General features: G+C 69.2%; 39 protein-coding genes and 3 pseudogenes (1 of these 42 running past the window's edge). 22 read left to right on the top strand and 20 right to left on the bottom strand.

The window, feature by feature from the left end; translation table 11 throughout:
• Nucleotides 1-578 precede the first annotated feature (578 nt).
• Complete coding sequence (locus AB0M95_RS22595; protein WP_363767800.1) at nt 579-2438, bottom strand: alpha/beta fold hydrolase; 1860 nt, start codon at nt 2436-2438, stop codon at nt 579-581.
• Nucleotides 2439-3487: 1049 nt separating this feature from the next.
• On the opposite strand from AB0M95_RS22595, the gene AB0M95_RS22590 reads away from it, so the two are divergent.
• From AB0M95_RS22590 to AB0M95_RS22575, 4 genes are all read left to right on the top strand, one after another.
• Entirely contained in the window at nt 3488-3745 is a 258-nt protein-coding gene (locus tag AB0M95_RS22590; protein ID WP_363767797.1) for a hypothetical protein, read from the top strand.
• 90 nt (nt 3746-3835) lie between these two features.
• The gene (locus tag AB0M95_RS22585) at nt 3836-4519 is read left to right on the top strand and encodes an amino acid permease (RefSeq protein WP_363767794.1); all 684 of its coding nucleotides are present in this window, start codon (nt 3836-3838) and stop codon (nt 4517-4519) included.
• Between the two features lie 128 nt (nt 4520-4647).
• The gene (locus AB0M95_RS22580) at nt 4648-5397 is read left to right on the top strand and encodes a glucose 1-dehydrogenase (RefSeq protein ID WP_363767791.1); all 750 of its coding nucleotides are present in this window, start codon (nt 4648-4650) and stop codon (nt 5395-5397) included.
• Nucleotides 5398-5431: 34 nt separating this feature from the next.
• On the top strand, nt 5432-6163 hold the full coding sequence (locus tag AB0M95_RS22575) for an SDR family oxidoreductase (protein ID WP_363767788.1): 732 nt from the start codon (nt 5432-5434) through the stop codon (nt 6161-6163).
• 242 nt (nt 6164-6405) lie between these two features.
• On the opposite strand, the gene AB0M95_RS22570 is transcribed toward AB0M95_RS22575, so the two are convergent.
• From AB0M95_RS22570 to AB0M95_RS22550, 5 genes are all read right to left on the bottom strand, one after another.
• A complete protein-coding gene (locus tag AB0M95_RS22570; RefSeq protein WP_363767785.1) occupies nt 6406-7440 on the bottom strand; it encodes a serine hydrolase domain-containing protein in 1035 nt (344 codons plus the stop codon).
• A gap of 3 nt (nt 7441-7443) precedes the next feature.
• Nucleotides 7444-9828 carry a PEP/pyruvate-binding domain-containing protein gene (locus tag AB0M95_RS22565; protein WP_363767782.1) on the bottom strand — a complete coding sequence of 795 codons (2385 nt, stop codon included), beginning with the start codon at nt 9826-9828 and terminating at the stop codon, nt 7444-7446.
• Nucleotides 9825-10967, bottom strand: a complete 1143-nt coding sequence (alr, locus tag AB0M95_RS22560) for an alanine racemase (RefSeq protein ID WP_363767779.1) — start codon at nt 10965-10967, stop codon at nt 9825-9827. Before alr ends, AB0M95_RS22565 begins: the two co-directional genes overlap by 4 nt.
• 4 nt (nt 10968-10971) lie before the next feature.
• Nucleotides 10972-12363, bottom strand: coding sequence for a UDP-N-acetylmuramoyl-L-alanine--D-glutamate ligase (gene murD, locus AB0M95_RS22555; protein ID WP_363767776.1), 1392 nt, complete (start codon nt 12361-12363; stop codon nt 10972-10974).
• 113 nt (nt 12364-12476) lie between these two features.
• Entirely contained in the window at nt 12477-13964 is a 1488-nt protein-coding gene (locus AB0M95_RS22550) for a UDP-N-acetylmuramoyl-L-alanyl-D-glutamate--2,6-diaminopimelate ligase (protein WP_363767773.1), read from the bottom strand.
• Between the two features lie 103 nt (nt 13965-14067).
• Between AB0M95_RS22550 and AB0M95_RS22545 the strand changes: the two genes are divergently transcribed.
• The 3 genes from AB0M95_RS22545 to AB0M95_RS22535 all read left to right on the top strand — a co-directional run bounded on the left by AB0M95_RS22545 (nt 14068) and on the right by AB0M95_RS22535 (nt 16560).
• A complete protein-coding gene (locus tag AB0M95_RS22545; RefSeq protein ID WP_363767770.1) occupies nt 14068-15645 on the top strand; it encodes a hypothetical protein in 1578 nt (525 codons plus the stop codon).
• Nucleotides 15602-15871, top strand: coding sequence for an NUDIX domain-containing protein (locus AB0M95_RS22540; protein WP_363767767.1), 270 nt, complete (start codon nt 15602-15604; stop codon nt 15869-15871). Before AB0M95_RS22545 ends, AB0M95_RS22540 begins: the two co-directional genes overlap by 44 nt.
• Before the next feature lie 344 nt (nt 15872-16215).
• Nucleotides 16216-16560: a hypothetical protein gene (locus AB0M95_RS22535; protein WP_358512310.1), complete on the top strand. Its 345-nt coding sequence runs from the start codon at nt 16216-16218 to the stop codon at nt 16558-16560.
• A gap of 25 nt (nt 16561-16585) precedes the next feature.
• Here AB0M95_RS22535 and AB0M95_RS22530 read toward each other — a convergent pair whose 3' ends face one another.
• A complete protein-coding gene (locus AB0M95_RS22530; RefSeq protein WP_358512313.1) occupies nt 16586-16813 on the bottom strand; it encodes a hypothetical protein in 228 nt (75 codons plus the stop codon).
• Nucleotides 16814-17115: 302 nt separating this feature from the next.
• Nucleotides 17116-17841 carry a MerR family transcriptional regulator gene (locus AB0M95_RS22525; RefSeq protein WP_363767763.1) on the bottom strand — a complete coding sequence of 242 codons (726 nt, stop codon included), beginning with the start codon at nt 17839-17841 and terminating at the stop codon, nt 17116-17118.
• Nucleotides 17842-17987: 146 nt separating this feature from the next.
• Between AB0M95_RS22525 and AB0M95_RS22520 the strand changes: the two genes are divergently transcribed.
• The gene (locus tag AB0M95_RS22520; RefSeq protein ID WP_363767760.1) at nt 17988-18722 is read left to right on the top strand and encodes a type II CAAX endopeptidase family protein; all 735 of its coding nucleotides are present in this window, start codon (nt 17988-17990) and stop codon (nt 18720-18722) included.
• A gap of 132 nt (nt 18723-18854) precedes the next feature.
• Here the strand turns inward: AB0M95_RS22520 and AB0M95_RS22515 are convergent, their stop codons facing one another.
• Entirely contained in the window at nt 18855-19469 is a 615-nt protein-coding gene (locus AB0M95_RS22515) for a TetR/AcrR family transcriptional regulator (RefSeq protein ID WP_363767757.1), read from the bottom strand.
• 81 nt (nt 19470-19550) lie between these two features.
• On the opposite strand from AB0M95_RS22515, the gene AB0M95_RS22510 reads away from it, so the two are divergent.
• Together AB0M95_RS22510 and AB0M95_RS22505 are read left to right on the top strand one after the other, a co-directional pair.
• Nucleotides 19551-20204: a hypothetical protein gene (locus AB0M95_RS22510; RefSeq protein ID WP_363767754.1), complete on the top strand. Its 654-nt coding sequence runs from the start codon at nt 19551-19553 to the stop codon at nt 20202-20204.
• A 23-nt stretch (nt 20205-20227) separates the two neighbouring features.
• Complete coding sequence (locus AB0M95_RS22505; RefSeq protein WP_363767751.1) at nt 20228-21199, top strand: CPBP family intramembrane glutamic endopeptidase; 972 nt, start codon at nt 20228-20230, stop codon at nt 21197-21199.
• Here AB0M95_RS22505 and AB0M95_RS22500 read toward each other — a convergent pair.
• Entirely contained in the window at nt 21149-21412 is a 264-nt protein-coding gene (locus AB0M95_RS22500) for a transposase (protein WP_363767748.1), read from the bottom strand. The genes AB0M95_RS22505 and AB0M95_RS22500 overlap by 51 nt on opposite strands.
• Nucleotides 21413-21637: 225 nt before the next feature.
• Between AB0M95_RS22500 and AB0M95_RS22495 the strand changes: the two genes are divergently transcribed.
• From AB0M95_RS22495 to AB0M95_RS22480, 4 genes and pseudogenes are all read left to right on the top strand, one after another.
• On the top strand, nt 21638-22402 hold the full coding sequence (locus AB0M95_RS22495) for a TetR/AcrR family transcriptional regulator (protein ID WP_363767745.1): 765 nt from the start codon (nt 21638-21640) through the stop codon (nt 22400-22402).
• A pseudogene (locus tag AB0M95_RS22490) lies at nt 22399-22632 on the top strand (D-galactonate dehydratase); the annotation flags it as partial. The gene AB0M95_RS22495 and the pseudogene AB0M95_RS22490, both read left to right, overlap by 4 nt.
• A gap of 158 nt (nt 22633-22790) precedes the next feature.
• Nucleotides 22791-23447, top strand: a complete 657-nt coding sequence (locus tag AB0M95_RS22485) for a bifunctional 4-hydroxy-2-oxoglutarate aldolase/2-dehydro-3-deoxy-phosphogluconate aldolase (protein WP_363767742.1) — start codon at nt 22791-22793, stop codon at nt 23445-23447.
• A complete protein-coding gene (locus tag AB0M95_RS22480; protein ID WP_363767739.1) occupies nt 23444-24388 on the top strand; it encodes a sugar kinase in 945 nt (314 codons plus the stop codon). The genes AB0M95_RS22485 and AB0M95_RS22480 overlap by 4 nt, the downstream gene beginning before the upstream one ends.
• A gap of 115 nt (nt 24389-24503) precedes the next feature.
• On the opposite strand, the gene AB0M95_RS22475 is transcribed toward AB0M95_RS22480, so the two are convergent.
• Nucleotides 24504-25316, bottom strand: a complete 813-nt coding sequence (locus tag AB0M95_RS22475) for an ion transporter (protein ID WP_363767736.1) — start codon at nt 25314-25316, stop codon at nt 24504-24506.
• A gap of 287 nt (nt 25317-25603) precedes the next feature.
• Here AB0M95_RS22475 and cobT point away from each other — a divergent pair.
• Nucleotides 25604-26698: pseudogene (gene cobT, locus AB0M95_RS22470) on the top strand (nicotinate-nucleotide--dimethylbenzimidazole phosphoribosyltransferase); the annotation flags it as partial.
• A 19-nt stretch (nt 26699-26717) separates the two neighbouring features.
• On the opposite strand, the gene AB0M95_RS22465 reads toward cobT, so the two are convergent.
• Both AB0M95_RS22465 and AB0M95_RS22460 read right to left on the bottom strand, forming a co-directional pair.
• Complete coding sequence (locus tag AB0M95_RS22465; protein WP_363767733.1) at nt 26718-29072, bottom strand: protein kinase; 2355 nt, start codon at nt 29070-29072, stop codon at nt 26718-26720.
• A gap of 83 nt (nt 29073-29155) precedes the next feature.
• Nucleotides 29156-29284: a hypothetical protein gene (locus tag AB0M95_RS22460; RefSeq protein ID WP_363767730.1), complete on the bottom strand. Its 129-nt coding sequence runs from the start codon at nt 29282-29284 to the stop codon at nt 29156-29158.
• A gap of 243 nt (nt 29285-29527) precedes the next feature.
• On the opposite strand from AB0M95_RS22460, the gene AB0M95_RS22455 reads away from it, so the two are divergent.
• Complete coding sequence (locus tag AB0M95_RS22455; RefSeq protein WP_363767727.1) at nt 29528-32662, top strand: S8 family serine peptidase; 3135 nt, start codon at nt 29528-29530, stop codon at nt 32660-32662.
• A gap of 63 nt (nt 32663-32725) precedes the next feature.
• On the opposite strand, the gene AB0M95_RS22450 is transcribed toward AB0M95_RS22455, so the two are convergent.
• The 3 genes from AB0M95_RS22450 to AB0M95_RS22440 all read right to left on the bottom strand — a co-directional run bounded on the left by AB0M95_RS22450 (nt 32726) and on the right by AB0M95_RS22440 (nt 36561).
• Complete coding sequence (locus AB0M95_RS22450) at nt 32726-34591, bottom strand: potassium transporter TrkA (RefSeq protein ID WP_363767724.1); 1866 nt, start codon at nt 34589-34591, stop codon at nt 32726-32728.
• Between the two features lie 162 nt (nt 34592-34753).
• Nucleotides 34754-35947, bottom strand: a complete 1194-nt coding sequence (locus AB0M95_RS22445; protein ID WP_363767721.1) for an acyltransferase — start codon at nt 35945-35947, stop codon at nt 34754-34756.
• 170 nt (nt 35948-36117) lie between these two features.
• Entirely contained in the window at nt 36118-36561 is a 444-nt protein-coding gene (locus AB0M95_RS22440; protein WP_358512369.1) for a hypothetical protein, read from the bottom strand.
• A gap of 320 nt (nt 36562-36881) precedes the next feature.
• Here AB0M95_RS22440 and AB0M95_RS22435 point away from each other — a divergent pair, with 320 nt between their 5' ends.
• From AB0M95_RS22435 to AB0M95_RS22415, 5 genes are all read left to right on the top strand, one after another.
• Nucleotides 36882-37256 (top strand): hypothetical protein, encoded by a 375-nt coding sequence (locus tag AB0M95_RS22435; RefSeq protein WP_363767718.1) that lies wholly within the window; start codon nt 36882-36884, stop codon nt 37254-37256.
• The gene (locus tag AB0M95_RS22430; protein ID WP_363767715.1) at nt 37253-37876 is read left to right on the top strand and encodes a copper resistance protein CopC; all 624 of its coding nucleotides are present in this window, start codon (nt 37253-37255) and stop codon (nt 37874-37876) included. Before AB0M95_RS22435 ends, AB0M95_RS22430 begins: the two co-directional genes overlap by 4 nt.
• 468 nt (nt 37877-38344) lie before the next feature.
• Nucleotides 38345-39460: a copper resistance protein CopC gene (locus tag AB0M95_RS22425; protein ID WP_363767712.1), complete on the top strand. Its 1116-nt coding sequence runs from the start codon at nt 38345-38347 to the stop codon at nt 39458-39460.
• A 32-nt stretch (nt 39461-39492) separates the two neighbouring features.
• Entirely contained in the window at nt 39493-39942 is a 450-nt protein-coding gene (locus AB0M95_RS22420) for a hypothetical protein (protein WP_363767709.1), read from the top strand.
• Nucleotides 39943-39952: 10 nt separating this feature from the next.
• On the top strand, nt 39953-41293 hold the full coding sequence (locus tag AB0M95_RS22415) for a hypothetical protein (RefSeq protein ID WP_363767707.1): 1341 nt from the start codon (nt 39953-39955) through the stop codon (nt 41291-41293).
• 263 nt (nt 41294-41556) lie between these two features.
• On the opposite strand, the gene AB0M95_RS22410 is transcribed toward AB0M95_RS22415, so the two are convergent.
• The 3 genes from AB0M95_RS22410 to AB0M95_RS22400 form a co-directional block, all read right to left on the bottom strand.
• The gene (locus AB0M95_RS22410; protein ID WP_363767704.1) at nt 41557-41787 is read right to left on the bottom strand and encodes a DUF397 domain-containing protein; all 231 of its coding nucleotides are present in this window, start codon (nt 41785-41787) and stop codon (nt 41557-41559) included.
• 460 nt (nt 41788-42247) lie between these two features.
• Complete coding sequence (locus tag AB0M95_RS22405; RefSeq protein ID WP_363767701.1) at nt 42248-42385, bottom strand: DUF397 domain-containing protein; 138 nt, start codon at nt 42383-42385, stop codon at nt 42248-42250.
• 68 nt (nt 42386-42453) lie between these two features.
• A complete protein-coding gene (locus AB0M95_RS22400) occupies nt 42454-44265 on the bottom strand; it encodes an RNA-binding domain-containing protein (protein ID WP_363767698.1) in 1812 nt (603 codons plus the stop codon).
• 339 nt (nt 44266-44604) lie between these two features.
• Between AB0M95_RS22400 and AB0M95_RS22395 the strand changes: the two genes are divergently transcribed.
• On the top strand, nt 44605-45609 hold the full coding sequence (locus AB0M95_RS22395; RefSeq protein ID WP_363767695.1) for a hypothetical protein: 1005 nt from the start codon (nt 44605-44607) through the stop codon (nt 45607-45609).
• 438 nt (nt 45610-46047) lie between these two features.
• Here AB0M95_RS22395 and AB0M95_RS22390 read toward each other — a convergent pair.
• Nucleotides 46048-46261, bottom strand: a pseudogene (locus AB0M95_RS22390) (polyprenol monophosphomannose synthase) (its annotated part continues 527 nt past the right edge of the window); the annotation flags it as partial.

Here is a 46261-nt window from a genome sequence, read left to right as displayed (position 1 = left end):
CCTGGCGAACAAGATGACAAGAGCCCGGTGAACCGAGAGGTTCACGCCGGGATCCGTGGGGGCCGGGAGGGGAAGTTCCTCCCGGCTACCCGACCTGCCAAAAGCGACGGGCGGCATCTGTACCAGCCGTCACACCACCACGCGGAACGTGAACGATCTTCTCAAACACGCTCTTAATCAGCGGGTCCGGGGGTTCGAGTCCCTGGCGGCGCACCGCACAGAAACCCCAGATCAGTGCGGCGGTTCCGGGTGAGCCGAATGTCGGCCGGCCGGTGGTATCGGGCCTGGGAAAGCGGCGGTGCGGCAGTGCTGGCCTCCAAGGGAGCCGGTGGGGAGAAGTGCCGCCTGGACGAGCGTCGGCTGGCCCGCCGTCCCGGCCCAGTCTGAGCAGGATGCGGCACTGCACGCCGAGCCGGGATGGAGCAGGGGTCGAGAAGATCACTTCCCCGGACCCCGTTCCCCGACGGACGTGACTCGGCGTGTCAGGGACCGAAGACTTGATCATTCGGTGAAGCTGGGGTTCTGAGACCAGGCTGGCCAGCCGAGCGCTTACATGATCGGATGTCGTCAAAGGCGGCTTAGTGTAGTTCGCGGGCCTCGAACGGCGTGCCGTCGAAGGTGCCGGACAGTGCGGGGCGCTCGTGCGCGGTGAACGCCTTCCAGGCCAGCTCCACCTGGTACGCCCGCCCGTCCTGGGAGCCGGGTGCCAGGACGCTGAGCGAGGCCGTGGCTCTGCCCTCCGACGTGAGCGCGATCTGCCCGCTCACCGCCACCCCGGGCACGAAGGCTGCCTTGTCCAGCGTGATGATCCCGTCCCCAAAGGTGACGCGCCCGCCGCGCAGCCCCGGCTGATTCGTCAGCCGGCCGTGGAAGAGGTTGTAGGGGTTGCGGCGGGCGACCGTGTCGGCGGCGGTGGCGAAGACGGTCGCGAGCACCCGCCGCCGTCCTGCGTCCAGACCTACGGCGGGCACCGGCGCGACCTCGTCCAACGACCTGGGGAACGCCCCGAGCGCGCGGTAATTCTCCGCGGTGCACCGCGCCTGCGGCACCCGGTGATGGAGCACGAACGACCGCAGCGCCGCTCGCACACATTCGCCGGCCTCGCCGGCTCCCCAGGCGAGACTGTGCGTGCCGAAGGGGACCCGTACGAACGTCGCATCAGGGAAGACCCGCATCGCAGCGCTCACTTCCGCGGGTGTGTGCGTGTCGAAGTCGCCGCCGACCACCATGACCGGCACGCCGGGCAGGTCCGCGCCTGGCGGCAGCACCGGGCTGTGCCGCGGCGTCGGCCAGTTCACGCAGAATTCCAGGCTCTTGCGCACGTCCAGCCCCAGGTCGGCAGGCGTGTACGGCGCCAGCGGCCGCTCGCGCAGGTAGTACCGCTCAAGCTGGTCCAGCCGCTCGGCCGGGTCCGTGTCCCGGCCGAAGGGGAAGCTGCCGTCGCCGCACCGGTAGGCCAGGTACCCGGCCCACTCCGCGCCCTCGATCGGCTGGCTCGGAGCGCCGGCCAGCACGCGGGTCAGCCGCCGCAGCGGCTCGGGATCGCCGGCGAGGTAGGAGGTGGCGGCGGCGTTCACCTCCCGGCCGAACACCGGCTCGTTCACCCGCTCCACACTCCTGAGCGCGATGAGGGGCACCTCGGGGTCGGGGTGTTCGCGCAGATGCGCCACCAGGCGCGCGTAGGTGCGGCGCGCGTCACCCGGCAGCGCGCGGCAGGCCCGCGACCTGTCGCAGACCAGGTCGAGCAGGTCAGGGCGGGACCGCATGGGCCACAGCGCGTACCCGTCCGCCGAGGTGAGCATCGTGCTGTCCAGGAACGCCGCGGCCAGACCCTCCGGGTGGCGGGCGGCGTACGCCTGGGCGTAGGCGGTGCCGTATGAGTTGCCGTAGAAGGTGACCGCGCCTGCGCCGAGCGCCCGGCGTACCGCCTCCATGTCGTGCACCGCCTGGTCGGCCGTGAAGAAGCGAGCACGCGAGCCAAGATGAGCCGAACAGGCCGCGATCGTGTCCGGCTCGGTGAGCTGCAAGCCCGGGCAGAGCAGCGGGGAGGACTTGCCCAGCCCGCGCGGATCGACGACGAGGAGGTTCTGGTGGTCGAGCACCGGGCCGAGCACCTGCTGGATGCGCGGCAGGTCCGGCAGCGCGGGCAGGGGACCGCCGGGGTTCGCGAGGATCGTGCCGGTCGCGCGTTCGGCGGCCGGGATCCAGGCGAAGGCGACCTCGATGCGCTCGGAGGAGGGGTCGCTCCAGTCCAGTGGCACCGCCAGCGTGCCATCGCACCGGGCCACGGCGCGGGCGCACTCATGCGGTTCCTCCAGCGAGGATCGGACCTGGACACGTTCGAGTGAAGATCGGGCCTGGACAGGTGGAGCAGCGGGCAGGAGCGTCGCCGACAGGGCGAGACTCGCGACCATGCCTGTGAGGGTGACGGAGATCATGTCTCCACCCTCGCCCGCGGAATCCGGCGGCTCTTCCGCCGGAGGGAGGAGTTCGCCTTGGGAACAGGGTCCTACTCCGCATGGCACGCCAGTGCCCTAGCGGAGAGCCCGTTGGTGTCGACGATGCGACAAATCGGATGGTCAAGGCCGGCAATCGTCCGGACGGTTGCTCGGTGGTTGCTCTTCGGCCATCGGAACGCGCGAACATGCAGCGGCATTCTTGGACATTTCGAAAGCAGTAAAACGGAACGGAGCGATACAAAGAGTTGTATTGAGGCAGGATCTGGCATCAAAGCTAGCGACTCTTAATCAGCGGGTCCGGGGTTCGAGTCCCTGGCGGCGCACCGCACGAAACCCCAGCTCGGTGCGCTGAGCTGGGGTTTCTTGGTTCTCGAGGACTCTCGGACGAGGTTGAGAGCGGCCGTTGGTCGCTCCCTGGTTCGGCATGGTTCCGGCGAACGACGGGCGTTCCAGTGTCCGCGTCGCCCCGCGTTCGTCAGGTCAGACCCAGGATGTCCCACGCGGCACGCACGTTGATCAACGGGATCACGGCGGTGTTCGCCATGGCGCGGGCGTGCCGCCAAGGCGTCGTGCGGCGGCCGAGGCGTGCGGTCGGCGGTTAGGGCGTCGGGTGGTGGCAGGGGCTTGTGGTGGCCGGGGTGTACGGCGGCGAGGGCGTCAGGTGCGGGCCGCGGGGCTCGTGAGGATTGATCCGCGATCGACATAACAGTAATTCGGATTCGGACAAATCGCCGATTGTGGAGCGAAAACCATTGACCCTCGGTTATGGCGACCTTACGTTTCCATTCACCCTGAGTGCCGTGTCCCAGCCTCGGTGAGGCAGGAGGCATGGCTGTCACATCCTGTAACACCTGTGATAAAAATCCACACTAACGTTCGTTAGGTTGGCCGTGTAGCGGCACACCCCTGCGGGCCTGGAGCGACCTCAACAGCGGTGTCCGTGGCGTCGGCGAGGCCCGGATCCATCCATCGTTCTGGGGGACCTCGGCCGCGTCCCGTCGGCGCCCCGGCCCGCCGACCCGGGCGGTATGCACCTCGCGTTTTACGTGGAGGACATCTACGAGGTGGAGCGGCAGCTCAAGCAGCGCGACGACATCAGGTTCCTCTGTCCCGTCGTACGGGAGGAGGGCGGTCCACTCGACGGCCTGGACTGGGCGTACTTGCTGACGCCGTGGGGACTTGTCATCGAGCTTCTGCGGTGGCGTCCCGGCCAGATGCCCTACGAGGCGACCACGGCCAAGCGCATGGTTCCCCCGCCCTGGCTCCGGCCCGGCGGTGCGCGATGACGCATCGTTGTCCACCAAGGTGGCCTGACGGCCTGCGACTCCGTCAGGCCCGCCGCTCTCCTTCGCTCCTGAGCGCAGAAGGGACTGGCCGTGACCGCTGAATCGACCTCTGGACCCGCTGCCGGTCTGAGCGAGGCGAATGTCACCACCATGTTCAGCCAGTTGACCTCCACCTATGTCGGGAAGGTCGTCTCGGACGTCGTGACCGTTCTGGTGGTCACCTCCTCGTTCGCCTCGCTGCTCTCCCTGCACAACGCCGTCACCCGTTACGGCTATTCACTCGGTCGTGACGGCGTTCTGCCACGCCACTTCGGCCGAGCGCACTCCCGGCACCACTCGCCGTACTACGCCTCGACGGTGATCAGTGTCATGTCACTGATCGCCACCGCCGTCATCGCCGCCGCGACTGGATTCGACGGCGCGGGCGTCGACGCCTACACCATCTACATTCGCGTCAACGGGCTGGGCACCATCGCCGTCCTGTTCCTGATGTGCTGCGTCTCGCTGGCGGTCCTCGGCTACTTCCGGCGGCACCGGACGCTTCGAGCCGGCCGAGCGTGGTCCACGCTCGTCGCGCCGGCGCTCGGCCTGCTCGGGCTCGTCGCGATCTTCGTGCTCGCCCTCGCCAACGTCGGTGCGCTCATCGGCGCCTCCACCGGCGTGTCGATCGTGCTCACCGCTGTCCTGCCGCTGGTCTTCGTCGCGGGGCTCGGCCACGCGCTCCGTCTGCGTTCCACCGACACCGCCACCTACCAGAAGATCGGACGCCAATGACGTCGGCCCGGCCGACACGGGCGTCGACCCGATCGACGCGGGTGCCCGCGCCGCGGTCTCGAACATCCTGGGCAGCCGTGAGCACGTGCGACCTTGCCCATCGCACCCTGTGGGAAGGAGCCTTCTGAATGACCGCACGCCTGGACGGAAAGATCGCCATTGTGAGCGGCGGCGGCCGCGGCATGGGCGTAGCACATGCGCGCGCGCTCGTGCGGGAAGGCGCTCGTGTGGTGTCCTTCGACATCCACGCCGGCGAAGGCCCCGCGCTCATGGACGAGTTGGGGGAGGAGCGGTTCTCCTTCCTGAGCGGTGATGTGACGGGCGCGGCCGACTGGGACACCGTGGTCGCGCATTGTCGCGAACGCTTCGGCGGCCCGAACGTGCTCGTGAACAACGCCGGGATTTCTCCCGTGCACGCTCTGGAGAGCGTGAGCGAGGCCGAGTACCGGAAGGTCGTCGACATCAACCAGGTTGGTACCTTCCTCGGTATGCGCGCCGTCGTCCCGTGGCTGCGCGAGGCCAGGGGCGGGTCGATCGTGAACATCGCTTCCACGGCGGCGCACGTGGGGTTCGCCGACCTCTTCTCCTACGTCGCCTCGAAGTGGGCGGTGCGCGGCATGACGAAGGCTGCGGCGCTTGAGTTGGCCCGGTTCGGGATCCGGGTCAACACCGTGTGCCCGGGGGACACCGACACCCCCATGCTCAGAGCCGTCGCCGGCGCCTCGGGCGACGCGGTGCCGCCGCCCGAGGAGCTCCCCATGGGGCGCTGGGCGCGCCCTGAGGAGATCTCGGCCGTGGTGGTCTTCCTCGCCTCTGACGAGTCGTCCTACATCAGCGGCAGCGACCTCGTCGTCGATGGCGCCTTCACCGCGCAGTGACCGCCCGGCGACCGGACTTGGACGAGGAGAACCCATGGGGTCGGTAGATGGCAAGATCGCGATCGTCAGCGGTGTCGGCAGCGGGATGGGCACGGCTCATGTACGCGCCCTCGTCGCCCAGGGGGCCAGGGTCGTCGGCTTCGACGTCAAGGTCGGCGACGGAGCGACCTTGGCCGAGGAGCTAGCGGATGATCGATTCATCCTGCTTGAGGGCGACGTCCGCTCGGCGGCCGACTGGAAGCGCATCGTGGAAGTGTGCGAGACCCGATTCGGTGCGCCATCGGTGCTCGTGAACAATGCCGGGATTCTGGGCCTCAATCGGGTCGAGACGGTCACGGAGACTGACTACCGCACCGTCATCGACGTCAATCAGATCGGTACGTTCCTCGGGATGCGAGCCGTGGCCGGGCCCATGCGCCGCCAGGGCGGCGGCTCGATCATCAACATTTGCTCCACATCGGGCCTGGTCGCCTTTGAGAACAACTTCTCCTATGTCGCATCCAAGTGGGCCGTTCGGGGCATGACCAAGGCCGCGGCGCTCGAACTCGCGCGGGACGGGATCAGGGTCAATGCCGTCTGCCCTGGAGAGACCGACACGCCGCTTATCAGGGCTGACCCGACGGTCTCTCCCCCCACCGGGCTGCCGTTCGGCCGATGGGCGCGTGCCGAGGAAATCGCCTCCGCCGTGGTGTTTCTTGCCTCTGACGAGTCGTCGTACATGACCGGCAGCGACGTTGTGGTGGACGGGGCTTACACGGCCAGATAGATCGGGGCGGGTGAGCCGCCTTTCGCTCTTTCCCAGGGCTCGGCCGCGGGTCGGCGCGGGGCAGCTCCTCGCCCGCGCCGAGACGAACACCATCCTCGGCCTCGTCGCTGAGCGCTACTCCCCTGTCGAGCTCGCCGAAGAGCCGATCGAGGTGCGCACCGACAGGCTCTTCCGCGACTGCTGGCAGGACTGGACGGCATCCCGACCCCCGGGGGTGTGGGTTCCGGCCTGGCCCGTAGAAATCACCCGAAGATCGCCGCGCGGAAGACCCCGCGGACGTTCATGATCGGTGTGCGGTCAGAGCTGTAATACAGCTTGTTGGTGAGCATGACAGCCCATCTATCCTGCTTCGGCGACAGCCACATGCCGGTCCCGGTGAAGCCGTAGTGGACGTATACGACCTCTTGACCGGGCGGGGGGAACCAGAACAGGCCCCATGGCGGGGTGAGATCTCCGGTATGGACCTGCAGGGACTCGGCGAGCCAAGCAGGGCCGAACCCGGCCCGGTCAGGATCGGAGCCAAGGGACAGAAGGTGCTGCAGGAACCGGGTCAGGTCCGGCAGCGTGGAGAACACCCCCGCGCTGCCGCACACTCCGCCCAGCAGACGGGCCGAGTAGTCATGGACAACACCCTTGAGACGGGTGCCTGTGTCTGAGTCGAGCTCGGTGGGCGCGCATCGGCTCCGATCGGTGGCCGGCAGCGGGCCGAAGCGTGTGCTGGTCATGCCGAGCGGTTTCCAGATCCGTTCGGTGGCGAGCTGGTCGAGCGGGGTAGTGGTGAGGTGCTCGGCCAGGAAGCCGAGGATGAGTCCGGCTCGGTTGGTGTATTCGACGGCCTCGCCTGGTGGCCGGTGTAGCTGCTCGCGCAGGATGCCGTCACGGATGCTTTGAGGGTCGGTGCCGTACAGGTTTTTGAGGTTGGATCGGAGCGGCAGGCCAGCGGTGTGGGTGAGTAGCTGGCGGGCGGTGACCTGGCCGATCGGGTAGTCGACGACCTCGGGCCAGATGGTGGCCAGCGGGTCGTCGAGAGGGAGCATGCCGTCGTGCCAGATAGTCCCGATCACTGTCCACACGGCGAGGATCTTGGTGAGGCTGGCGACGTCGAAGAGCATGTCCGATCGCATCGCGGATGTGGGGTTGGTCGGGTCCGCCAGCCCGCAGGCGCCGAAATCGAGCACGGCGTCGGCGCTGCCGGTTGCCCAGACCGCACCGGGAAACACCTGCTGGTGTACAGCCTGGTCGAATTGCTCGGCGATGGTGTCGTGGAAGTCGAGCATGGCTCAGCCTGGGATGATGCGCTGCTGCGCGCAGTCGAGGGTGATGGTGCCCGCATGGGCGAGGTGGTCGAAGATGTCGCGTCCGCATCCGATCGCCGCCGGGATGCCGATCTCCGTGCATCTGATAGCCATGTGAGAGGCGGCCCCGCCGTACTGGGTTATCAGTCCTGCGATGTTCCGGCAGAACAGGAACTCGTAGCCGGGGTCGGCATTCGTGGTCAGGACGATCCGCCCGGTCAGATCGACGTCGGCGAGCTGCGTCTGCGCGAGCAGGACGGCCGGCCCGGTGATGGTCTTGTTGGTGATGAAGTTCGGCGCCGAACGGCCGGTGACGACATCGACATCCCAGAGCCCAGAGATCACGTCGGGAAGATGAACAAGGCTCTGCGCTTGGTAGATGCGGCGCCGATCCTCCGCGACGTGCCGCAGCCGGTCAGTATCGCGGGAGGTGACAGTGGACGTCGCGCAGGCCAGTAGGTCCTCCACCGTGAGCCAGGAAAGGCAGGCAGCATCCAGGTCGTGCTGCTGCCCGAATGCGCTGATGAGGTCGAGCGCGTGCGAGAGGTTCGCCGTGAACTCGAATTTGTACCCTTCACGGCGCACCTGGGCTTCACGTATGAAGTCGAGCAGCGTTGAGGCGTCGAACTCGAACCCGGCGTGCTCCAGGTGGTCGTCAATGTCTCCCATGACGCGGGCGGGCAGCACACCGGTGGCCGGCGCTTGGCGCCTGTGCTGTGAGCCCACCCCGGACAGGTAGAGGTGGGGTGCTGCCGCGTAGCTGGGGATCGTGATGTCGTACGTGCCGGGCCTGAGGTGCCCGTACCGGGCCAGGAAGTCCTCTTGAGGTAGATCGCCGTGCTGGCATGCGGCCAGGTCTGCCGCGAATCGTGTGGAGACGGTCTCGATGCCGGCCAGGAACCCGTCGTGCTGCTCCTGGTCGATTACGCCCGTGGTGAGCAGCGATCGCCAGAGCGCGACCCCCATGAATGTCCCTCTGACCGCCACGGCGAACGGCAACGTGCCGAAGTGCAGGCAGTCCTCCAAAAGGGCGTCGGCGAGGAACAGAGGGTGTTCCTCGCCGATCCGGTCGAGCAGTTCGGCCCGACGGGCGGGAAGCTGGTCGATGCGGTAGTGCATGTGGGAGCGGACGCCGCGCAGGTCCCGGATCACGCTGTTGGTCAGCCTGAGGAGGCTGCCGCGCAGCTGGTCGATCTCCTGCGGCGTGAAGCCTGCTTCGGCCATCGCGGTGGCGTGGGTGGAGAAGTCCAGGTCTAAGACGCTGGGACAGACGAGGAACTCGATCTTGTCGTGGGCTTGTGGGGCGCGACCGAGGCGGGCCAGATAGAAGTCCACCAGGCTGTTGCACAAACCGTCATCGAGGTCCGCGGGCAGGTAGGAGTTGAGGTCTGCCCTCACGTCGATGTACGGGTGACCCGCCAGGGTGACCATGAGCTGGTGAGGTGCCGGGTTGCGGTATCCGAGTCGGGCCCGAGCCTCGCGCCACACCTCCCGCGTGATGAGCCGTTGATATAGCGACAGCGCCAGAGGGCGAGGATGTGACCCGATCATCTCGGCCGGGTTCCAGTCGGCCATGGTGCTGTACACGCCGCCGTAGCTGCCGCACAGGCCACCGCGGGGGCGCTTCTGCCCGTGGATGGCGTCTTTGATCTGGGCGATCTCGGCGGCTACACGCGCGTCCTCGTCGGTACGGTCACGAACCCCCACTTGCAGCGGACGGGCTTGGAGCATGTACAGGTGTCCCGAGCTCACGGCGAACTCCACGTCCAACTCGGTTCCGGTGAGCTGCACCAGTTCCCGGACAGTGGCGGCCACCGCGCCCAACGGTGGCCGCAGCTCCGTGGCGAAGACGTCATGGTGTATGCGCACCCCCTCAGGGACGGCGCCGACGCCGCTGGTGACGGTGTCGGTGAGCTTGCCCTCGCTGTAGTTCACCACCAGATACGGCGCACCGTTCAGGTCACGGCTGAAGGCAACGCCGCTGGCGGTGACATCGGCCAGCATTGGTTGAATGAGCACCTCGAAGTCGTCGACATCCTGCCCGTGGCGGCGCGTGTAGCTGGAGATGACGGCCTCGACGGCATCGGTGACAGCGGCGATCTCTGATGCGGGGACGTGGAGCACGCTGGCGTAGAGGCCGGCGGCGGAGTGGGTGTCTGTGTCCTCGTCTGGCGCACTGCTGCGCACGATCAGCTCCTCGTCAGGGAAGGCTTCACGTACTGCGTCGATGACGCTCTGCTGGTCGTTCCTCCACTGGGCGACGGTGACGGTCACCTGATCCAAGACGGTTGCCGTGGTCAGCGCGCCGCGCACCCGGGCGAGCGTCTGGGCCTTGGTGCCGAGGACGATGGGGATGGTGGCAGCGGTCATGCGGAAAGCTCCATTGGGGCATGCGGGGTGATGACGGTGCGCGGGAAGGTGGGAGCGACGCGAGTAAGTACGTCGCTGTTGATGGTCCCGGCGAGGCGAGCCCACTCCTGAGCGTCGATGGCGCGGACCCCCTGGGCTCCGATCAGGGTGACGGCGTCTCCGAGGGCGGCCTGCGGGATGTCGGTGACGTCGACCGTCAGGTGAGTCATCCCAACGGTCCCGATGATCGGCGCGTGGCAGCCGTGAATCAGCACACGGCCGGCACCCGCGAGCACCCGCGGGATGCCGTCAGCGAAACCCGCGGGCACCACGGCGACGACCACAGGCTCCAAGGTGCGGTAGGTGGCGTCGTAGCCGATGCTCGCGCCGGCGGGCATCTCGCTGACGTGCGCGATGTGGGAGGTCAGCGACAGCACCGAGCGCAGGCCGATCCCGAGGGGCGCGGCGGCGTAGGCCGGTGCCAGGCCGTACAGCAGGGCGCCAGGGCGGACCATCTCTAGCGGGGTGTCGTTGTGCAGGCCGGCGGCGAGCGCGGAGCTGGCCAGCGCATGCCGCGCAGGACGGTGCCCGAGCACCTCGACGACCTTCTCGTACATTCGCTGGAATCGCTGGAGTCCGTCAGCGAGCGAGTCACGGCAGGTGCCGCCCAGGTGGGTGTACACGCTCGCCACCACCAGGTGGTCGAGCATGGTCAGGCGCTCGATCTGGGCGACGCCGGCGGGGGTAGGCGCCCACCCGTACCGCCCCAGTCCGGTGTCCACCTCCAGGTGAACTGGCGCCCTCCGGCCGAGGCGGACGGCGGCGCGGTGCAGATCCCGGGCGGCGGCGAGCGTGGACAGAGACGGACGTACCCTGCGCGCCACTAGCTCGGCCATTGCAGATGCGGAGGTCGGCGATAGGACTGTGATTGGCGCACGGAGTCCGGCCTCCCGCAGGACGCATGCCTCCTCGGGAGTGGCTACGGCCAGCTGGTGGACACCGTGGTGGACGAGCAGCCGGGCGGCGGGGACCAGACCGTGTCCGTAGGCGTTCGCTTTGACGACGCCCATCACCTGCGCTGTCCCGCTCAGGTGGCGGACCGCGCGGATGTTGTCTCGTATCGCTGCCTCGTCGAGGCAGACGCGTATCCGCTCGGCCACGTCCTCACCTCGCGGGCAGCAGGGTGGAGCTGCGCGCGCCACAGAGCAGACGCACCTGCTGTTTGAAGAGGGAGCCGCGCGTGCGGTGGTCAGGGAACATGTCCTTGCTGTTGGCGCCAGGCGAGAACAGCACCACGTCGCCGGGCTCGGCCACTTTGACGGCCTCCCTGATCGCCTCGGCCAGGCTGGTGGTCTCGGTGATGGCGGTCATGCCGTGCGCACGCGCCGCCGCGACCGTGCGAGGCCCGGTCTGTCCCAGCGTGATGAGATGGCGCACCCGACCAGTGAGGGTGGCCGCCAGCGGGGTAACGTCGGCTTCCTTGTCGTCCTTGCCTCCCGTGATCAGCACGATCGGCTGGTCAGGAAAGGCGTCGAGGGCGTGCAGCGTGGACCACGGATTGGTGGCCTTGCTGTCGTTGTAGTAGTCGACCCCGGCGGCGGTGGCGACATGCTCGATGACATGCTCGCGCCCTGGATAGCTTGTGGCGACGTCGCGGATTGCTTCGACGGGGACGCCTTCGCGCAGGCCGACTGCCATCATCGCCATGATGTTGGTCAGGCTGCCGGGCACCTGCAGCTCACGCCGGGAACACACCGTGACCTGGTCCCCGTCGTAGATCGCCGCCACCTGGCCGCGTTCGAGGAACACCCCTTCACGGCCGGCGGGCAGCGGTCCGCGGGTGCTGAAGAAGATGGCGCGGCCGAGACTGGACTCGGCGATCTGGCGGCACACCGGGTCGTCGAGGTTGGCGATCGTGGCGTGGTCAGGGGTGTGGTTGCGGACGATCCGTGTCTTAGCCGCGACGTACTGCTCCCACGTGTAGACGTCCATGTGCTCGCGGCGGACGTTGGTCAGCACCGCTGTGCGCGGTGCGAAAGCGTGGCAGTTCTCCAACTGGGCGGCGGAGACCTCGATGACCGCGACGTCGTCGGCCTGCATAAGGGAGGCCGACGAGGTGAACGGGTGGCCGATGTTTCCGGCGACGAGCGCGGTACGGCCTGCGGCGCGGATCAGGTCGCCGATCAGGACGGTTGTGGTGCTCTTGCCGTTCGTGCCGGTGATGGCCGTGATCGGGCACGGGCAGACGGCGGCGCCGAGTTCGATCTCGCTCCACACTGGGATGCCGCGCATGTGCGCCTCGTGCAGCACGGGCAGGTCGCGAGGGACTCCAGGACTGCGGACGATCAGGTCGAAGTTGGCGCAGCTCGGAGGCGCCTGGCCGAGGCAGTAGAAGATCGGGAGACCGGCGAGCCGAGTCAACGCCGAGGCAACGTCATCGCGGTCGCGGATGTCGGTCACGGTCACCGGCCAGTCGCGCGAGGCACACAACGCTGTGGCGGCTTCTCCGCTGGCTCCGAGTCCAAGGACCAGGATGCGGGCATGACTAAGGAGCATGATGACTCCAAGGGGGGAATGGCTGGACGGAGCGGCCGAGAGACGAGAAGCGCCGGCCGGATGGCGGCCGGCGCCGTTGGCGGGATGACGCCGGATAGCGGCGTCGTCCCGTCCTAGAAGGACTGCGTCGCGCTGGCGGCGAGCTCTTGCACGGTCTCCATGTCGTCGAAGTGCACCTGGCGGTCGCCGACGATCTGATACGTCTCGGCACCCTTGCCCGCGATCAGGATGACGTCGTCCCGCTCGGCCACGGCGAGCGCCCGCGCGATGGCCGCCCGGCGGTCGGGGATGCGCTCGTAGTCGGTGCCGGTTGCGGCGAGTCCAGGGATGATCTGGTCGATGATGGCGTCGGGGTCCTCGCTGCGCGGGTTGTCGCTGGTGACGATCACGTAGTCGCTGTTCTTGCCCGCGATCTCGCCCATGGGGGCGCGTTTGGTCGTGTCCCGGTCGCCACCGCAACCAAACACCGTGATGACGCGGCCAGCGGCGACGTCTCGGATCGTCGTGAGTACCTTCTCCAAGGAGTCGGTCGAGTGGGCGTAGTCCACGATCGCCGACACTCCGGCCGGGGTCTGGTACGACTGGAACCGGCCAGGGATCGGAGGCAGCTGCCTCAGAGCCCCCAGGACGGCCTCCAGGTCATGCCCCAGCAGATGGCTGGTGGCGATCACGGCCAGCGAGTTGTAGACGGCGAACCGGCCGGGGATCGGTACGCGCGCCTCATACTCGCGGTCGGCGTGGTGCAGGACGAACCGGGTTCCCGTGGCGTCAACGATCAGGTCCGTGGCCCGGAAGTCTGCAGTTGCGTCGTCCAGGCCGTACGTGGTCGTCGCGTCCGGCATCAGCCTGACGATGTCCGCGGTGACCGGGTCGTCCGCGTTGGCCACCGCCCGCTTGCACAGGCCACCGAAGAGCAGCAGCTTGGCCTGCGCGTACGCCGCCATGGTGCCGTGACTCTCCAGATGGTCCGGCGTGAGGTTGGAGAAGACGCCGACGTCGATGTCCGCGCAGTCCACGCGGTGCAGCTCCAGGGCGATCGAGGACGCCTCCATGACAACGGTCCCGGCCCCCCGATCACGCATGCACCGCATGATGTGGTGCAGATCGACCGACTCGGGAGTGGTTGGGGTGGTCTTGTCCACCTGGATCGGCTCGTAGGCGACACGGTAGCCGTCGGTGCCGATCACGCCAACCCGTTGTTTGGCCCCGAGGCGCAGCACCGCCTCGACCATGTAGCTGATCGAGGTCTTGCCGTTGGTGCCGGTTACGGCGATGACGTTCATCTCACGGGCGGGCTCCCCGAAGTAGCGGGAGGCCACGGTGGGGACCGCCGCCCGGGTGTCGGCCACCTGCACGACGCACACGTGCGGTGGTACGGGCTGCTCGATGAGGTGTTCCACCAGGATGGCGATCGCGCCCCGTTCGACGGCATCCTGGATGTGCCCGTGCCCGTCGCTTCGGGTGCCCCGCATCGCGATGTACATGGACCCGGCGGTCATCCGCCGAGAGTCGTAGGCGATGCCGGCCCGGACATCTGTCGTCTCTGGATCGCCCTGGACCACGTGGTGGTCGTACCCGGCGAGAAGATCATTGAGTTTCATGCGGCTCCCTTTTGGGGGTTAGCCTGCCCGAGCAGGCTGGCCTGCGTCTGAGCAACGCGCTGGGGACGTCGGAGTGTGCTGCTCACACGATGGGCCAAGGGCCATGGTCGCGGTAGAGGGTGCCGTGGTGCGGCCGGTGCGGTTGACCGTTGAGTTGGTGCGCTTGGTGCGTTTCCGTTCCGCGCCGCAGATCCCGGCGTACATTCAGAGTCAGCTTGCCTGTGCTTCCTCCTGCTGGAAGGCCCGTTGCATGGCCCGCACTCGCACCGCTGGGGATCCGTCGGCAGCGCCCAACCTGTCGCTCAGGGGGCTGCTCGACCAGGTTGGATGGCGCCCCGAGGCTCTTGCCCGGAGAGTCAACGCCGTTCTCGAACAGCCGCCTTGGAAGCGCCGTATCCACGAGAAGACGCCCTACAAGTGGTTGCGCGGCGAGGTGCCGCATCCCCCCATCCCGGACATCGTGGTGGACCTGCTCGGACAGGCCATCGGGCACCCTGTGGCGCACGACGAGGTATGGCCGACCACAGTCCGAAACGGTCGTCCCCAGCCCTGGCGGGTAGAGGACCTCGACGTACCGTGGGATCACACGGGACTGCTGCAACTCTTGGGAGCGTGGCCTGGCATGCTGACGCGACGCACGTTTCTGGCCCTGAGCGGCGCGGCGCTGACTGACCCTGCCTGGCAGTGGCTGGACGCCCCCGTCCCCGTTCCGGCGCGAGGGGGAACCTCCACACAGGTTCCGCCTCCGCTCCTGCCCATCATTGACGGCATGGTGGCCGGCGCCCAGCAGCTCGACGACAAGCACGGGAGCGCCGCGGCTGATTTCGTGGCCGGCCAGTTCGCCACGGTTGCGCGGATCGTGCGCCGCAGCACGTACGACGCCGAGACGGGGCGGCGCCTGTGCGCCGCGCTTGCCCAGCTCGCCCAGACATCCGGCTGGATGGCTCAGGAGGCCGCCCAGGACGGTCTCGCGCAACGCTGGTATCACCTCGGTCTGCGTAACGCTCACTCCGCCGGAGACCGCAGCCTGGCCGCCAGCATCATGGCGCTGATGAGCAATCACGCCACAGCGCTCGGCAGGCACCGTGACGCGCTCCAGCTCGCTGCCGCTGCCGGGGAGGCCGCATCCCAGACTCCCGCCGCCGTACAGGCGTTGATCGCCGCGCGTAGTGCTCTGGCGCACGCAGGCGCGGGCGATCTGACGGGGGTCGAGCGTGCCCGTGCCCGTGCCGCCGAGCTGATCAACGACGCTGATGAGCGGCCGACGTGGGCCAGGTACGTTACGGCGACAGAGGTGGACGCGATCGCCGGGAGGGCTCTCGTCATGCTGGCCCGCCACGTCCCCGGACGCCGCCAGGGCAGCCTGATTCGTGATGCCGAGACGCTCCTGCGTGAGCGCGCCCTGGACCCGGCTGAGGATCATCGCAGGTCGGCCCTACGACACGGAGCCTGGCTGAGCCTCGCCTACGTCCGCGCAGGCGATCTTGATCTAGCTGTGCAGATAGGTTGCGTTGCACTGGACCGCCTGCCCATGGTGACCTCGGCCCGGTGCCTCATGTTGCTGGCCGACCTCCGTGCCGACCTGGCCCCGCACGCTCGGCGATCCCACAAGGTGCACAACCTGGTCAACTCGCTAGATGCACACGTGCCTCGGCCGCCCAGCGCTACCCGCGCAACGTGAACGACCGCGGCTATCAGCGCCTGCTCAACCATGCCGAGCGCGACGGAATCGCACGCCTTTCCGTTGGGGGCGCGGCCACCGATTTGGCAAGGGGCGGACCCTCCTGCTGCGCCAAGCGCCGGGAAGCGCTGTGCCGGGCCTGTGGGAGATGCCCTGCGGGCAGGTGGAAGAAGGCGAGTCGCCGGAGCACGCGGCGGAAAGAGAACTTCGGGAGGCGGCCGGCTGAGGCTGCGACCGTTGAGGCTCCCGCGTTCGGTTCCGCAAGGAGGCGAACAACGACCGCGGAGCCTCGCTCATCGCGAAGACCGGCCGCGACCGCCCGTTGCCACGGGCCGCCCGTACCGCCCCACCGCCAGGCCACCACCCGAACTAGCGTCCGGATGGTTCGGTGTGCGGAGCGTGATCCATGCGGACGGGGATCGGGACCGCGAGATTCGGCTCGCTTTCCTGCCCTTCGCGTTGCCTGGTGATGCCTCCGGCCGCTTCAACCGCTGATCAGGTGGCTCCCTCACCCCGGACAGCGAAGCCGGGAACTACAACCAGCGGGACGATCTTCCCTAGCCTGGAGCCATGACTAATGCTTCAGACGGTGATGAGTTCACCGAAACCGGATACGCCGTGCTCGTCTACTCCAACGAGCACCACCCCTCAGGGTCTACCTACCCTCCACGCCCGAAGCAATGGGCCCACATTGCCGACCTCGACCGCTACCCCTTCGACGTTGAGCAGGAGTTCCAGACGTACGAGATCGACCTCAACCTGTTCGACCACCTCGTGTACGTCGTGCCCAAGGACGACTACGACCCGGGCCAGGAGCCGCGCGGCTACAGGACGTTCGGGCCGGTCCAGTTCGAGGCGACGCCGAACGAAATCGCCAAGATCCGGGCCGCTGCGGGTCAGGAGGGCGAAGACTGACAGGGCGGGGCCGGTGGCAGGCCAGTTATCGGCCCCCTCCGACAACGGGGCGGCCGTACCGGGCTGCGGCGGTCCCCTGCGCCCGTGCTTGGCGCCGGGCGGGTGAACGGACGATGCCGGCGGCGAGGTGCTCCGCCCAGAACGCCATGACGACCGCGTCGCCTCGGTCGGACGAGCGGCCGAGGCGAGCGACGAGGTCTTCCTTGGGCTCGATCTGGATCCGCGGCGGGATGCCCGTCGTCTCTCTCTCCACGTCGGCGCGGTGAGGTCGGCGAGGAGGAGGTCGTCGGGCGGCAGCATGACCTCGGCGCCGAACGCGGGGCTTCGACAAGCCGCCCATCCGCCTCCGCTGACAGTGCCGCACCGTCAGCGGTCCTAGGCGCGCGCACCCGCGGCGGGCATCCGCCCTGTTGCATCGACCTGCGGCTGGTCCTCGTCGAGTCTCGGTTCGGTCAGGGCCCGTCGGCGAGGTCAAGTGCAGATCTGAAGAACGTGTTGTGTTCGTAGGAGCCGCCTTTCAGGATTGCCTGCTGGGCGCTCCCGGTGGCAACTACCTCAGTCGCGCGAACGTGGGGACCGCAGTATGTCGTTGGCGAGCAGCAGGACTCGGAGCTGTACGGGTCGGTAGAGCTGCGCGAACGCGGTATCGATCGCCTCTTGTGCGACGGGCGCTGGGACGCAGGCGTGCGCTGCCGCATCGGCGACGGCGGGGAAGCGTCGCCAGTAGTCACGGATGATAGGTGCCATCCGCTGTGCGAGTCGCTCGATATCAGCGTCCGACGCGTCGTCGGGGATCGCGTCGAGCTCATCGTCGGTGGGATCGCGTTCGGCGACCAGTTGCTTGATGTTGCCGAGCACGTCGGCGTCGAGCATGCCCGAGACCACCGTGATGACGCCGCGATCAGCAGCGCTGAGCGGTTTTACGACCTCCGCGAAGCCCTGAGGGACGTCCCACGGGACACGGTGATGCAGGATGACTGCCAGCTCCGAACGGATGCGCTGCATCCGCTCGATGCCCGACGCCAGTTCCGCGTCCAGTGCACGCACCGAGGCCTCCGGATCGTCGTCGACGTCGTCGGCGGCCGGGATCTGCGAGAGGGGCACGCAGAGATCAACAAGCCGGACGATCTGGATCAGGCGGATGAGGTGCGCGACTTCATAACGCTTGTAGCCATTCGGTTCACGGTCAGGTTCGCTGAGCAGGCCGATTTCGTGGTAGTACCGCACCGCTTTCTCGGTGGTGCCCGCCAGACGCGCGAGCTGACGCGTGCTCCAGGCCATCGGCGCCCTCCTCGATACATCTGCGCGTCCATCCTGACGCAGGGCCTGCTCCTGGGTCTAATCCGCAGGCTCAATTGACTGCGCCCTTGGGGCAGAGGACAGGCTTTCGGTGTCCGCCCTCGACGAGCGAACAGTAAAGAGACACGATGAACGACGACCTCACCCCGAGCCCGGTCGCATCGAGGCCGTACCCAGAGCGCGCCACACCCTCCCGCCCCGGGTGGCCGGAGCTGGGTGTCGCCGCAGCCGCGGCGGTCGTGCTGCTCGTGGGCGGCGCGCTCCTGCTGTTGGTCGCGATGCCGAACGCCGATCCGGTTGCCGCAGGCTTCGGGCAGTACGCGCTCGGCGGCCTCGCGCCGCTCGGTGCCTTCATCGCCGCGGTCCTGCTGCGCATCCGCGATGTCCGAGTGTTCGGATTGCGACGCACCACGCTGTGGTGGATCCTCGCTGCGATCGGGATCGCCGCCGGCTGTGTCGCGCTCACGTACGCGATCTCCGAGCCGCTCGCGCAGCTGTTCCCGGGATCCGAATCCGTCCAGTCGGACTATCGGGCGGCCGGAGGCGCCGGTGTCGTGGCACTCATCGGCGGGATCCTGCTCGGCGGCATCCTCACCCCGCTCGGCGAGGAGCTGCTCTACCGTGGTGTCGTCGCCAATGTGCTGCAGCGCTGGGGCACGGTCGTGAGCGTCCTCGGCAGCGCGGTGATCTTCGCACTCGCCCACGGGATCAACGCGGTGATCGTGAACGCGCTCATCGTCGGCGTCTGCAACGCACTGCTGTTCCGCTACAGTCGATCGATTTGGCCCGGCGTGGTGATGCACGTCGTCTTCAACTCGACCTACGTCGTGATGAACGCGCTCCCCGGCCTCCTCGGGCGCTGAGTCTGCGGGCGATCCCGCGAAAACGACACCCCCTCGATGTCCTCCGCATCCTCCGGAACTCACGGCGGCTCGGAGTTCCGCCTCCGGAGCGCCGATCCGTGAGCGCGCTGAAAGGGCGGTGGATCGGCGGGCTCACCTGGTCTGCGCAGTGCCGAGGACGCAATCGACCGCCAGGTACAGGGTCTCGGTCTCGGACTTCAGGATCGACTCCTCGGCAGGGAGAGCACGCGCGACGGAGAGGCCGTCCAGCACGGTGAGCAGGAGTCTCACGTGCCGTGAATGGTCGTCTCGGGGTAGGGCGCCGTCGTCGGCGAGCACTGCGAGCCAGTGCTCGATACGGCGCCGCCCTTCCCGTGCTATCGCGAGGTACGCGGCGCGCGCATCCTCGGTGGGCTCCGCGGCGAGATAGGTCTGGTACACCTGGCTCCACCCCTCTCGCGCCTGCTGTCCCACGCCGGCCGGGGCGAGTACCTGACGAAGACAGTTCACCAGCCGGTCTCGGGGGGGCAGGGAACGGTCGTGGATCGGGTCGTCCGGGAAGAAGTGGCCGTAGATCCTCGCGAGCACGGTGTCCTGGAGCTCGCGCTGGGTGGGGAAATGGAATCTGAGTGAGCCGGTGCTGACTCCGGCCCGTGCCGCTACGGCCCGGACGCTCAGCGTTGCACCGGCGTCCTCGGCGAGCATCGCCGCCGCGGCGGCGATGACCTTCTCTCGCGAGCTGATGTGATCTTCGTCCTGCGCCACCATTCGATCCTACTAACACGCCGTGCTAGCGTTACGACTAACACACTGTAATAGTGCTGCGAGAGTCGGCGTAGGGAGGGAAACGTGATCGACGGCTGGCGGCGGTGGCGGGCGTCCACGCGCATCAAGGACGGGGATGGGCGGGCATTGCAGCCTTTCCGTTGGTGGCAGCTCCCAGTCCGCGCACTGTTCTGGCTCTCGGTGTCTTCGGGTGGTGATCGCCAGACGGAGTACGCCGTCGACGTCCGGCACGGAGCCAACATGGACAGGGAGAAGGTCAGGGTGCACCTCTACGTGGACGGCGCGCACCGCTTCGAATCCAAGCTCCCGGCGATGTTCCCCGTCGAGGGCGGTGCCATCGAGGTCGCGATGAGCGCCTACGGGATCCGCCGCTGTCACTACGTCACACGTGCGGGTGCGGAGCACCAGCTGACTCCCGATCCGAAGTCCGCCGAGGGGCGCCGCGCCCGCCTCGATGGCGAGCACCCCGCGCTGAGCCGCTCGATCGGTGTGTTCTCGGTGCTGACGCTCGTGGTGGGCGTAGGGCTGAACCTGCTGCAGATCGCCGAACCGCTTTCGCGGATCCCCCCGATCGCGGAGAGGGCCGGGATCTTCGAGTCGCCCGTCCACCTGCCGCTCTGGCTCAACATCGCCCTCGGTCTTGCGGCGGTGCCGGCCAGCGTGGAGCGCTCGCTGCGGCTGCGCTACAACCCCCTGCTGGACAGGGCGGGGAACTGACCACACCACCAATGGAGGAACCCATGACAATGACGACCACGCAGAACTGGCTGCTCAGCCCGGGCGAGGCCAAGAACCCGCCAATGGTCCCGGCCGGCGTCGAGTACCACCGTGTCCTCGCTGGCGACAAGCGCCGGATCGGTCGCGGCATCCTCGCAATCGTGCTCCTTGCGGCGGGTTTCGTCATCTTCCCCACGGTCATCGGTCGTGCTCTCGCGCCCATCGACGTGCAGATGGGCCACACTCCTCCGATCCTGGGCGGCACCGACTACACGCCGCTCTTTCACGCCGGTTCGATGATCTCGCTCGCCCTCCTGGTGCCGTGGAGCATGCTCATCCAGCGATGGCTCTACGGCGTGCCCGGAGCCTCACTGCACTCGGTGACGGCGCGATTCCGGTTCGACCTGTTCGGCAAGGCGCTCCTCGTGTTCGGCCCCGCGTGGCTGGTCGTGAATGTGCTGGGCGCCATCGCGCCGCAGCAGGAGGGGGCGTGGTCGCGGGCCGACCTCATCGCGTTCTTCCTCGCCACGCTCCTGCTGACGCCGCTTCAGGCAGCGGGCGAGGAGTACGGCGTGCGCGGACTGATCTTCCGTGTGATCGGAAGCTGGTTCCGCGGGCCGAAGGCCGGATTGATCGCCGGAATCCTGATCACCAGCGTGCTGTTCACGGCCGCCCACGGCTCGACCGATCCGTACATCATCGCGTGGTACTTCGTGCTCTGGACGGGGCTGGCCATCATCACCTGGCGCACGGGCGGCATCGAGGTCGCGGTCGTGCTCCACGCCATCCTCAACACGTCGTCCCTCATCGTGGCTCCGTACCTGCGAGTGGATCTCGGCGCTGTACTGCAGGACCGCTCGGCCGGTGCGGGCTCACCGTATCTGCTCGTCCCCACGATCGCCGTGATCGTCATCACCGCGATCGTCTGGTGGCGGACGCGGAAGTCAGGGCCGGCTCTCACCCCCGCGACGCCCATCACGGCGGAGACGCGCTGACCCCAGAATGCCAAGTGCGTGCCAATTCCCGAACCGCTCCGGAACCTCACGCCACGGCGCACCGGTTCCATACCGCCAGGCGGTCGCCTCGACCTCCGCGCGACGCTCCACCGGCGGCCGACCCGTCGCATTGGGCATCGGGAACAACGGGCCGATCACAACCCACGCCTCATCCGAGATCTCACTGCGAGCTACCCGACAAGACTCGCCCACGGGTCACCCTCACCACTTCAGCAACACGCCCTAGTAGCTCTGCCGGTTCCGAAACAGGCGCCGGCAACAGAGCGTCGGGCTCCCCTGTATGCCTAACGGACGTAAGGTAGTCAGTAGGGGCACGGCGGAGGCCCGGCCGGAGATATGGGGTGTCGCGTCCTCCACTCCGTTTTCGAGTGCCAACGCAGGCGAGGTGCTCGTGAGGGTCGACGGACGGAGGATGACTTGACTCAGGAGTGGCGGCACGCCTTTGAGGATTTCGAGGGACACCTGCTTAAGCTCGATTGGTCGAACCAGACGCCATCGCGTCGCGGCATCCTCCAGGCGTTCCTCCGGCTCGCCATCGAACACGGCTTCAACTCGGTGTCGATGCGAATGATCGCACGAGAGGTAAAGGTCAAGGCCCCGAGCCTGTACGCGCACTTTCCGGATGGGCGTGACGAGATCGTCGCCGAGTCTCTCCGCTGGCACTTCTACCGCTTCGGCATGGCCATCGTCGAGGAGGTCAAGGAGGTGACCGATCCTCGTGAGGCCTGGCGACGGATGGTACGGGTCCACGTGATCAGACAGCTCACACTCCCTGAGAGCAATCTCTGGGATCTCCTCGTGGCAACGGATCGGATGGCCCGCTTTCTCCCGTCGAGCCTGAGGGAGGAGGCCGACGCCTGGGTCGATCTCTATGAGGCCCTCTATCGTGCCGCCGCCGCGGACATGGGGCACGAATCGCCGGCCCGAGCGGTCAAGTTCGCCATGACGATCCTTGAGGGCGCAAGCCGTTGGGCCGCCTGGGACGGCCGACGTGACTCACTGGACGAGCGTGTCGAGGAAGCCACGACCTGCACTCTTGCATTGCTCTGGCCCGGTCCGGCATCTGGTCGGCAACGCCTACGTCGTGGACGTGCGGCCCGCGCACGACCTGAGCGTGGCGTCGTGGAACCGGCAGCTGGAAGTGAACCTGACAGCCGCCCACCAATTCAGGGAGACATGTGAAGATAACGCGCGTCGAAACCTTTCTGGTCCCGCCACGATGGCTGTTCTGCCGCGTCGAGACCGACGAGGGACACGTCGGCTGGGGCGAACCGGTCGTCGAAGGGCGTGCCGGATCGGTCAGGGCGGCCGTCAACGAGCTCACCGAACTCCTCGTCGGCGCCGACCCGTTGCGCATCGAAGACCACTGGCAGGTCATGACCAAGGGCGGCTTCTACCGCGGTGGGCCCGTGCTCGCCAGCACCGACGGTCGGCTCTCTCGGCCCACAGCCCCTGGCCTGGGCATCCAGATCGACGAGGCCAGAGTGCGTGAGGCCGACCGGAAGGGCCACCACTGGCGCTCCCCGGTATGGCGCTATTCCGACCATTCCTTCGCAGAATGGTGACCGCTGTGCGACCACATCCCACGACCCCCCTGCTCGATCTTCTCCGGTCGCGGCGGCTGCTGGCCATCGTGAGAGGAAGCGATCCCGATGCGGCGCTGCGCGCCATCGAGGTGCTCGCGGAAGAGGGCGTGACCATGATGGAGGTCTCGCTCAGCGGCGCCGACGCCCTGACGGTCGTCCGGAAGGCCGCCGCCGCGCTGGGAACCGGCGCGGGGGGCCCTGGCGTCCACCTCGGAGCCGGTACGGTCCTGACCGCGCGGGACGCCACGGCGGCCAGGGATGCGGGCGCGACGTTCATCGTCACGCCCGGGCTGGGAGCCGGCGTGACCGAGGCGATCCGTCTCGGCCTGCCCGTGCTCGCCGGGGCGCTCACTCCCACCGAGGTCATCGCCGCGGTCGAGCAGGGCGCCGCCGCCGTGAAGCTCTTTCCCGCCTCCGCCGGAGGCGTCCCCTACCTGCGTGCGCTCCGCGACCCGTTCCCCGCCGTGCCGTTCGTGCCGGTCGGCGGGGTCGGCCTCGACAGCGTCCAGGAATATCTGGAAGCCGGTGCCATAGCCGTCGGTCTCGGGTCGCCGCTGCTCGGTGACGCCGCGAACGGCGGCGACCTGAGCGAGTTGCGCCGTCGCGTCAGAACCGCGCTGGACCTGGTCGGCCCGCGGTGAGAGCCGAGATCCTGACCGTCGGCGAGGCGATGGCCACCGTACGCTGCGCCGGCCCGCTCCGCCTCGGCGGCGCATCCCGGATCTCCATCGCCGGCGCGGAGTCCAACGTCGCCATCGCCTTGGCCCGCCTCGGGCATGCGGCACGCTGGGCCGGGGCGGTGGGAGACGACGAACCGGGCGAACTCGTTCGACGCACCCTTCGAGCCGAAGGCGTCCTGACCGACGCGGTCATCCGGCGCGCGGACGCACCGACCGGCCTCCTGCTGCGCGACGTGGCGCCCGGTGGCCGCGCGCGGGTGCACTACTACCGCAGGCGCTCGGCCGGCTCGACCCTCACCTGGGACGACGTCCGCCCCGCCGCCGATCACGGCTTCGGCGGCCTGCACCTGACCGGCATCACGGCGGCGCTGGGACCGGCACCGCTGCAGGCCGTCACCACAGCCGCCGAAAAGGCCGGCGACTCCGGCGCCTGGGTCAGCCTCGACGTCAACCACCGCTCTCTGCTCTGGACCCGGGACGCGGCCGCGCGTGCGCTGCGCCCGCTGCTGCCGAACGTCACCGTGCTGATCGCCTCCGACGACGAACTGGCCATCGTGGCGGACGGCGACGGCGAGCGGGATCGCGTGGACGCCCTCCTGGACGCCGGTGTCCAAGAGGTGGTGATCAAGCGCGGCGCCGCGGGCGCGAGCTACCACGACGCGCGGACGTCGCTGGACGTTCCCGCTGTCGCGGTGCCGGTCGTCGACGTCGTCGGTGCGGGCGATGCGTTCACCGCCGGATACCTGTCCGGACGGCTCGACGGGCTCGACGCGCACGACCGGCTCGAACGAGCGACCCTGCTGGGCGCGGCCTGCGTGGCCTGCGACGGAGATTGGGAAGGTCTCCCCACCCGCGACGAACTGCCCGCCCTCCGCATGCGCGCGGAGGAGACGCTGCGTTAGACGGCCCCGGGCACTGGCTCGCGGCACCTCGGTGACGGCATCGCCGTCCTGGACAAGGACGGGGCGGCCGGCTAGGTGCCGGGTCGCTCGCCGGGTGACCGCGGAGCCCGGGAGGTCACACGGGAGTGCGTGAGCGGGGCTGGTGGCCGTTCCTCTGGGTCAGGAGCTGGTCGAGTTTGGCGTTCACGGAGGCCAGATCCTGCCTGAGGCGCTGGAGCTCGGCCTGGGTCGCCGTCTCGGCGGGGGAGGGCTCGGCCTCGTTCATCGCGTTCACCACCACGGCGATGAACAGGTTCAGGGCCACGAAGGTCGACATCAGGATGTAGACGATGAAGAAGATCCACGCCCAGGGCTTCTGTTCCATCACGGTCTGCGCCGTGCTGCCCCAGTCGTCGCCCGTCATGATCTGGAAAAGGGTGAACAACGACCGGGGCAGCTCGTCGAAGCGCTCGGGCGCGATGTCGCCGAAGAGCTTGGTGGCGATCACCGCCGCGATGTAGATCATCAGGACGAGTAGGCCGATGATCGACGCCATGCCGGGGACGGCGGCCAGCAGCGCGTTCACGACGCGGCGCATGCTCGGGACCACCGACAGCAGGCGCAGGGCGCGCAGGATGCGCAGGGCGCGCAGCACCGAGGTCGGACCGGAGGCCGGGATGAGCGCGATCGTCACGATCAGGGCGTCGAACCAGTTCCACGGGTCCCTGAAGAACGACTTCCGGTACGCGTACAGGCGGGCGGCCAGTTCGAGGACGAAGATGCCGAGCGCGATCCGGTCCACGACGTGCAGGAGGCCGCCGATCCGCGCCGTCAGGTAAACGCTGGTCTCACACCCGATCGTGACGGCGTTGACGACGATGACCAGGATGACCGCCCGCTGCACAAGCTGGGTCTCCAGGACGGAACGAACACGCTCGTGTGGTGACACCGACACCGCTCCCCGTGAGGCACATGATCCACACGATTCTGGATCACCATCGGGGACGGCGAGACCCGCGCGGGCAAATCGGGAAGGGAGATCCCGATCACACCCGGGGGTCCCTGGCACACGTCCGCCGGGTATGCGCGCTGGTCAGCGAAGGGCCGGCCGGCGGAACCGGTGCACGACGAGCGCCGGCGCGGCGACGGCGAACGTGGTGAGGGTCGGCAGGAGGAGGCCGTCGAGTTCCGCCGGCGTCCGCGTGGGCCCGCGGGGTGGCAGGCTTGGTGGACCACCCCGAGGAGGAGCCTGTGAGCACGCTAGAGGAAACGATCGCCGCCATCCGGCCGCTCGACGAGTCCGCGATGGCCGAGGCCCGCGCCCGGCAGGACCGCATGACCAAGCCGCGCGGCTCGCTCGGCGTCCTGGAGGACGTCTCGGTGAAGCTCGCCGGGCTCGCGGGCGCGTGCCCGCCCGAGCCGCCCGAGCCCGCCGCGGTCGCGGTCTTCGCCGCCGACCACGGCGTGCACGCCCAGGGAGTGACGCCGTGGCCGCAGGAGGTCACGGCGCAGATGGTGTACAACTTCCTGGCCGGCGGCGCGGTCGTCAACGCGTTCGCCGCGCGGGTCGGCGCACGGGTGACGGTCGTGGACATCGGCGTGGCCGCCGACCTCGAGGCCGTGCCGGGGCTGCTGCCGTACAAGGTCGCGCCCGGCACCGCGGACATGACGCGGGGCCCGGCGATGACCTCCGAGCAGGCCCGCCAGGCCGTCGAGACGGGCATCAGGGTCGCCGGGGAGCTCGCCGCGTCCGGCGCCCGCTGCCTGGTCGCCGGTGACATGGGCATCGCCAACACCACCGCCTCGGCCGCGCTGATCTCGGTGTTCACCGGGCTGGGCCCGGAGGAGGTCACCGGGCGCGGCACCGGCATCGACGACGCGACGCTGGCGCACAAGGTGGACGTGATCGGCCGCGCGCTGGCCCTGCACCGGCCCGATCCGGCCGACCCGCTCGGCGTGCTGGCCGCGGTCGGCGGGTTCGAGCACGGCGCGATCGCCGGCTTCATCCTCGGCGCCGCGGCGGCGCGGCTGCCGGTCGTCCTGGACGGGGTGATCGTCGGCGCGTCGGCGCTGGTCGCGGCCGCGCTGGCGCCGGACTCGATCGCGGGATGCCTGGCCGGGCACCGGTCCCAGGAGCCCGGGCACACCGCCACGCTGCGGCACCTCGGGCTGCGCCCGCTGATCGACCTCGACCTGCGACTCGGCGAGGGCACCGGCGCGGTCCTGGCGCTGCCGCTCGTCCAGAGCGCCGCGCGGGCGCTGCGCGACGTGGCCACCTTCGACTCGGCCGGCGTGACCGACAAGGACGTGCTGGAAACCGAACAGTCCTGACGGCGCTGGTGAGCGTTCGTCAGGAGGCCGGTAGTGGCGGGGCGAGGCTCCAGACTCGGATGGTCTCGTCGCGGCTGCCGCTGACGGCGACCGGGAGGCCGTCCACGCGGGCCGTCACGACCGTCCACACGCGGTCGCGGTGCCCGGTGAGCGGCTTGCCGAGGGGTTTGCCCGCGCGCAGGTCCCAGACGCGGACGGTGTTGTCGTCGCCGCCGGTGACGGCGATCGGCACGCCGTCCACCTCGTCGAAGGCGACCGCCCACACCGGCCCCTCGTGCCCGGTGAGCGGGTCGCCGCGCGGCTCCATCTTGTCGAGGTCCCACACGCGCACGGTCTTGTCCATGCTCCCGGTGACGGCGACGGCCGTGCCGTCCAGCCGGCCGAACGTGACCGCCCGGACCGAGTCGCCGTGCCCGGTGAGCGGCTTGCCGATTTCAGCGCCCCGGGACAGGTCCCAGACGCGGACGGTCTTGTCGTCGCCGACCGTGACGGCCACCGGCTTGGAGTCCACTTCGCCGTACGCGATCGACCAGATCGTCCCGGTGTGGCCCCGCAAGGCCGGGCGGACCTCCTTGCCCGTGGCCAGATCCCAGACGCGGACGGTGAGGTCGGCCCCGCCGCTGATCGCGATGGGCCGGTTGTCCAGCCGTCCGACGGCGACCGCCTTGACATCGCCGGTGTGCCCGAGGAACGGCGAGCCGACCGCCTTCCTGGTGGTCAGGTCCCAGACGCGGACGGTGTCGTCGTCGCTGCCGGTGACCGCGACCGGCGCGCCGTCCAGGTCGGTGAACGCGACCGCCCGGACCCATCCGGTGTGCTGGGTGTAGGGGGCGCCGATCTGCCCGCCGTCGGCGAGGCCGAAGACGCGTACGGTCTTGTCGTCGCCGCCGGAGATCGCGACGGGGGCGCCGTTCAGCGTGCCGACGGCGATCGAGCGGATGTCGTTGCTGTGCTCGGTGATCTCTTTGTACAGGGGAGCGCCGAAGAGGGGGGTCTGTGCGGGGCCGGTCGCGGGGGCGCTCGTCGCGGGCCCGGTCGTCGCGGGTGACCGGCCGGACGGGGTCACCGTGGACTCGGCGGCAGGGCCACTGGCGTTGTCTCGTTCCCGTAAGAGGGAGGGCAGGGTCAGGGCCGCCGCCCCGAGCACGGCCAGGCCCGCCCCGGCGGACAGCAGCGCCCGGCGCGGGATCGGGCCACGGCGCTCCGGCGTCCCGGGCTGGGTCGCGGGCTCCGGCGCGGGACCCGGCGAGGGATGCGTGACCGGCCCCGGGGAGGGACGTGTGACCGGCGCCGGGCCCTGGGGCCGTTCCGCGCCCGGCTGGGTGCCGTAGGACGGTTCCGTGACCGGTACGGTGCCGTGGGGCGGTTCCGCGGCCGGTCGGGTGCCCTGGGGCGATTCCATGCCGGCGCGAGCACCGGGGGAGGGGTCCGTGACCGGTTCCGTGCCCCAGCCACCCGCCGCCGATCCCGCCGGCGGCATGGGCAGGGTGGGCGCCGGCCACGGCGGGGACACCGGGGACTCCGGGGACTCCGGGGATGCAGAGGAGGACGCAGGGGAGGGCGCGGGGCTCTCGCCGGTCAGGACGCGCAGCACCTCGGCGCTGGCCGGGCGCTGGTCCGGGTTCTTGGCCAGGCACGCCGCGAGCAGCGACCTGAGCATCGGTGGCACGCCCGAAAGGTCCGGCTCCTGGGACAGGATCGCGTTCACGACGGCCGGGACCGTCTCGCCCGGGAACGCGCGGTGGCCCGTCGCCGCGTAGACCATCGTGCACGCCCAGCTGAACACGTCCGCGCTCTGCCCGGCCGTGTGCTCGTGGGTGAACTGCTCGGGCGCCATGTACGGCGGGGTGCCGATCGAGCCGGTGCGGGTCACGCTGGTGTCCAGGGCTCGCGAGATGCCGAAGTCGATCACCACCGGGCCCTCGGGGCCGAGGATGATGTTGCTCGGTTTGAAGTCGCGGTGGACGATGCCCGCGCGGTGGATCGCGGCGAGCGCGCTCATCGTCGAGACCGCGAGCCGCTCCAGGCCGCTGCCCGCGCGGGGCCCGGCCGTCCGGACGAGCTGCTCCAGCGAGGTGCCGGGGACGTACTCACTGACGATGTACGGGCGGTCGCCCTGGATGCCCATGTCGAGCACCTTCGCCGTGCAGAACGGGGCCACGCGGCGCGCGACGTCGACCTCGCGCATGAAGCGCCTGTGCGCGTCGGCGTCGTCGGACATCCAGGCGTGCAGCACTTTGACGGCGACGTCGTCGCCCGACGGGGACCGGCCGAGGTAGACGTTGCCCTGCCCGCCGCCGCCGAGGCGGCGGATCAGCCGGTAACCGCCGATCTGCGAGGGTTCGTCCGGACCGGGAAGGTGAGCATCGGACACCGCCCACCCCTTTATATGGACCCGATGAATCGCAGCGAGATCAGAGGTGCCCAATGATACGGTCCGGGGGCATCCGGGCGGAATCACGCGCCGAAGAACGTGACGTCCATGTGTTCCAGTGTGCCGGAGTCGGCGACCACGTCGATGGCGGAGACCCTGCCGCAGGAAGCGCGGCGCGCCGCGCAGCCGTCCGCCTGGGGCCCAGGCCGCACCGACGGCGCCGGGTCACCGCGCGGGCCGTGCGGCGACCCGGCCGTCTCGGGACGCGCCCGGGGCCGGCGCGCCCGGATTGACCGCAGTGTCCGGCTAAGCGACCGGAATTGACCGTCGGTGTCCGGCAACTCCGACACTTACTGACCTTGTGCCCTATTTGTTATCAAAGTGGCGCCGAACGGCTTCGTCGGTGACGCGACGCTCTGATCACGTATGTCCCACCACCCCCTATGAGGTGATCAGTGAAGAGGCGCCTGCTCTTCGGCGCGATACTCGCATCAGCGAGCGTCGCCGTCCCGTCGGCGGTGATCCCGTCCACGGCGAACGCGGAACCCGCCCGCCCACCCGCCTTCCAGCACCTGCCCGGCGCGTACAGCTACACCGGCTTCAAGCCCGCCGTCCTGGACACCGCCCGCTCCCTCAAGGTGCTCATCCAGGTCACCGGCACGCCGGTCGGCGACGCGGCGGCCAACGCCGAGGACGCGGGCACGTCCGTCGACAAGCCGGCCCTGCGATCCGCGCTGCGCGACGAGCGGCAGAGCGTCGAGCAGAAGGTGAAGGACGAGGGCGGGAAGGTCCTCGCGACCTACACCGACAGCTTCAACGGCATCGCCGCCACGATCCCGGCGCGCAGCCTGGCCGCCATCGAGGAGACCCCCAAGGTCGTCTCGGTGCACCCGGTGCGGACCTTCAGCCGTGACAACGCCTCCGGCGTGCCCTACATCGGCGCCCCGCAGGTGTGGCAGGACCTCGGCAAGACCGGCGAGGGCGTCAAGGTCGCCGTCATCGACACCGGCGTGGACTACACCCACGCGAACTTCGGCGGCTCGGGCGACCCGGCCGACTTCGAGCGCAACGACGGCACGGTCCTCGAGCCGGGCACCTTCCCGACGGCGAAGGTGATCGGCGGGTACGACTTCGTCGGCGACGACTACGACTCCAACGTTCCGACCTCGGTGCCGAAGCCCGACCCCGACCCGCTGGACTGCAACGGCCACGGCTCCCACGTGGCGGGCAGCGCGGCCGGCTTCGGCGTGGACGCGAGCGGCAAGACCTACGCCGGCCCGTACGACTCCACCACGCACACCAAGTCCTTCAAGGTCGGGCCGGGCGTGGCGCCGAAGGCGTCGATCCTGGCCTACCGCGTGTTCGGCTGCGAGGGCTCGGCGAGCGAGGACGTCATCGTCTCCGCCATGGAGCGGGCGCTCAAGGACGGCGCGAACGTCGTCAACATGTCGCTCGGCTCGCCCTTCGGACGCACCGACGAGCCCAGCGCGCAGGCCGTGCGGACGCTGACCCGCGCGGGCGTGACCGTGGTCGCCTCGGCGGGCAACTCCGGGCCGAACGCCTACATCACGGGCGCCCCGGCCGTCGCCCCGACCGCCATCTCGGTGGCCGCCCTGGACGCCGCCCGCGCCACGCTGCCCGCGGCGAAGATCTCGGCGAACGGCGCGGAGCTCATCGCGCAGAACTCCAACGAGGCGGCCCTGCCCTCCGGGGCGCCGCCGATCGCGGTGCTGCGTACGAGCTACCCGTCCGGGCCGGTGTCGCTGGGCTGTGACCTGGCCGACTACACCGCCTACCCGGGCGGCGTCACGGGCAGGCTCGTGGTCACGCTGCGCGGCGTGTGCGCCCGGGTGAAGCGCGCGGTCCTCGGGCAGAAGGCCGGCGCCGCCGCGGTCGCGATGATCAATACCGACTCGGCGTTCCCGCCGATCGAGGGCGCGATCACCTCCGACCCCGACACCGGCGAGCAGTACACGGTCACCATCCCGTTCCTCGGCATCCGGAGCACCGACGGCGCGGCGGCCACCGCGCTGGACGGCAAGAGCGCCGCGCTGACCGGGACGGCAGTCCCGAACCCCGGCTACGCCAAGCTCGCCTCGTTCTCCTCCGGCGGTCCCGGCAACGGCGCGAGCGCGCTGAAGCCCGACGTGACCGCGCCCGGCGTGTCCGTCGTCTCGACGGGCGTCGGCACCGGTTCGGGCCCGGCGACCATCTCCGGCACCTCGATGGCCTCCCCGATGACCGCCGGTGTCGCCGCGCTCGTGAAGCAGGCGCACCCGCGCTGGAGGCCCGCCCAGATCAAGGCCGCCATCGTCAGCACCGCCGACGCGTCCACCAAGATCGCCGGCTACACGGCCAGGGTCGCCGGCTCCGGCGTGGTCGCCGCCCGCCGGGCGGTCGCCGCGACCGTCCTCGGCGAGACCGGGCACGGCGGGGGCAACCTGTCGTTCGGGCTCCAGTCCCTGACCGGCGCGTACCGGCAGACCGAGACGTTCACCATCCACAACACCGGTAAGACGCCGGTCACCTACGACCTGGCCGCCGCGTTCACCGGCCAGTCGTACGGCGCGCAGGTCGCGGTCTCCCCGGCGTCTGTCACCGTGGGCCGCGAGAGCAGCCGCGACGTGCGGGTCACGCTGTCGCTCACCGCGCAGGCCGTGGCCGCGCTGCCCGCCGCCGAGACGTCCAACTTCGGGTCGGTCGTCCACATCCAGGGCGCGGTCACCGCGACGCCGCGCACGGCCGCCGAGGGCGTGTACCCGCTGCGGGCCGCGTTCCTGCTCGTCCCGGACGCCCAGTCCGAGGTGACCGCCTCCCAGCCGTCCAAGTACACCGTGACCGGTGGCGCGGCGACGACGTCCGTCCAGGTGCGGAACAAGGGGGCGCACCCCGGCGCCGCCGACGTCTACGCCTGGGGCATCACCGACTCCGGCGACGTGCGCGGGGCCGAGGACTCGATGGACGTCCGCGCGGCGGGCGTGCAGGCGCTGCCCGGTTCGGTGCTCGGCGGCGCCGACACCGACCGGACGCTGATCTTCGCGGTCAACACCTCCGGCCGCTGGTCCAACGCCTCGGCCAACGAGTTCGACATCCCGCTCGACACCACCGGGGACGGGACGGCCGACTACGTGCTGGTCGGCGCGGACTACGGCCTGGTGACCGCGGGCTCCTCCGACGGCCGCTTCGCCACGTTCGTCTTCAAGGCCGACGGGTCGCTGGTGGACACGTGGGTCGCCACGGCCCCGATGAACGGCGGCGCGCTGCTGATGCCGGTCCTCGCCTCCCAGGTGGGGCTGGCCGAGGGCGCCTCCCGCTTCACCTACTCGGTCAGCGCCTTCTCCAAGGTGCCCGAGGGGCTGGTGGACGACACCGAGTCGGCGGCGTTCGACGCCTTCGCCCCGCCCGTCTCGACGGGGGCGTACGTGCCGCTGGAGCCGGGCGCGTCCAGCACACTCCAGCTCACCGCCGACCCGGCGCGGCTGGCGTCCACTCCGGTGAAGGGCTGGCTCATCGTCAGCCTGGACGACCGCAGCGGTGCTCCGGAGGCGGACAAGGCCCCGCTGGGGAGGGTGCCCGGCGCCAAGCCGTGATCCCTTCCTGACGCCCTGAACCGAGGGCCCTGGCGTTGCCGCGGCGCGCCGGGGCCCTTCTGCTTACCCCTCGGCGAGGACGATCACGTTGTCGTCCGCGCCCAGGGACAGGGGTTCGGTCCGCGGCGGGTTGAGGACGACGCCGTACGACGGGGCCTGGTCGCTGTCGTACTTGGTGCGGTAGCCGATGGCGGTCTGACCGCGCCGCCGGGCCGCCTCGATCACGGTCGCGAAGTCCGCGCTCGCCCCCGGGGTGAGGTAGTCGGAGGCGGGCCTGAGGTATATCTCGGAGCCCACCGGATCGAAGAGCTGCCCGAACACGCCCTGGAGGTGGCGGTTCTCGGCGAGCTGGGTGAGCAGCAGGCTGATCAGCTTGGTGCTGACGATGAAGTCGTCGGCCTTGGTGACCTGGAAGACCTCGCGGTTGTCGTCGTCGTTGATCTCGGTGACGATCGAGTACGGGTCGCCGAGCTTCACCTCGATGTCGCGCAGGTGCAGCAGCGTCAGCAGCGTGCGGTCGTCGGCCTGCCCGGACCCCGCGCCGTCGTCCGCCAGCACGATGATGTGCTTGTACCCGCCGAGGTCCAGCGACTCCAGGGACGTCCTGCGGGTGGGCTCGCAGTGCTTGTACCCGACGGTCAGGTTGTGGCGGGCGGTGGCGAGGACCTCCTCGGGCCGGCGCGACGCGGCGATGTCCACCACCGAGCCCGGCTCGACCAGCCGGTCCAGCAGGTCGAGGATCTTCGTCGCGCGGGTGTTCCAGCCGATCAGCAGCGTGCAGTCGGGCATCGGCCGCTGGTCAGGGGCCGAGACGATCGCCGTCTCGTCCACCGGGGGAGGGGAGTCGGCCAGCCGGATCAGCAGGTCGTCCTCGGCCAGCACGATCAAGCTGTCGCGGGCGCCGATCGAGGTCTCCATCGGCGGGTTGACGACCACCGTGCCGTCGCTCCTGTGCAGCCCGACCGGGACGCCGCGCGCGTACGAGTGCAGCGCCTGCCCGTACGTCGAGCCGACCAGCGCGGGCTCGGGGCGGATGTAGAACTCGTTCCCGGCGAAGTCCAGCAGGTCGGTGCAGACCGTGGACAGCCCGGCCTGCCGGTGCGACTGGACGACCAGACGCACCGCGATGTCGTCGGCGTCCACGACCAGGGCGGACTCGCCGCCCGCGGTCCGGGCCGCGGCGAGGTTCTCGGAGTTCTGCACGGCCGTCACCACGTGCGGGCGGGCGCCGCGCCAGACGCGGTTGTTGAGCAGCAGCAACGCTTTGATGACCTCGATGTCGGCGTCCGGGCTCGGGGGCGGGAGCACCAGGATCGCCTTGGCGGTGTCCGGGCTCACCAGCTCCAGGTCGGCCCGCTTCAGAGGGCTGCCCGACCGGCAGATGACCCGCGTACGGCCGGTCTCGCCCAGCCGTGAGCGGATCTCATCGTCCATGTCCGCCTTGTCGCGGTCGGCCAGGACGACCACGCAGGAGCGCCGCTGCCCGTGGTTGGCCTTGACCAGCTCCTCGACGACGGTGAAGATCTGTTCCGACCAGCCGAGGACGACCGTGTGCCCGCTCTCGATGAGCCGCGAGCGGCCCTTGCGGAGCTGGGCGATGCGGTTCTCCAGGCCGGCGGTCAGCACACCGATGAGCGAGCTGACGATGAAGATGCCGCCGATGGTCGCGGCGAGCATGAGCCCCAGGAACAGCGGCCGCCCGGTGTCGCCGGCCACGGTGCCGGGGTCGATGGCCCGCATCAGGCTCATCCACGTGACCTCGCCCCAGCTCAGCTCGTCCTCTTTGTTGGTGAGGGCGATGACCAGCGAGGTGATCACCAGGATGAGCGCGACGGAGGCCAGGGCCAGCCATCCGATGAGCGCGGGCGTCCCGCGGTCCATCGTGCCGTCGAACCAGTACCGCAGACGATCCCGCCATCGCACCCGCACAGCCGCCGCTCCCCGCTCCCGTAGCCGTCGCACCCTCGGTGCCGTGCCAGAGGTGCGTGGTCATCACGATCATTGAACCAGTACTGGCGCGTGCGTACGTTCCGTACCGGTGATCCGGCATTGCGGGGCGCACGGGCGGCGCCTCCGGGCTGCGCGTGAGCGTCACTTGCCGACGAGCGAGCCGGCGGACGGCGCGGCGGGGGCGCGCTGCGCGGACAGGCGGCGTCCGAGGTTCTGCATGGGCTTCTCGATGAACCGGTACGTCACCCAGCTCGCCGCGAGGATCAGCGCCACGAACGTCACGGCCACCGGGATCTGCACCGACAGCGGCGACCAGCGCAGATCGCCGGTGATCTTCGTGCCGAGCTTCAGCAGCGGATGGTGCACCAGGTAGAGCGAGTAGCTGATCAGCCCGAGCCAGAGCAGGGCGCGCGGCAGGCGGCGCCGCCGCAGAGCCATCGCGCCCGCGAACGTCACCCCCGCCATCGCCACCGTGGTCAGCCACACCCGCGGCTGAACCCACCACCAGCCCGCCTGGATCGCCCATATCGGGGAGACCGCCACGAGCCCGGCCGTGACCGCCACCGGCCAGAGCCCTCCCGTGCCCTGCTCCCACCGGTGGATCGCCGTCCCGGTGAACATCACCGCGAGGATGGCCGCGCCGAACCACGGCGTCCTGCTGCTCGACAGCAGCAGCGCGACCGCCATGAACCCGAGCGCGCACGCGGCCGTCGTACGGAATCGGTTCGCGACCACGCAGGCCAAGCCGACGAGGAACACCGCGCACGACACCAGGGCCGGCCACACGCCGGTCAGCGGGGCCGCGGCCAGCAGCAGCCCCTCGGCGACCGCGGCGACGCCGAACGCCACCGCCGGCACGCCGCTGCGCCGGTGCGTCCCCGTCGTGAACAGCGCGGTGACCAGCAGGTAGAACACCATCTCGTACGACAGCGTCCACATCGTGTCCGCGACCCCGCCGACCCCGACCACGTCGAGCAGCATCGTCGCGTGCGCGGCCACCCCGGACGCGTCGCGCGGCACGGTCTTGCGGACCCCGAGCCACGGGCTCATGGCCAGGGCCAGGCCGATCACCGCCAGGTAGAGCGGGTAGAGGCGGAACCCCCGGCCGATCCAGAACGCCCGCACATCGCCGCGCCGCTCCAGTGACGTGGGGATGATGTAGCCGCTGACCAGGAAGAACACCAGCACGCCGTACAGGCCGAGGTTGAACCAGTACGGGCGCAGGGAGGGCACGACCCAGGGCAGCAGGTGCTCGGCCAGCACCGCGACGGCGCCGACGCCGCGCAGCGCGTCCAGCCATGCCAGCCGGGCGGGCATGGTGGTGGCGCCGTCCATGCCCGCTACCGTAGCAACTTCAGGGGAGTGCGTTCAGGCGAGCGCGGGTTCGCCGACGAGGGCGACGCGGACGTCCGCCGGGTCCGCGCCTCCGAGCGGCGCCGCGAACACCGCCGACCCCTCGCGGGTCGCGTACACCACGAACCGCAGGCCGTCATGTCCGCCTCCTCCTAGGCCGAGATCTCGCACGGTCGCAGGCCCGACGACAGGCTCGCGATCTGGCTGTAGGCGGCTGGGGTCAGGTCGATGAGCCGGTTGCTCGCGCAGGTCGCGCCGCAGCAGCTGCGCTCGCCGCAGAACAGGTCGGTCTGCGGGCCGCAGTCGGCGATGGTGGTGACGACGCTGGCGCCGCCGCACAGCGCCGTCGTGCGGTGGGCGAAACCGCAGGTCCGGCGCGAGAGGGTGACGCCGCAGCTGTCCGGGCGCGTGATCGCCCAGCAGGCGTCGGAGGTGTTGGGCCAGGCGTGCTGAAGGCTGCCCGAGTTGCAGGTGCCGCAGGCGCCCTTGCCCACGGTGCCGCACGGCCCCCAGGCCGCGCCGCAGCAGAACCAGGAGACTTCGCCCTGGACGGGTCCGAGTAGATCGACGGGATCGGTGGGTCGGCTGCGCGCCATGCGCGTCCTCCTAGGGTGAGCTCTTACGGTCCCCCGGTTTGGTGGTGCAGCCATTGCGGAAATTTCCTGACCTGTCCCATAGATAACATGTAATAAATCTTCGTCAATGCCCCTCTTGTCGGCTTTCTCCGGAGGCCCTCGCGGGGCTTCTCTCACCCATGCGACCCGCCTTGGTGAGAATCCGGCGGTATCCCGGCGCCGCGCCGATGAGCAGGAACGCCGCCGTTCCGGCGTTCACCGTGCGGCGCTTGGACGGGGGCCGGGCGGGCGTCATAGCGCTTGGCCGAGGGACAGAGAGGTATGAGACGATTCGTCGCGTCATGCACGCCACCCTGCCGTTCAGGCTCGCGCGGTCGGCGGTCTTCACCGTCGTCTGCCTGGGGCTTGCCGCCGGGGCACACCGGTTCGCGGGCGGTACGGGCCCGGCGCCGTGGGTGCTGCCGTCCGGGGCGCCGGCCGTCATGACCGTGACCACGCTCCTCGCCCGCCGCGAACGCCCGCCCGCCGCCGTGGTCGCATGGCTGCTCACCGCCCAACTCCTCCTGCACTGGTGGTTCGACACATCCGGCACCTCCGCCTCCCGGGTACCGTCGGCCGCGTTCCCACCGCCGTCTGCCGTCCCGCCGCCACTCGCAGGACCCGGCACGCGGCTCGCGCGCGGCCTCCGTGACCCCCGCCTGGAGTTCCTTCCGTGAAACCGTCCTTCGTACGAGCGCTGCTGGTGCTCTGCCTTTCCTCGACTTTTCTCGGGCTCGCCGCCCCCGTCGCGCTGGCGCACGACAGCCTGAAACGCAGTTCCCCGGCCAAGGACGCCGTCGTCACCAGCCTCGACCAGATCGAGCTGGAGTTCAGCGCGCGCGTCAGCTTCCCCGCGGTCGTGCTCCACGACGCCGCCGGCCGCCGTTTCGAGTCCGGTCCGCCGACCGCCGAAGGCCCGAAGGTCATCGAGAAGGTCGCCGGGCCGCTTCCGTCCGGGAGTTATGTCATCGCGTGGCGGGTCGTGTCCTCCGACGGGCACCCGGTGGAGGGGGAGATCCCGTTCACGGTGAACGCGCCGGGCGTCACGGCCCCGGCCCCCGCCGCCCCGTCCAGCTCCGAGCAGGGAGCGACCGCGCCCGGGGCCACCGCGCCCTCCTCCGGCGAGGCCGCGTCGGGCGGAGGTTTCCCGGTATGGATCTGGGCGGCGCTGGCACTCCTCATGGTCGTCATCGTCGCGATGCTTCTGCGCGGTCGCGGATCGGCGAAGCCTGGGCCCGTACGGACGGAAACCGCGTCCGATCCCACGCGGACGCAGACCCCACCGGACGGCGACTGACCACGCGGACACAGGCTCCGCCGGATGGCGAGTGACCGCGTGGACGCTGGCCCCGGCGGACGCGAGTGTGACGGCCCGGCGGCGGCCCTCCGACGGCGAGTGACGGCCGGGCGGCCGGCCTTCCGACCGGTGAGTGACCGACCGTCGGCCGGTTCCCCGATGGGCGGCCGGGCTCCCGGCGGGATGGTGGCCGCCCGGGCGCGCCCTTGACGGTCATGCGGGCGCGTGGCCACAATGTGGCGCGATGACCATTGCGTATGCCGGTCGGCACCTGGCGGCGCGATGGCTCGTCACTCCCGATTTGTGGCTCTCGAATTAGACGTGTTCGGCGCACGTGTCCGGTACTTGAAAGGATCGGCCCTGCGTTCGTTCTCGCGTTCCCGTCCCCGCGTCCTGCCGTTCCGGCTCCGGCGTGAGATCTCGCCCGTCGTCTTTCTAGGTAGCGCGGCGCGGATGAGCGGAGTACCGGTGGAAGAAAAGCAGTGGGAGACGTCGTCGTCCGCCGACCGGCGTTTTCGGGGTATTTCAGGTCTTTTTCCCGCCCTGCCCGCCCGGTTCACCCGGTTCACCCGGTTCACCGGGTTCACCTTCAGGGCCGCCCGTCCGGCGCGTGCCTGGGCGGCGACGGCGCGGTGGACGGCCCGTGTGGTCATGCTCGCCCTGGTCGGTGGGCTCGCCCTGACCGCCGTGACCCCGCCCGCCTCGGCCCACGGCCAGCTCGCGATGTCGAACCCGGCCAACGACGGCACGATCTCGTCGCCCATCGAGGCCGTCGAGCTGTACTTCACCGAGGCGCCGATCTCGTACGCGTACTTCACGGTCAAGGCGCCGAGCGGCGTCCGCGTCGACAAGCCGTGGGCGCAGGGCCCGCCCAAGCGCCTCGACGAGCCGGTCCGCGAGTACCACCTGATCAACGGCACGTGGGAGCCGAAGCTCTACCACGAGGGTTTCCCGGCGAAGCTCCCCGTGGCGTACTGGCCCGACAAGGGCGTGTACGTCGCGACGTACCGGACGATCGCCTCAGACGGGGAGGAGGTGCGCGGAGAGGTCAAGTTCACCTACAACGGCAAGACCACCGAAGCCCCCAAGGGATGGCGGACCCCCACCAACTCGCCCGACCCTGCCTTCGAGGCCGCCGCCGGCCGCACCAGCGCGCCGCAGGTGGGCGAGACCCCGAGCGACATGCCGTCCCCCGTGGCGGCGGCGGGCCCGACCCCGCAGACCTCGTGCACGCCGAGGACCATGCCCGAGACCGGCTGCACGCCCGGCGACGCGTCCCAGGCTCCGTCCGCCGAGGCCGCCTCGTCGGCCGCCTCGTCGCAGGACGGCGGCGTGGACCTGCTGGTGTGGCTGCTGCCCGCGCTCCTCGTCGTCGGAGTGGGTGTCATGGTGGTACGCGCCGCCCGGCGGCCGGCTCCCGGCGGCGCCACGGCCCGCGGCGGCCAGAACCGGAAAGACACCCGCGGCGGTCAGAACCGGAAGAACCCGAGCGGTGGTCAGAACCGCAAGAACACGCCTCCCTCGGCTCGGCGCGGGCCCGCCGCCCGCCCCGCGCCGAAGGCCAAGTCCGCCAAGCGGCGCTGACCCCCGCGTCCCGCATGTTCAGGAGCACCACAGTGAGATCCCCCCTCCGCCTTCCCATGCGCGCCGCCGCCCTCGGTGTGCCCCCGCGGACCCCGGCCGCCCGCCGTCCGTCCGCCGGTCTCGTGCGCCGGCTGGTCCTCGTCCCGCTGCTCGGCCTCGCCGTGCTGACGGGCGTCGCGGCCTGCGGCTCCTCGGGCGCCGCCACCCCGGCTCCCACGGGCGTCAAGGAGATCACCGTCACCATCGCCGCGCGCAAGGTGACGCCGCCGCCGGGGCGCGTCGACGTGACCAAGGGACAGACGGTGCGGATCACGGTGACCAGCGACGTGGCCGACTTCGCGCACGTCCATGGCTACGACAAGGGGACGGACCTCAAACCCGGGACCCCCGCGACGATCGAGTTCGTCGCCGACCAGAGCGGGCTGTTCGAGGCGGAGACGCACGAGCAGGAGCTGCAGCTCTTCCAACTCCTCGTCCGATAGGTCCGCGGAGGTGTTCCCGGAGCAGGCCGCCCAGACGTTCCTGGCGCACGGCATCGGAGGCCGTCAGGACCTGCCGATCCCGTTCTCGGCTGCGATGGCCGGGGCGATCGTCGCGCTGCTGGCGTCGTTCGCGGCGCTCGGCACGCTGTGGACCGAGCCCCGGCTCGGGGGCGACCTGCGGTACGCGCGCCCGGTGTCCGCGCTGGTCCAGGGCGTGGTGTCCGGCCCGGCCTGGCGGTGGTTCTGGCGGGTCGCGGGGCTGCTCGCCGCCGCGTACTTCTGCCTGGGCCTGCTCTTCGGCCCCGACCGGGTCGCCAACCCGACGGCGGGCGTCGTCTACGTCCTGTTCTGGGTGGGCCTGGTCCCGCTGTCACTGCTGTTCGGCCCGGTCTGGCGGACGCTGAACCCGCTGCGCACCCTGCACCGGCTCGCGTGCGCCGCCCTTGGACGAGACCATCGCCAGGGACTGCGTCCGCTCCCGGAACGGCTCGGGTACTGGCCCGCCGTGGCCGGGCTGTTCGCGTTCGTGTGGCTGGAACTCGTCGCCCCCGAGCGTGCCACGCTGCCCGTCATCGGCGCGTGGCTCGCCGTGTACGCCGTGGCCATGCTCGCGGGCGCGGTGGTGTTCGGGTCCGGGTGGTTCGACAAGGGGGACGCGTTCGAGGTCCACAGCGCCCTCATCGGCAGGCTCGCCCCTGTGGGCAGGCGTCCCGACGGCGCTCTGACCTGGCGTAACTCACTGGATGGCATGGCCGGGCTGGAGCCGGCGCGCGGGCTGGCGACGCTCGTCGTGGTGCTGCTCGGCTCCACCATGTACGACAGCCTCTCGAACGCCCCGTTCTGGGTGCGTTTCGTGCAGGAGAGCCCGCTACCGCCGGTTGTGACCGGGACGGCGGGGCTCGTCGCCGTCATCGGCCTGGTACTCGCGGCGTACCTGGGAGCGACCGCACTGGCGAGCCGCTGGGGAGGTGTGGAGCGCGGGACGATGGCGGGGGAGCTGGCCCACTCGATCGTGCCGATCGCCGTCGGGTATCTGATCGCCCACTACTTCACGCTGCTGCTGCTCGAAGGTCAGCGGACCCTCGCCCTGCTGTCCGACCCGCTGGTCATCGGGACGAACTGGTTCGGCACGGCCGGGTGGGAGGTCAGCGCCGTGGGCACCAGCCCGGCCGGGATCGCCATGCTCCAGGTGACGGTGATCGTCGTCGGCCACGTGATCGGCACCGTCCTCGCCCACGACCGCGCCCTCGCCCTGTTCCCCCGCCGCACCGCGGTGATGGGCCAGATCCCGCTACTCGTCCTGATGGTGACCTACACGGTAGGCGGCCTACTCCTCCTGTTCGCCGCCTGACCTGCCGCTATCGGGTTCGTCCGCAGTGCTCCGGCCTTCACTTCAGGCCGGTGGTGAAGCCGACTGTCCTGCCTAGCGGGGGCAGGAAAGCTGGTCCGCCGCCAAGGCGGATCGGCGTTTACCCGGCGGAGTCGAGATGGTTGTGCTGTTCGATCCGTCAGGCGTGGCAGACGAGGACGGTGCGGGGTTCGCGGTGGCGGGCTCACCAGTGAAGCAGGCGATGTCAATGGGGCGGCACGGGTGGTCGTGGAGTTCTCGAACAGTCATTCGCTCGGTCCGATGCCAGGGTCCCCTTGGCGCCGCTGCAGCTTAACCCCGGCGACAAAGGCATGCCATTCGTCGCTGGGAAACGTCAGAGTCGGGCCGTTCGGGTTCTTGCTGTCCCGCACGGCGCGAACGCCGCCCCTCATTTCCGCCACCTCGACGCAGTCTTGACCATTTCCGCTACGAGAGCTTTTCCGCCATACGGCGTGCGGCAGATCCAGCGCGGACATCCCGCGCCTCCTCGTGGCTCCTCTGTGGGGACTGTTCGCTGCCAAAGCCGGATGGTTGCGACATAGCGGGCTAGCGGCGCGCAAATTGCGGAACCACTTACGACACGCCACAGCGTAGCGTCATGCTGATACTACCGTCGGTAGTCATGACGGGTCGGCGGATCATCGCAAGTTGCTGGTGAACGACCACGCGACTCGTGGGCCCGCCGTGAGATTTCCGCACGGCGGGCGGCATCCCTGGAGTAATCCAGCCAGATGACGGTATCGGCACGAGTCCACAGCAGGTCACGTCCTTCGGGGTACCCAAAGGAATCGAATACCTTCGGTACAACTTCCGCCTCTACCCGACCGCTGGTCAGCGTGCCGGCATCGGGCACGCGGTGACAGACTCAGACGATGTCGAACTCGTCCTGCTTGACCCCTCCGATGAAGGCTTTCCATTCATTGGGGGAGAACATCGTCACCCGGCCTCGGGGCGTTTGGAATTGCGGACTGCCACGGTGTCGTCGTTGAGGAACGCGACTTCGACACAGTTGTTCTCGCTACCAGTCAGACTGCTCTTGCGCCAAACGGCACCCGAGATGTCAGCTTCGGTCATGCGGCCCTTCGGTTCTCGTAACGTCCAGATCCTCGATCACACGCTCGATCAACGAGATGGAATCGGCTTCAGCTCGGATCATGGTCGTCGGGAGCAAGATGCCATTGGCTACTGTGGACACCTCTCCCTCCAGTGAGGAGGACGCGCCCCTCCTCTTTCAGCAGTGAAATGGCATATCCCACTTGTCTTTCCGAAAGGCCGGTTATTTCCTCAAGTTGAGGAGTTGATGCAGCTCTTTCGGCTAGAATCTCTGCTATCGTTTCGGCATTTGCTCTTCGGGCGCCCTTGATTCGCGGAGTTCGCTGCCCCCTTGTGGATCCGCTGCGAGTATCTATTTCGTCGGTCGCATTCTGGCTATCCTCATTCCACGGAAGAGGTTGCTGAACATCCCTGGCCGACGGAGACGCTTTTAGGTTCGGATCTAGTTGATAGATTCTGCCGCCTCGTTCCCCCACTGCTTCGGCTACGCCTGCATCTACAAGGCCGGCCAAGATGGTACGAGCTTCTAAAGAGTCCATGGGGAAAGTATCGCGAAGGGTTTTATTGGTCCAACGGACTCCATGACGCATTGCCACGAGAGCATGTCGCTGAATATCGCTCAGCGGGGCAGAAGAGGTCAAGCTTGCAAGCCATTCGAGGTCTGATGGAGAAAGCAGGGTATGGTTGGGGACTCGTACAGTAAAGCGTACACCTTGATCGTGGAAGCGGGGAGGCACCATACCCGCGTCATGGAGACTGCGAAGAACCGTCGGTATCCCTGAAGCTAGTGCCTCAACCACGCGCTGTTCCCGAGCGAGGCGGACATTCTGGCAAATGCGTACAAGATACCCATTGCGCGCAGAGGTTACCCCGGTCTGTCCCAGACGATCTACCGATAGGCCCCACAGCCCTCCGGGATTACTCAAGACCAGCTGCGAGTTATCGATTTTCAAGGTTATGGCTTCGCCGAGCGCGTAAGGTCCGAGGTCCCGATGTACTAGCGCATTTGATAGTAGCTCGCGAACGGCTTCGAAAGGATACTCCGTCTCGTCGCGTCCGTGCCCATCGTAGCCAAATCGGACCCGAGTACGGGTGTTTCTTTGCACCCATCTAAGGGCTTGATCCAGCATCATGGGCACCGGGCCATCGAATCTTCTCGAATCGATGGCCCGGGTTCCTGGCGGGTCGTTAAGCCCAGGTGCAACTCTGGCTTGGATTACTAGGTTGGGGAAAAATTGCTGCGGATAAACTCCCAGGGTGAGTATTCCCGCGACCGTTGGAACCTTATTGGGTCCCGAAACAACACCCGTCCGGAAAAGAACATCTTGATCGTCCAGGCGTGATAGTGGTATAGAATTTGTTTTACAGGTATCGATATACGATGCAACCAGCTCTCGATCTAGATCCTCAATTGAGGAATCCGCGACGAGGTTTTGATCGAAGCGAGGAGTCTCACGGTTTGCGATGAAAGCTTGCTCTTCAAGCTGGGAGAGTTCGTAGTCGCCATCGTAGGACCTGAGATAAGCTTTGCCTGTCGATTTAATCCGGCAGGGCTTCATGGAGGCTGACATCTCGTCGATTCGTGCCACTATAATAGGCTTCCCCTCGACCTGGAAAGTCCAAGTCTGGGGAGTTACTGGCGGCTCAATTCCCTGTCTAGCGATCGATGCGAGTGCTGCCTTGCATTCTTTGGCATCGTATACGCCAGCAGCCTTGAAATTGTCAGATTCGTCCAGGCCGAATATCAGTATTCCGCCCCCGGGAGTGTTCGCAAAGGCCGACAATGTTGGCGCAACCGACCGAGGGAAGCCGCCGTTCGCTCGCTTGACCTCAACCTCGGCGAAGTCGCTTCCCTCGCTTCGCAGGTCGGCGATCAAGGTTGTAAGCTCTGTCAGATCCACAAGGCAAACCTACAAGACTCCGTTGTAGGTGACTAGACCTACAACACGGCGTGCCTTGTACCTCACGAGTTGAGTGCCCCTGAGCGACGAAGTGCTCATCGCTGTAGGGATCTCCACTCGCGCCAGTGGCCGGCGGGTACGCGGCAGGTGCAGGCGCTTCAGTGAGTGACCCCATCGGGGACTAGGCAGGGCAGCGGTACGCCCTGCTGATGGACCACGCCCTCCCCGATCTCCCCGGCCTTCCCGAGCTTCCTGGTCCTTCCTATGTTCCCGGCCTTTCCGGCCCGGATGGGGGGAGCAGGGGTGGATCCGGAGGGTATGGGCGGGTAAGAGATTGGTGTGGATCTGTCTTCGGCGGTTGACGAGCTCTACGCGGGCGCGCCCGAGGACTTCGTCGAGACGCGCAAGCGGCTCGCGGCCGAGGCGAAGAAGGGCGGGGACGCCGGGCTGGCCAAGCGGATCGCCGGGCTCCGGCGGCCCACCGTGTCGGCGTGGGCGACCAACCAACTGGCCAGGTCCGCGCCGGACGAGGTCGGCCGCCTGCTCGACCTCGGTGACGAGCTACGGGCCGCGTGGACGTCCGGCGGGCGGATCGGCGAGCTGGACCAGCGGCGCGGCGAGCTGGTCTCCCGCCTGCTCCGGAGGGCCCAGGCCCTCGCCGACGAGGCCGGGCGTCCGCTGCGCGAGCCCGCGGTCCGTGAGGTCGAGGACACCCTGCACGCCGCCACGATGGACCCGGACGTGGCCGACGAGGTGCGCGCCGGCCGGCTGGCGCAGCCCCGCGGCTACGTGGGCTTCGCCCCCGCCGGAGGCTTCCCCGAACCGGCCGAGCATGCCCCCGCCCCGGTCGTCGGCGCGCCGGAACCCGAAGGCCCTGCCGAACGCGAGCGGGAGCGGCAGAAGAAGCACGAGCGTGCCGAGCCGGACAAGCGTGAGCGGGCCGAGCAGCACGAACGCGCACCGGACGTGCGTGAGCGAGACAAACGGGAGCGCGAGAAGCAGGAGCGGGCGGAGCGGCAGAAGCGCGAACGGGAGGAAAATCGGCGGCGGGAGGAGGACGAGCGTCGTAGGCGGGTCGCCGAGCGGATCGCGGCCGCCGAGCGGGAGGCGCGGGACGCCGACCGCGCGCTCGCCGAATGGCAGGCGGAGGCCCGCGAGGCCGACGAGGCCCGTACGGCGGCAGGCGACGAGGTGGACCGCCTGCGGGACGAACTCGCCGCCGCCCTGCACCGCCAGGAGATCGCCGGCAAACGCCTCACGATGGCCGAACGCGAACGCGATAAAGCAGCCCGCCGCGCCACCAAGGCCCACCAGAACGCCCGGACCCTCCGCGAGAACCCCTGACCCATCACGCACGCCCCGGGCACAGAGGGAGGGCCGGGAGGAGGACGAGCCTCAGTCGTCCTGGGAGGCCGAGGCGAGGGCCGTGCCGCTGGATGGCCCGTTGGTCGTGCGGCTGGCTGTGTCGATGGATGGGCCGTTAGCGGTGCCGTTGGATGGACCGCTGGCCGTGCCATTGGTCGTGCGGCTGGCGGTGCCGTTGGATGGACCGCCGGCTGTGCCGTTGATCGTGCCGCTGGCTGTGTCGATAGAGGGGCCGTTGGCCACGTCGCCAGCTGTGTCGTCGGATGGGCCGTTGGTCGTGCCGTTGGATGGACCGTGGGCTGCGCCGTCGGACGGGCCGGTGGACGCTCCGTTGGCTGTGTCGTCAGGCGCGCTGCTGGTCGTGCTACCGGACGTTTCGTCGGGCGGGCTGGGGAGTGGGGTGGGGTGGCGGGCGGCGTCGCGGCGGAGTTTGAAGGGCATCAGGGCTGATTCGAGCTGGACGGCGAGGCTCATCTTGCTCTGCCCGTCGCGGCGTTCCTCGAACCGGATGGGCACCTCGACGATCTTCAGGCCCTGCCGCAGCGTCCGGTAGTTCATCTCGACCTGGAAGGCGTACCCGTTGCTGGTGACGCCCGCGACGTCGATCGCGTCCAGCGTCTCGCGGCGCCAG

It is taken from the genome of Sphaerisporangium sp. NPDC051017 (genome assembly GCF_040683095.1).
Classification (GTDB): domain Bacteria; phylum Actinomycetota; class Actinomycetes; order Streptosporangiales; family Streptosporangiaceae; genus Sphaerisporangium.
This window is presented reverse-complemented; position numbering and strand designations above follow the sequence as displayed.

Excerpts from the sequence above, each read along its gene's own strand:
- AB0M95_RS22595 (WP_363767800.1), bottom strand. The coding sequence starts at position 2,438 with ATGATCTCCGTCACCCTCACAGGCATGGTCGCGAGTCTCGCCCTGTCG.
- AB0M95_RS22590 (WP_363767797.1), top strand. The coding sequence starts at position 3,488 with ATGCACCTCGCGTTTTACGTGGAGGACATCTACGAGGTGGAGCGGCAG.
- AB0M95_RS22580 (WP_363767791.1), top strand. The coding sequence starts at position 4,648 with ATGACCGCACGCCTGGACGGAAAGATCGCCATTGTGAGCGGCGGCGGC.
- AB0M95_RS22575 (WP_363767788.1), top strand. The coding sequence starts at position 5,432 with ATGGGGTCGGTAGATGGCAAGATCGCGATCGTCAGCGGTGTCGGCAGC.
- AB0M95_RS22570 (WP_363767785.1), bottom strand. The coding sequence starts at position 7,440 with ATGCTCGACTTCCACGACACCATCGCCGAGCAATTCGACCAGGCTGTA.
- AB0M95_RS22565 (WP_363767782.1), bottom strand. The coding sequence starts at position 9,828 with ATGACCGCTGCCACCATCCCCATCGTCCTCGGCACCAAGGCCCAGACG.
- murD (WP_363767776.1), bottom strand. The coding sequence starts at position 12,363 with ATGCTCCTTAGTCATGCCCGCATCCTGGTCCTTGGACTCGGAGCCAGC.
- AB0M95_RS22550 (WP_363767773.1), bottom strand. The coding sequence starts at position 13,964 with ATGAAACTCAATGATCTTCTCGCCGGGTACGACCACCACGTGGTCCAG.
- AB0M95_RS22545 (WP_363767770.1), top strand. The coding sequence starts at position 14,068 with ATGGTCGCGGTAGAGGGTGCCGTGGTGCGGCCGGTGCGGTTGACCGTT.
- AB0M95_RS22540 (WP_363767767.1), top strand. The coding sequence starts at position 15,602 with ATGCACACGTGCCTCGGCCGCCCAGCGCTACCCGCGCAACGTGAACGA.
- AB0M95_RS22535 (WP_358512310.1), top strand. The coding sequence starts at position 16,216 with ATGACTAATGCTTCAGACGGTGATGAGTTCACCGAAACCGGATACGCC.
- AB0M95_RS22525 (WP_363767763.1), bottom strand. The coding sequence starts at position 17,841 with ATGGCCTGGAGCACGCGTCAGCTCGCGCGTCTGGCGGGCACCACCGAG.
- AB0M95_RS22520 (WP_363767760.1), top strand. The coding sequence starts at position 17,988 with ATGAACGACGACCTCACCCCGAGCCCGGTCGCATCGAGGCCGTACCCA.
- AB0M95_RS22515 (WP_363767757.1), bottom strand. The coding sequence starts at position 19,469 with ATGGTGGCGCAGGACGAAGATCACATCAGCTCGCGAGAGAAGGTCATC.
- AB0M95_RS22505 (WP_363767751.1), top strand. The coding sequence starts at position 20,228 with ATGACAATGACGACCACGCAGAACTGGCTGCTCAGCCCGGGCGAGGCC.
- AB0M95_RS22445 (WP_363767721.1), bottom strand. The coding sequence starts at position 35,947 with ATGGACGGCGCCACCACCATGCCCGCCCGGCTGGCATGGCTGGACGCG.
- AB0M95_RS22440 (WP_358512369.1), bottom strand. The coding sequence starts at position 36,561 with ATGGCGCGCAGCCGACCCACCGATCCCGTCGATCTACTCGGACCCGTC.
- AB0M95_RS22435 (WP_363767718.1), top strand. The coding sequence starts at position 36,882 with ATGCACGCCACCCTGCCGTTCAGGCTCGCGCGGTCGGCGGTCTTCACC.
- AB0M95_RS22410 (WP_363767704.1), bottom strand. The coding sequence starts at position 41,787 with ATGTCCGCGCTGGATCTGCCGCACGCCGTATGGCGGAAAAGCTCTCGT.
- AB0M95_RS22405 (WP_363767701.1), bottom strand. The coding sequence starts at position 42,385 with ATGACCGAAGCTGACATCTCGGGTGCCGTTTGGCGCAAGAGCAGTCTG.